Origin of the sequence: Marinilabilia rubra, assembly GCF_003121985.1 — a bacterium.
Taxonomy (GTDB): Bacteria; Bacteroidota; Bacteroidia; order Bacteroidales; family Marinilabiliaceae; genus Marinilabilia; species Marinilabilia rubra.
Genome location: NZ_QEWP01000023.1, coordinates 1 through 57671, shown reverse-complemented (window position 1 = coordinate 57671; position 57671 = coordinate 1). Strand labels below are relative to the sequence as shown.

Here is a 57671-nt window from a genome sequence, read left to right as displayed (position 1 = left end):
CAGAACCTACAGATATTTTGACGGTGATGTTCTGTACCCCTTTGGATATGGACTGAGTTATTCAACGTTTGAATATAACTGGAGTAGTAAACCAGCCTCCCAGGTATCTAAAGAGGATCTGCTGTCCATTGACCTGGAAATCGAAAACACCGGTGATTTTGACGCTGAAGAAGTGGTGCAGGTTTACATCACTTACCCCAAAGAAGAGCGAATGCCTCTTAAAGAATTGAAAGGTTTCAGCAGGGTAACTATTAATGCCGGAGAAACAGAAAAAACTACCATTCAAATACCTGTATCAGAGTTAAAAAAATGGGATACAGATAAGAATGACTGGAAATTATTTAAAGGCAATTACTCCATTCTGGTTTCTCAAAATGCTGAGACCCCCATTTTAAAGCACAGTTTTACAATCAAATAAAGACAAGTTTTCATAAATTTCATACAAAAACATCCGACCATGTTTAAGCTTTCAAACTTCGCAGACAAAAAGAGAAAAGCCGGTTTAGGATTCTCCCTGATGGTGAGGTGGGCCCTTCCTGCCCTTTTCCTGCTCTCGGCTTGTGCCGGACCACAAAACTCATCAGCCCCTGCAGATGAAGATTACACAAAATATGTAGATCCATACATTGGGACAGATTACCACGGACATGTTTTCCTTGGTGCCAATGTTCCATTTGGTGCCGTTCAGCCCGGTCCCACGAACTACATCAAAGGCTGGGACTGGTGTTCAGGCTATCATTATTCCGACAGCATAATGACAGGTTTCTCGCAGCTCCACCTTAGCGGAACCGGAATTGGAGACCTTGGCGATGTACTGATCACTCCTTACACCGGAGAACTGTTTTTCACCCCCGGAAACATTAAGGAACCGTTGAGTGGTTATGCCTCCATGTACTCCCACGACCGGGAGGCGGCTGAACCCGGTTTTTACGAAGTGGATTTACTGGATTATGACATCAACGTAAAACTAACAGCTTCCGAAAGGGTTAGCTTTCATCAATACACTTTCCCGGAGAATGAAAATTCACGAATTGCCATTAACCTTGAATTGGGCATTGGATGGGACAGTCCGGTAAATACCAAACTGATTCAACTCAATGATACAACCCTGGCCGGATTCAGACATTCAAAAGGATGGGCCGAAGATCAGGAATTGTATTATGCCATTGTTGTTTCAAAACCCGTTGAGAAACTTGAATTGCATGCCAATGACAAAGAGATTTCCGGAACTGAAGCAGAAGGGCGCGATGTTGCAGGCGTACTGACTTACAACACAAAAAACGGGGAAACCATTAACCTGAAAGTGGGTATTTCTCCCGTAAGCCACGAAGCAGCATTAAAAAACATCGAAAGTGAAATTCCTCACTGGAACTTTGCTCAGGTACAGTCTGAAGCCAAAGAAAAATGGAACAAAGAGCTTTCGAAAATTAAGATTGAGGATTCAGACGAATCTGTAAAACGGACCTTCTACACCTCAATGTATCATTCTTTCATTGCTCCCATTCTTTTCAATGATCACGATGGCACTTATCGCGGTACCGACAAAAAAATTTACAAAAACCCCGGGTTTGACAATTACTCAGTGTTTTCCCTCTGGGATACCTACCGGGCCAATCACCCGTTGTTTACCATTGTTCAGCCAGAGAAGGTTAACGATATGATAAATTCCATGTTGGCCATATATGAGCATCAGGGGAAACTGCCTGTTTGGCACCTGATGGGTAACGAAACCAACTGCATGGTAGGTTATAGCGCCGTTCCTGTGGTTGCTGATGCCTTTTTTAAAGGATTTAACGGGTTTGATGAGAAACTGGCATTTGAATCTGTTGTGGCTACGTCCATGAATGATGAATTTGGCCTTGACTACATCAAAGAGAGAGGTTACATTCCAGCAGACAAAGAAAAAGAGTCGGTCTCCAAAGCATTGGAATATGCTATTTCTGACTGGGCCATTGCAAGGTTTGCAGAGAAAATGGGGGACACAGAAAAGGCAGAATATTACCAGAAGCGTTCCAAAGCTTATGAGAAGTACTTCGATCCGGAAACCCGGTTTATGCGTCCCATCATGAGCGATGGCAACTTCCGCGAACCATTCAATCCTTTTAAATCGGTTCACGAAGTGGGTGATTTCACCGAAGGCAACTCATGGCAATACACCTGGCTGGTTCCCCATGATGTAAATGGTCTCATCGAATTGATGGGTGGCGAAGATGCTTTTGAAGCAAAATTTGACAGCTTCTTTGTGGCCACCGGTGATATGGGCGAAAAAGCGTCCGCAGATATAACAGGACTCATTGGTCAATATGCTCAAGGGAATGAGCCTAGTCACCATGCAGCTTACATGTATGCTTACGTGGGTAGTCAATGGAAAACCGCTGAAAAGATCCGCTACATTATGGAGGAATTTTATACCGATCAGCCTGACGGATTGATTGGCAACGAAGATTGTGGTCAGATGTCTGCCTGGTACATTCTCTCCTCCATGGGCTTTTATCCGGTCAATCCATCCAGCTCTGTCTTTGTTTTAGGATCTCCTGAACTTGACAAAGCCACCATTGATTTACCCGAGGGCAAAACATTTACAATGGTAGCTCATAACAACAGTTCAGAGAACATCTATATCCAGTCAGCCCAACTTAATGGCAATCCATTGGAGCGCACATATATCACTTATGATGAAATTATGAGCGGTGGCAAACTGGAGTTTGAGATGGGAGCCACTCCCAATAAAGAATTCGGAACTGCACCAGAAGCCAGACCAATTGAAAGGCTTCCGGAAACACGCTAAAGATTAAGCCCTCACCCACAAAACACTGATTAATTTCTAGGGTTTAGAATTAATATATAGGACAACAATCAAAAATGAGAAAAGGCATCCTTTTGAGAATGCCTTTTCTCTATTTTCAATTAAAAAGAACATGAGGTATTCCGGTCTTTTACTGCCCACCCTGCTTATACTTTTGTTTACAGTTAATAGCTGTAGCCAAAAGACTGATTCTGAAGAAAGATTAACGAGATTTGTCAACCCGTTTATGGGAACCGACGGACCAGGTAATACTTATCCGGGGGCGACCGTTCCTTTTGGTATGGTTCAGTTAAGTCCTGATATCGGATATTCAGGATGGGACCGGATTGCCGGTTATTTCTGGCCGGATAGTATTATTACAGGTTTCAGCCATTTACACCTTACAGGCACAGGGGCCGGAGACTTATACGATATTTTACTCACCCCTGTAAACAGCAGAGCTACCAAAACAACTCCCGAAAACGGGAATCGTCCCTACTCCCTGTTCTCCCATAACAATGAACATGCAGAACCCGGTTATTACCAGGTCTTTCTCCAGGATTATGGCATTAATGCTGAGCTTTCGGCCACTAAACGTACCGGAATCCATCAATACACTTTTCCTGAGGATGAAAACTCAGGCTTCATCATTGATCTGGGCTATGCACTCAACTGGGACAGTCCGGTTATTACAAGCATCACCATCGAAGACAACCAAACCATTTCCGGATACCGGTTTTCTTCAGGCTGGGCACCCGATCAAAGGGTATGGTTTGTTGCAAAGTTCTCCAAACCATTTGATACAGCCACTCTTTTCAATGATGAGAAAAAAGTGGTTGGAGACAGCGTTAAAGCTCAACACACAAAAGTGGATCTGCGTTTCAAAACTTCTGAAAACGAAAAAGTAGTGGTCAAACTTGGGATATCGAGTGCCGCAAAAGAAGGCGCCCGGCTTGCCATCAAACAAGAAGCTCCAAAATGGTGTTTTGAAGACCTCCGTAAATCGGCTTCCAACCAATGGGAAAAAGAGTTGAATAAAATCAAAGTGGAATCGGACAACCAAACCTGGAAAGAAACTTTTTACACCGGTCTTTATCAGTCCATGCTCGCCCCCACCCTTTACAGCGATGCAACCGGCCATTACAAAGGTGCCGACGGAAAAATCCACAAAGCTGAAGGCTACGACAAATACGACACATTCTCTTTATGGGACACCTTCAGGGCTGCTCATCCGCTTTACACAATCATGCATCCCGACAGGGTTCCTGACATGATCCAGTCGATGCTGAGCCATTACCGGGAAACAGGACTTTTACCTGTGTGGTCGATGCAGGGCAATGAAACCAATATGATGATTGGGTACCATGCCGTTCCGGTTATTGTAGATGCCTATTTTAAAGGCATTGGAGGATTTGATGCAGAAGAAGCATATGAGGCATGTTTGTCCAATGCCATGTCGGATGGTCATGGCATCAAAGAATACCGGGAACTGGGATATGTACCACTTTCTGAAGATCACGAAAACTGGTCAGTTTCCAAAACTCTGGAATATGCTTATGACGACTGGTGCATTGCCATGTTCGCTAAAGCCCTTGGTAAAGACAAGGATTACGATTATTTCATGAAGCGGGCCAATAACTGGAAAAACCACTTCGATCCTCAAACCGGTTTTATGCGGCCCAAAAAAGCCTCGGGAGCATTCATTGATCATTTTGTACCACGTGAATACACACAGGATTTCTGCGAAAGCAATGGCTGGCATTATTTCTGGTTCGTACCACAAGATATTGAAGGTTTGCGCGAAAAACTGGGCGATGAACGATTCAGTCAAAGACTCGACAGCATGTTTACCTTCTCTCCCGGACCTGATGCCGACCTTCCGATCTTTAGCACCGGTATGATAGGCCAGTATGCTCATGGCAACGAACCCAGCCATCACGTTGCTTACCTGTATAATTACACCGGGGAGTCGTGGAAAACCCAGAAGAGAGTTCGTCAAATCCTTACCAATATGTATAAGCCGGTTCCCAATGGCCATTGTGGAAATGAAGATTGCGGACAAATGTCATCCTGGTTTGTTTTCAGCTCAATGGGATTTTATCCTGTCAATCCTGCCGATGGTAAATATCACATTGGCTCACCACTTTGGAAAAAAGCTACCATACAAGTGGAAGACAATAAAACCTTTACAGTTGAAGCTCCCAACGTGAGTACAGAAAACATGTATATCCAATCGGTAAAATTGAATGGAGAAAAACTGGAACGCCCATGGATTACCCATGAGGAGCTATCAAACGGCGGAACTTTGAAGTTTGAGATGAGTGAAATACCGAATGAGCAGCTTTGGCGATAAGATGAAAGGTGGAAGGGTACTCATTCACTCAATCCTTCATTCACTCATTTACATGGGCATGGAGTGAGTTAGTGGTCGGTAATCAGTATTCAGTATAGAGAAAAGGCCAACGGCCTGAAAGCAAATAGCCCGGGATGAAGCTCCGGGATTTGAAGGTGCGTTAGAATGAGAGCTCTGAATGGGCGAAAGAATAACCATTTGAGAACATCTGAATATATTAAAGACCTTTTCCATAACCAATTAATCAAACATCTAACGACATAAAAAATGATACGAAACTTATTTATCATACCGGTAATGATGGCAATGGCACTAAGCAGCTGCGGGTCATCACAAGAGGAATTGGTTACTCAAAAAGAAATTCATACCAACTGGAAATTTAAACAGGCCGATCTTCAGGAATGGCACAAAGCAACAGTTCCGGGGTGTGTGCACACAGATCTGATGGACAATGAAGTAATTGAAGATCCGTTTTACCGGGGAAATGAAGACTCTGTGCAGTGGATCAGTGAAAAGGACTGGATTTACCGGACAACCTTTGAGGTGACGGCCAAAGAAAAGGCTCATCAAGCTATAGAATTGGTCTTTAAGGGATTGGATACGCATGCCACTGTAAAGCTGAATGACAAAGAAATCCTTAAGGGGCACAATATGTTCCGTACCTTCACGGTTGATGTAACGAACATGTTAAAGGAGGGTGGAAATGATTTGGAAATCTACTTCCGGTCCCCCGAAGATTACAACGATGAACAAGCCGCAAAACTTCCATATACGCTGCCTGAAGATGAACGTATTCACTCCCGGAAAGCACCCTACCAGTTTGGATGGGACTGGGGACCGCGCCTCATCACCTCAGGCATATGGAAACCGGTTTACCTGAAAATGTGGCATCACGCTCGCATCAACAACACCTTTATTCGTACCCTCAGCATTGATGATGACAAAGCCCTTTTGAAAGCCGACGTCAATGTTGAAGCGGTTGCTCCAACACAGGGAACCGTAACAATTTCCAGTCCTGATGGCAAATTCACCAGCGCATCACAAACCCTGTCTTTTAAAAATGGTAACAATAAAGTCACTCTCGACTTTGAGATTCCACAACCAAAGCTTTGGTGGAGCAACGGACTGGGTGAACCTCACCTTTACAACGTTGACATTAAACTCAGCACCTCTGAAGGAAAAGAAGTTCGAAATGAACGAATTGGTGTCCGTACGATCGAACTGATTCAAAAGGACGATGAAGTCGGCCGCTCATTTGAATTTCACCTTAACGGCGAGCCGGTATTTGCCAAAGGCGCCAATTTCATTCCACTTGAGAGTTTTCCGTCGCGACTAACCCGTGCCGATTACGAGGGTGCTATCCGCGATGCCGTAAAAGCCAATTACAACATGCTGCGTGTATGGGGAGGTGGAATTTATGAAGACGATGTCTTTTATGATTTGTGTGATGAAAACGGCATCCTGGTCTGGCAGGATTTCATGTTCGCCTGTGCCATGTATCCGGGCGATGAAGCCTTCCTCAAAAGCGTAGAGAAAGAAGTTGAAGACAATGTGGTGCGTCTCAGAAACCATGCCTCCCTGGCAATCTGGTGTGGCAACAATGAGGTACGCAACGGTTGGTTCGACTGGGGCTGGCAAAAGCGACTCGGCTACTCAAGAGAGGACAGTCTGGAAGTATGGAAAAATTACCAAACCATTTTTCATGAGATAATTCCTGCCGTATTAGATAACCAGGATCCATCAAGAGATTACTGGCCCTCCTCCCCGTCTTATGGCTGGGGACATGAAGAATCCCTGACCACAGGCGATAACCATTACTGGGGTGTTTGGTGGGGCATGGAGCCTTTCAGCATGTATCGCAAGAAGGTCAGCCGTTTTATGAGTGAATTCGGCTTTCAGGCATTTCCTCCATGGGAGACCATTAAATCATTTTCCCTGCCGGAAGACAGAAGTTTATGGTCGGACGTGATGCAGGTGCACCAAAAACACCCCACAGGAAACAAAACCATTAAAACCTATATGGACCGATGGTATCCGGAGCCAAAAGATTTTGAATCGTTTGTATATGTGAGTCAGATTTTACAGGCTGAAGGTATGATGGATGGCATCGCTGCCCATCGTCGGGCTAAGCCTTACAACATGGGCACCCTGTACTGGCAGTTCAACGACTGCTGGCCGGTGGTCTCATGGTCGAGCCGCGATTATTATGGCAACTGGAAAGCCCTGCATTATTATGCACGTAAAGTTTACGGTCAGATATTTGTTTCGCCATTTGAAGAAAATGGCCGGGTAAAAGTAACATTGGTATCGGATGAGCTGAAGTCTGTTTCAGGGACCTTAAAATTGTCACTTTACGACTTTGATGGCAACCTCATCAATCAAAACGACCATAAGATTGAACTACCAGCCAATTCGAGCAGGGAAGTGATCAATGTGGCGAAAAATGAATTCCTGAAGGGAGCCACTCCTGCCAAATCTGTTTTGAAAGCAGAGTTGGAGCAGGATGGCGAGATACTGGCAAGCAATTATTTGTACTTTGCATTGCCCAAAGACTTAAAATTGCCAAATGCCAACATCAATGGTTCTGTTGAGAAAACCGAAAAAGGCTATGCCGTAACTGTTTTTTCTGAGGCAGTGGCCCGTAATGTTCAGCTTCAGATTCCGGAAACAGAAGGTTGGTGGACAGATAATTTCTTTGAGTTGATTCCGGGAGAAGAGAAAACCGTTGTTTTTGAAACCGAAGAGGAAATAACAGACTTTGAAGAAAAACTAAACATCCGCTCTTTGGTGGATGCTTTTTAAATTTTTCAGGCTTTGCCCGAAAAGGATTTATAACCACAGAGGACACTGAGAGACACAGAGATTATTGTGAAAATCCTCTTTTGCGATTCTCTGTGTCCTCTGTGGTTAAATAATACATCCGGTAAAGCCGGATAAAAACCAAAACTCTGCGTCATCGCGTCTTTGCGTTTTACAAAACAAAAACCTTTTAAACAAATAATCAGGATGAACACCAGAACAAACAATCCGAAAAAAGCCAATAATCACGCCATCGCCCGGTATCTTGCATCGGGAATGGTGATGCTGGCTTTAATCCTGTCGCCCGCCAAAGCACAGGATCCTGCTTCATTCGTCAATCCTTTCATTGGCACATCTAATTTCGGAGCCACATTCCCGGGCCCCATAGTCCCCTGGGGTATGGTATCAGTAGTGCCCTACAACGTAACGCCACATGAAGGCAATGAATATTCCAACACCGACAGCTGGTGTTCCAATCCCTACGTGTATAACAACTCACTAATGACGGGCTTTTCGCATGTTAATCTGAGTGGTGTGGGATGTCCCGACTTAGGTAGCATCATACTTATGCCAACTACCGGAGAACTTGAGGTTGATTTCAATAAGTACGGTACGCCACTTAGTGAGGAAGTCGCCAGGCCCGGTTATTATTCCGCTTTTCTGGACCGTTATGCCATCAAAGCAGAGGCTACGGCCACCACGCGAACCGGTCTGAGTCGTTACACCTTTCCGGAAGGACAATCCAATATTCTGCTCAACCTGGGACATGGACTCACCAACGAGTCGGGAGCTTTTATGAAGATGGTTTCAGACAGTGAAGTGGAAGGTTACAAGCTGATGGGTACCTTTTGTTACAATCCGGATGCAGTAGTACCGGTTTACTTTGTTGTAAAGTTCAGCAAACCTGCAAAAAAGCATGGTTACTGGAAAAAGCAGCCCCGTCTTCCGGGAGCCCGTCATCAATGGTCATCTACCAGCGGAAAATTTAAGATTTATGAAAAATACTTCCGCGAATTGGCCGGAGAGCAGATTGGCGGCTGGTTTACGTTTGACACAGAAAAAGGAGAAACCATTCAAGCCAAAGTTGGTATTTCGTACGTAAGCATCGAAAATGCCCGGGAAAACCTCAATGCAGAACAGTCCGGATTTGATTTTGAAGGCACCGCACAAAAAGCCAGAGACAGCTGGAATAAGCAACTCTCAAAAATTGAAGTGGAAGGTGGCACCAAGGCCGACAAAACCAAGTTCTACACGGCTCTTTATCATTTACTCATCCACCCCAATATCCTGCAGGATGTAAATGGTGAATATCCGGCCATGGAATCTTCAGAAATACTAAAAGCGGAAAAAGGCAATCGTCACACGGTCTTTTCACTTTGGGATACCTACCGGAATGTGCATCCGTTTCTGACCTTGGTATACCCCAAACAACAGACTGACATGCTCCGGTCGATGGTAGAAATGTATAAGGAAAGCGGCTGGCTTCCCAAGTGGGAACTTTACAGCCGGGAGACACATGTAATGAACGGCGATCCGGCATTGATAGTTTTGGCCGATTCCTACCTGAGAGGTCTCAAAGATTTTGACATTGAAACGGCTTACGAAGGCATGATGAAGTCGGCCACTTCGCCAGGAAGTGTCAACTTTTTGCGCCCCGATAATGACTTCTACATGGAAAACCACTACATCCCTTTCCGCGACAGTTTTGACAACTCGGTATCGCAGGCATTGGAATTCTATGTGGCGGATTACAGTCTGGCTCAACTTGCCAAAGCCATGGGCAAAAAAGACGACTACAAAATGCTTTACGAACGCTCATTGGGGTACAAAAAGTATTTTGATCCTGAGTACGATTTGCTGAGACCTGTTGAAGAGGATGGTTCTTTCATGCCCGGTTTTGATCCCATGCAGGGCGAGAACTTCGAACCTGTGCATGGTTTCCATGAAGGCAATTCATGGCAGTACTCTTTCTCTGTGCCACACGATGTAAAGGGACTTACCAAACTGATGGGGGGCAAAAAGCGATTTGTTCAGCAACTGGAAAAAACATTTCGCGACTCGTTGTACGATATGGGTAACGAGCCTGACATGGGCTACCCTTACCTTTTCAACTATGTAAAAGGCGAAGAGTGGCGGAGCCAGCGAACCGTGCGCGATTGTGTGGACCGTTACTTCCATACCGGTCCCGGCGGACTGCCAGGCAATGACGATACAGGAACTATGAGTGCCTGGCTTATGTACAGTATGATGGGCTTCTATCCCATTACCCCGGGCGATCCGATGTATACACTCAGCTCTCCGGTATTCGACAAAGTGACCATACATCTCGATGATGAATATTTTGCCAACGACCGCATTGTAATTGAAACAGAAAACAATTCAGCCGATAACATCTACATCCAAAAGACGGAAATGGGCGGCAAACCTTTACGGAAGTTCTTTATCTCGCATGAAGAGCTTATTCGTGAAGGAGGACTGAAGTTTTATCTGGGTGATGAGCCGGCTAAATAGAGGTTAGAGGTTAGAGATTAGAGGTTAGAAGATAGAGGCTAGAAGCCAGAAGATAGAGATTAGAAGTTAGAGAATAGAACTTTAGAGACGCATGCCCCCAATGAATGCGGGTCGTGCGTCTTTTTTTTTAAACCAACATAGATCCATAGGATCGAAATGTTACGGACTATTCTTCCTATCTGCCCTTTCAGGGCGAAATCCTCCTCAATTCTCCCTAACCCATGGCGTTGCCATGGGCTATATTAAACCGGGCCTTCAGCCCGTAAAGTTTCTTTCGCCCCTTCCAGGCTCCCTTTCTATCTCGGTTCTTATTCCCGGGACTTCACCCAGGGCTGTCGCTTTCAACCTTTTGGCCTTGCACCCCATGCTCAATGCCACATCCCCATTCACCTTCTCACCATTCTACCATTCCACCCTCCTTACCTCATCAGATATTAGATAGATAGATATTAGATAGATAGACAACAGATCCATCTTTTGCCCCTATGACCCATTTCACCATTCCACCCTCTCACCATTCTACCATCCCACCCTCCTCACCCTATTATTTATCAATGTTTTTAACCTGGCAATCCCTTACATTTGCATAAAAAAGGACACATGCAATACTGGAAAAAACTCACCAAAAGCGAGATCAAACAAAGAGTTGATGCAGCGTTAAGTCAGAATGTTGACTATCATGAGCGAACCATATTAGGCATTCCGGCCTCTCATCTGGATGAAAATGTGTTCAATATGGATACCGGATATCTTAACAATGCTCCGTTTTTGAAGGCCATGATTGATAATCCAAACCACATTGGGTGCCATACCATGGGCGAATCGGAACCCTTTTTTGCAGGAACCCAGAAATTAGAGGAAGAGCTAATCAGCATTGTGGCTGAAGACATTCTCAAATGTCCGCATGGCGAATATGACGGTTATGTAGCCTCGGGAGGAACCGAAGCCAATATCCAGGCCATCTGGATTTACCGCAATCAGTTTAAGAAACTCTTTGACGCCAAATATGATGAGATGTGCATCCTTTGCACGGAAGATTCCCATTATTCAATGCCCAAAGCCGGTAATGTACTGAATCTGGATGTAAAATATGTCCCCGTAGCCGACGACACCCGTGAAATCATCCCGGATGCTCTCGATCAGGTAATTGAAGCTGCCAAAATAGAAGGTAAGAAGTATTTCATTGTGGTTGCCAATATGATGACCACCATGTTTGGATCGGTTGATTCAGTCAATACCTATACTGACGCCCTGACGGATGCCAATGTTAAGTTTAAAGTACACCTTGACGGTGCATATGGCGGCTTTGTTTATCCTTTCAGCACCGACAACGACGAAATGACTTTTCAAAACCCGATGGTGAGTTCCGTAACGCTGGACGCCCATAAAATGGTTCAGGCCCCCTTTGGAACAGGCATTTTCATTGCCCGAAAAGGATTAATCGACAATGTATTTACCGATGAAGCCCAATACGTAAGCGGTCTTGATGCCACACTGATAGGTAGCCGCTCAGGAGCCAATGCCATTGCCGTGTGGATGATTCTTCAAACTTACGGTCCGCATGACTGGTTCGAAAAAATCCATATCCTTAATTACCGTACCACCTGGCTATGCAACCAGCTTAAGGAAATGAAAGTGGACTTCTATCGACACCCCAGTTCAAATATAGTAGCCATACGAGGCAAACATATCAAGCCCGAATTGGCCAGGAAGTTTGGTCTGGTTCCCGATTCCCACAACAAAAAACCCAACTGGTATAAGATTGTGCTGATGGAGCATGTTCATATTGACCATCTGATGCCCTTTGTAGATGAGTTAAAGGAGAGTTTGTGGATATAAAAAAACAATAACCGGGATGAGTTCAGTTTCCCGGCGACTCAAAAGGTGCATTACGGCCCCGGGTTGTGTTTTCGGACGGTTTTTTTTCTGCCCCGCACACATTTTAAGACAATTTCTATGATCAAAAATGTGCTCGCACGGAGGGGAATGTGATTTCTACCGTAAATTTGGTGTTCCCGCGGATGTGCAATACTTTTTGACGGCAGATTTGATACTCCCCCCAGATTCGCGGGATTTTTTTATCGCAGATTTGGTCCTCGCACCGGTGCGAGGGCTTTTTTTACGGCCGGAAATCCCCTCACATGGATGCGTTAAGGTTTTCAACCGCAGGATTTTTATTCCCACAGATGCGGGAAAGAATTCTACCGTATTTATTGAGGGATTTCAACTGCCCTTTCAGGGCTCTCATTCAATCTCGCTGCCTAATCCCGGGGCATTACTATTGAGTAAATGAAACCGACACTATATTACCTTTCTACCCTTCCACCATCCCACCTTTCCACATGCTCTATCCTCTATCCTCTAAGCCAGTTTAATTGCTTTACTCATAACTTTATCAAAACGGGAGTCCATACAAGCACTGATATCAGTGGTAATAAATTTTCCGTTGTAAAACAGACTGAAAATGGTTGCAGGTGACGGACAAGACCGGGCTTGCTCCATCGATTCCAACTTAACAATTCTTAAAGGCAGGTTTCTTTTGTCAACGGCTTCTTTCAGAGAATTTTTTACATGGTACTCCGAAAAAGGACATCGGTTTGAATAATAAACCACCAATCCGTCTTTACTCTCCGGGACACCACTCAAGGCTGATTCATTAAACTTCGGATCATCAGCTTCGGGCTCCAACTTAAGGGTTAGCAGACTAAAGCCTGATGACAGTTTTTGTGTTTCTTCAAATCCCTGCCTGAGTAACCATTTAGGATCACTCATAAAATGAAATTTTTTGGTGCCCGTAACTGTCACCAAACCCACTTTACCCTGTTTTTTAGCATCTTCAACAGCCAAACGCAACAACTCTTTACCATATCCGTTCCCTTTATATTTGCCGGAAACCCAAAAACAGTTGATCAACAAATATCCGGGAGCATCCACCGGAACCCACCCTTTTTCGGCCGGTCCATATTCAATAAAAACTTTTGCCCGGGCATCAATTCTCCGAAAAACATACCCGTTTTCAAATTCCTTCTTCAGCCAGTCTTTTTTCAGCTCGTAGCTTTCTTTGCACTTTTTATCAGAAAAAGCACAACATATATGCTCCTTATCAATATTTTCGGGAGACAGACTCAGTATTTCTTCCATAATTCTTGTATTATAGGTTAGGATTCATATAATATTTTCATAAAGACCCAATTATCAACAGTTGCCTTTGTCACTGAACGGGTAAATAAACCTCAGTAATTAAATCAGAAGGTTCTACTTCATCAGGATTGTTTAAATACTTTTCAAAGGGCATACCATGCCGTAATTCAGCATTTGTCCGGGGCAACCAATGGAAATAAACAGCCTGATATAAAGCATTCAAACCAGAGTACGGTCCTTTAAGTGTGAATACAGCGTATTTTCCACCATCAATCCTTTGCAAACCGAACTCTCCCTCAGGGTCTACTGGGGTGTCAACAGAAATACAAGCATAAAACCGGCACTTTTCAGAAGCTGTAATATTAGGATCATCGAAGCTTAAGCCGATAAATTCGCTATCTGCTTTAAGCAAGTTTTTTAATGACGCATATTTTAGCAATTTACTCCAGGCCTTATCATAATCAGAAGATGAACCATATTTAGATATGATACGAATATATAAAAGGTCCCTATCCTGTAACTCCATGTATTCAGGATTTAATTCCGGAATATCATAATTGGGTTGTTGAAAATGAGACGAAAAGTAAGTCTCCGTATTTCTGAAAGCGGATGGATTGATTCCGAAATGCTTTCTGAAAGCTTTTGACAATGAAAATTCACTTCTATATCCTGTCTTTTCGGCAATTTCTGAAAGCGTATTACCGCTTAACTGAAGCTTACCAGCCGCATATTCGAGCTTCAAACGCGAAATATATGAACCGATGGACTCTCCAACGAATGCTTTGAAAATTCGATGAAAATGGAATTCGGAAATATTAGCAATCCCGGCTAATGTTTTTAAATCAACGGGCTCATCCAAATGTTGGTTTATATAGTCAACAACCCGATTGACCGATTTGTGATATTCATTTTTGGTAAGCTCCTTCATGCCTTCAATCTGTTGGATGGAGAGATAGAAATCTCCATTTTAATCATCAATTTGTCTTCTAATCAAAGATATAATTTAATAACCATGCCGAGCTTATCCATTCTTGCTATTTTTAATGGCCATTTATACGGATAACCGGGCTGAAGGATGAATTAAATCCAATGGCAACGCTTTAGGGTAAATTTGAGGAATGGTTTTGGGCGGGCTGAAGGCCCAATTGAGATCAGTCCTCTGACCCTTCATCCATCCCACCTTTTCTCTTTGCCCCATGCTCCTCGCTCCTTGCAGCTCAACTGATAAACTATAGAGTATGTTAAACCTCCACACCCCTTCACCTTTTCACCCTTCACCCCTTTCACCATATTCACAACACCCCTTCCTCCATCAATTCCATTTTCATTTTCTCATGTTGTTCGTAGAAGGTCTTTTCAACCTGTCTGAAAAACTTCTTAAACTCATGTGTTTTTTTCAAGTTTTCAGCCAGTGGGTCTTTATCAAAAAAGAGGATGGTCCAAAGATGAAAATGATCCTCTTTGGCAAATAACCGGAAATGCCTCAAGGCTTCCTCCACATTATTTTGATAAGAATAATACAAAGCCAGATTGGCATGTTTGTAAACCGATTGATCTTTCTCAGCATATTTTCTGAAAGCATCCAGATATTCCTGTGCCTTTTCTTCCTGTCCCATTTCCGCATACACATAACCTATGCGACCATTTTCTGCCGGATAAATATCCATTTTCAAGGCAGTCTTCAAGGCATTGTATTTTTTGTAATAGTGGTAGGCAGTTTCAAAATCCTTCTGATAATAATAGATTTTTGCAACCTCCTGAAGGACATCTACCCGGTTGGTATCCTTTTGTAACGTTTCCTGAAGGAGGTCACGCGTCTGATTCAAATTCCGGTTTTGCGCATACAAAATATAGGCCCGAGTATATTCTGAATAAAGATTATCCGGTTTGTAATCCAGTGATTTATTGATAAACTTCACCGCCTCCCCCACAAAACCGTTTTGAATAAAGGCATTACTGATGTGCAGATAATTAAAACTTGCGACGGTGGAATCATAATCTGATAAATCCAACTCCAAACCGCGCAGGGCGTATTCAAGATATTTTTGGGTATTTGGCAAATAGTTCACATACAAATTAATGAGAAACATAATGGCCAGATCATTATTGGGACTGTATTCAAGGGCTTTTTCAAAATAAGGCTCTGCCAAAACATACTCCCCGGTCTCCATGTAATACAACCCTTTAGAGATAAGACTTTGTGGCAGGTGGGGATCAAAAAACATGGCCCTGTCTGAGTAGAAACTGATGGAATCAGAAAATTGTTTTTCGGCCTGATTCTGATCAAGAAAATAGAAAGCAATACCGGTTGCAGCGTAGGCCCGGGCAAATTCCACATCAACGGCAATGGCCTTTCTAAAGCATTCAACCGATTGTTGTATGTTATTCCGATCCCCCGTTTCCAATAAATGCCGCCCTTTCAAAAACCAGTCATACGCCACCAGGTCATCCGTCGGCCGCTTTTCCATCCTTGCGGCCTCGGCAGGAGTTACGATGACTTCAATCTCATCGGCAATACTTTTGGCCACATCATTTTGAAGTTCGAAAATATGATTGGCATCGCGCTTATATTGACGGCTTAGCAAATGTTTATCGCTGCGGGCATCAATCAGCTGAATGTTCAGTAGCAATTGGTTGCCAGATTTTTGTCCGCTTCCCTCCACACAGTACTGCACATCCAGTTCTTCAGCAATTTCAGTTATTGATTTATTCTGATGACGATATTTCTCCGTTGAGGTACGGCTAATAACTCTCAGGTCTTCCACTTTCTGAAGATTATTCAGGATGGCATCCATCAGTCCGTTAATGATATAAACATTAGTGGAGTCGTTGCTGTCATTCTTAAAAGGCAAAACCGCTATGGATTTCTCGTTGGGGAGGTTTTCATCGCCCTCATGAATCAGGGAATAATATATAGAAACTCCTAAAAGCATCACACCCAAAATGGAGGCAAGAATAACGGAGGCACCTCTGGTCAGAAAACGGCTCTTATCTTTAACTTCAGGCGCCACAAAATCGGTATCATCGGGAAGAGGGCCCTTTTCCTCTTCCTTAGACCATCTTTTAACAGCCTCACCAGGAGGATATCCGTAATATTCGCGAAAACACTTGATGAAATACGAGAGACTACTAAACCCCGTGCGATAAGATGTTTCGGAAGTTGTAAGAGAAGTCTCCCTCAGCAACTCCATGGCCTGTTTTAGTCTTACCTGGCGGATAAACTGACTTACCGACAAACCCGAAAGCTTCTTTACCTTTCTCAGTAAATTGGACCGACTCATACCCGTTTTTCCGGCCAGTTGGGCAACACCAAACTGTTCATTGGAAATATTGTCTTCGATAATCTCTGTTATTTTTTGAAGAAAATCCTGACCGGTATTACGATATTCGGGCATTGCAAAGTTTGTTTGTCTGAAAAGCTGGTTTTTTTCAAATGTACGAATAAATCGTTTTGGAACTAATAAACAGTCACTTTCTACATAGTTTGCGTCATAATTAATAGGGATGCGTCATAATTCACATGCCCGCATAAAACCTGATATCCTTTTCTTTTTTTGTGATTACACCTGCATCACGGTTTAACGGACCTTTACATCGTTGATAAAACTTAAAGCGATGAAACGAGCATGGAACTCTGGCTTTTCAAATCTGCCACCAAAGGGTAGATTTTTATGGCGAGTTCTGCAAAGCAAATAACCAACAAAAAATGTAATCTTATGAAACGAATTCTTTTCCTGGACAATTTCAGAACTTTTCTGATTTTTTTGGTAGTCCTGTTACACGCAGGTCTGGTTTACGAGGCCGTTCTTGAAAACAGCTGGATTGTAGTAGATCCAGTAAAGAACAATTCTATTGGTTTGATACGTCTGTATCTCGACCTCTTTATAATGTTCAGCATCTTTTTTGTTGCCGGCTACTTCATGCCTTTTTCTTTAAAACGCAAAACCCGGGGCCAGGTGTTTAGATCAAAATTCAAACGCATTATGTTACCATGGCTCCTGGCTGTATCCACCCTGATACCTGCCTATAAGGCCATCTTTCTTTACTCACGAGGGTTGCCTCAGGAAGAGTGGTTTACCTACTTTCATTTCTTTGAAAGAGCCGGCAGTGATTTGACCATTTTCTCAAACAACCCCACACAAAACTGGTTGTGGTTTCTACCCGTTTTGTTTTCCTTCCAGGTGATTTACCTGTTGGCTTCAAGGCTTAAAAAATATACTCTTCGGATATCATTAAAGACAGGGGTTATTTTAACACTGGTTTTGGGAACCACTTATGGAATGGTCATCTCCATGAATGGCTGGACAGGTTGGACACACACGGCCCTTTTCGATTTCCAAAACGAAAGACTGGGGATTTATTTTCTCTCATTTCTATTGGGGACACTTTGTGCAAAACTTAAGGTGTTTGACCGCCCATGGAGTAAAAAATACTACATCCTGTCCAATGTGGCACTTACAATTGCAATAGGCATTTATACTGTAGTTGCACTCAATCTGTTCTTCAATCTGATAGATCCCGCGAGAAATTATTATTTCATTTCACCCGTTGCAGACCGGTTGGTGTATCATACCACTGCCTTATTGTCAATGTTGAGTATACTGCACGTAATGCTTTTTACTTTCCGCAGATATTTCAACAAAACCAATCCGTTAATAAATGAACTGAACCGCAATTCCTACAACGTGTACATCATCCATATGATAGTGATGGGAATTGTGGCACTGATGTTAATACAAGTTCCGGTTCCGGCAATGGTTAAGTTTTTTATACTGGCGATTACCACCTTTGCTTTATCTAATCTGGTACTTTATGCCTGGAAAACAACCCTTCAAAAAAAGGTAAATGTGAAGACGGCCTCCACAGTTATTTTAGTGACAGTACTGTTTGGCTTTGCCTTCAGTAGCAATCGCACTGTAAAAGCCGATAAAATGCCACCCTCGCCGGTCAATGCACAAGCCGAACAGTCCGAAATCAGCTTGCACGCCGCCGTCATTAAAGATGATACGAACACTGTAATTGAGTACATCAAGTCGGGTTCCGACCTTAACATCGCAGAAGCATCCGGAGGTTCAAGTCCACTTATTACAGCTGCTTTGTTTGGACGGACTGAAATTGCAAACTTATTAATCAATGCAGGCGCTGATATTAATTTTACTAACAATGACGGATCGACCGCACTTCACACTGCAGCCTTCTTTTGTCGTGCCGATATTGTAGAATTGTTGCTAGAAAACGGTGTTGACCAATCAATAGCAAACAATGCCGGCTCCACAGCTCAACAATCGGTTGAGGCACCCTTTGAAGCCGTAAAAGGGATCTATCAATACTTTCAGAACACTCTGGGCCCGTTAGGCCTGGACCTGAACATGGAAAGAATACGAAAAACACGCCCGGTTATTGCTAAAACGCTTTCTCAACACAATTAAAAACAAATATCATGAAACGTAAAAACAAAAGCTCGTGGGTCATTGGTGGCACAACCATGGTTGGCCTTGGCATAGGATTTATTTTCCTGCAAAAGTCAGTCTTAATATTCATGGCCTCACTGATTATTGGTATTGGGCTAGTGTGACAATTACTAAATTCATTTACTAATTTCAGGCGCTTTCTCAGCTTGGTCCGGTACCCCAGGGTGTTACCCCGGGCTGAATTCATCTGCCCTTTCGCAATGGCTCCGCAACGTCTGAATTTGACTTATTTTTAAAAACTTCCAGCTGATTGAAATATCAGACAAAAATTTCTCTGTTCAATATAAAAAAAGGCTGTCCGAACCACCAGACAGCCTTTAACCTAACCTAACTATGAAAAATCATCTAATCATTATTCACTTCTGAATAGTCTTCATATATGGCATCAGAAAAAACCTTCCAATGTTTATCGGTCATTCTTCCGGGGGTAAATAAACAAACACCTGCTGCCCCATTAGTCATTGAAGCTTTGATGGCCTCTTCCAACTGATCAGGTGTAAGGCCATGATTTTCAGGATCGGGTTCATCGCTCTTTTTGGATGGATCGGGACAAATAAACAAACCGCTATAAAGCTCTCCCTTGCCCCCTATGGCATCCACCCCTTCTTTGGTCACTTCTCCAACCCATGCAGGGTCTTCGAGGTAGAAATCATTGTAATTCATAGGATAAAATGCATCCAGATTCCATTTATCCCACTCCTGACGCACTATTTTCTTTGCAACAGAATTGGGGCCTGGAAATACCGCTGCAGAGATCTCTTTTCCTTCCTTATGAACTGCATCCGACAACCTGTTTACGATACTGGTGATCAAATCATATCTGAACTGTTTCCATTCCTCAACCTGGGAAGGATCTTCCTCTTCACGGATATTAATGCCTGTTTCTTCCTTGAAATCGGCCACACATGAATCGCAATAGCAGTAATCAAACTCAGGATACTCACGATCCATCACCAGACCGTATTTATCCCACAAACCACGGGCCAGAATCACATCCGGAAAGCGGATATAATCGAGATGTACTCCGTCAATGTCTTTAACCTTTGCGACGCTCACATAAAGATCTTCCAAAAAGTTGTAAACTCCTTCGCGGTTGGGGCACAAAAAGGTATAATAAGGTACATAGGCCGGATCGGTAAGAGCAGATTTTCCTTCCCCGTTGACAGCGTACCAGGATGAATCCAGCTTTTCGGAATATCCCTGAACCATGGTAGGAATCCAGGCATGAAATTCCAATCCGGCTTCATGGGCAAGTTTGCCCACCCGGTCGTAAGTTGCAGGATCATGACCTCCGTTGTACATCAGGGCATCAATGCCTTTTTGTTTCAAGTCGGCAAAATGATCAGCTATTTCCTGATCGGTAGCTTCACCGGGCCCACCCATCCAGGCGTGAACCGGAACCTTTTCTTTGGGTGCACTACAGGCCGCCAGAAAAAGTACTAAAAGGTAAAGAATTGTTTTTTGCATAGCTGCTTTTTGTTAAATGCAGATTATAGATTATTAGATGTTTAGATCTAAGATTTTAGATATTCTGTATTTCATTAATATTAAGAATCTCCAGATTATATTGTTTGACCGTCAAGGAGGCTGTCGGAAAAGTCCACATTTGACGTCATTCTGAGCTTGTCGAAGAATCTGTTCGTTTGATAAACAGATGTTTCGACTACGCTCAACATGAAATGCTTACGGTTTTATTCCATATGGACAACTTCAACTTTCCTTTCGCTCCAACCCCAGACAAGGGAGTACCTTATCAACTTCTGCCTTCTGCCTCATTAATTTTTCCAATCACTTCCCTTCCGAAAATGAATAAGGATATGCTTCCTCCTCTGTCCCTCGTGACTTATTAGGGGTATCACTCATTTCAAATTCCAGATAGGCACCATCCATCAATTCATAATAATTGACATAGTTTTTGTTCCAGGGATTGCCATCAATGTACATTTTATCGATGTAACGGTTTTCGCTACTATTATCAGGTGCTGAAATAGTAATCTTGTTGCCGTTCTCCAATTCCACAGTCATTTTGGGAAATAAGGGAGCACCTAATACATACTGGTCACTTCCGGGGGTAACAGGATAGAATCCCATGGAACTGAAAACATACCAGGCTGAAGTTTGACCGTTGTCTTCATCGCCGCAATACCCGTCAGGTTCGGGCGTATACAGACGATTCAGAACCTCACGCACCCAAAACTGGGCCTTCCAGGGCTGACCGGCATAATTGTACAGGTAAATCATATGCTGAATAGGCTGGTTACCATGTGCATATTGTCCCATATTTACAATTTGCATTTCCCGAATCTCATGAATGGGAAAACCATAGTAGCTGTCATCAAAATCAGGCGGCATGGTGAATACAGAATCCAGCATCGATACAAAAGTATCTTCTCCCCCCATCAGGTTAATGAGGCCCTGAACATCGTGAAATACCGACCAGGTGTAGTGCCAGCTATTACCTTCCGTAAAAGCATCTCCCCACTTCAGCGGATTGAATGGATCCTGAAACGTACCATCTTCATTCTTTCCCCGCATCAGATTGGTTTCCGGATCAAACAATTTGCGATAGTTCTGACTACGTTCTTTGAAACGTTTGATTTCTTTTTTAGGACGGTCCAGCTCTTTTGCCAGTTTCCAGATGGTCCAATCGGCAAAGGCATACTCTAAAGTACGGGCAGCACTTTCGTTGATGCCCACATCGTAAGGCACATAACCTAACTCATTATAGTATTCATGTCCCAAACGACCGGTAGCTTCCACTTCGGGATGCACATTCTCTGTGCCATGTAAAACGGCTTCGTACAAAGTCTCCATATCATAGCCACGCAGGCCTTTCAGATAGGCATCTGCAACCAAAGTAGCGGAGTTATTTCCAATCATTACTGAACGGTGTCCCGGACTGGCCCATTCAGGGAGAAAACCACTCTCTTTGTAAGCATTAACCAATCCTGCCTGAATCTTTTCATTTAAAGAAGGATACATCAGGTTAAAAAACGGAAAAACTGCTCTGAAGGTGTCCCAGAAACCATTGTCGGTAAACATATATCCCGGCAATACTTCGCCATTATACGGACTGTAATGCACGATATTCCCGTCGGCATCGTATTCATAAAACTTACGGGGAAAAAGCAGCGTGCGGTAAAGCGTAGAATAGAAAATACGGGTTTCATCCAATGTACCACCTTCAACAATCATACGCCCCAGTTCTTTGTTCCAGATATCGCGTCCTTTAGCCTTTACCTTATCGAAATCATCGGTTCCAATCTCCTCCAGATTGCGCTCAGCCTGCTCATTACTGATAAATGAAGAAGCAACTCTGGCATTCACAACTTCCCCTTTATGAGTAGAAAATCCAATGACTGCACCGGCATGCTCACCGGTTAATTCCGTTTCGCCCTCTTTCAGCTTATCTTTATCCCATACAGAGGTGTATGTAAATGGTTTGTCGAATTCCACAACAAAATAGTTGCGGAAATTCTCAGGCACTCCACCACTATTCCTTGTTGAGTAACCTATGATTTTATTTTCTTCGGGAATTACTTTAACATACGAGCCCTGGTCAAAAGCATCGATGACCACATAGGAGCTGTCACTTTCGGGAAATGTAAAACGAAAACGAACAGCCCGCTCAGTAGTGGTAAACTCCGTGGTTACATCATACTCCGCAAGATAAACACTGTAGTAATGAGGCTTGGCGACCTCTGCTTTATGAGAAAACCAGCTTGCACGTTCCTTTTCGGCAAACTTCAACTGGCCGGTAACAGGCATCAAAGCGAAATTACCATAATCATTCATCCAGGGACTTGGTTGATGCGTTTGCTTAAAACCACGGATTTTATCAGCATCATAGGCATATTGCCATCCGTCTCCCATCTCTGCAGTCTGAGGTGTCCAGAAGTTCATCCCCCATGGCAATGCTATAGCAGGATAGGTATTACCATTGGACATGCTGAACTTGGAATCAGTTCCCATCAGTGGATTCACATAATCAACGGGTTCTTTAGCTGAAGGGGCTGTTGTCTGGGCTTTCACTATCCCTGCCCCAATCCAAAAAGCCATCAGACAAACACTTACGATCAATATTCCAAATCGCTTCATAGAATATGTATTTAATTTTAGTTTTTACCATTAAATTGAGCAATCAAATTTAGCACTTTTTTAAATAAAGAGTTGCATCTTTTTTTATTTTTTGGATTAAGTATTAATAACATTACTTTATTCAAAGTAATTCTTCCAGACCGTTCAGCCAGAAAAATCTGATTTAAAAATGGATTGATTTCCTTCTTCTATTATCTTTAAAACAAGTTTTCCAAACCTGGTGTTGATCCACGCAAGCCAACTACGGGTAAAATTGGCCGGAGCATCCATATGCAGGATATGACCATAGCCATTCCGGCGATTGCCATTGACGTTTGTTTTTAGAAAGTTCGCCTCGTGGTCATAATTTTGTGTTTTATTCTAAGCCCAAAAAATGAGGTTGTCTCGGAAGTATAAATTTGATGCCATTCTGAGCTTGTCGCTGAATCTGTTCGTTTAATAAACAGATGTTTCGGTTACCCTCAACATGACACGCTTTTGACGTTTTATACTTTTAAGACAACCTCGCTTTGTCAATTTTCAAAGATCAGTTGTGTGTGTCAAGGAGTTTCGTTCCATTTAAATGAAGGTGGCGCATAAGTCCTACGGGCACCCCAGTATTTATTCGGATATTTTCCCATGGTCAGTTTCAGAATTCCGCCCTGCATCAGTTCTTCATGACTAAACCAGGGCTTTTCCCATGATTCTCCATTCAGGGTGGCAGATTGTATAAATTTATGATCCGGATCATAGTTTTCTGTTTCGACACGAAAAGTGTGACCATTACCTAGTTTTACTTCGGATTCTGCAAAGACAGGACTACCAATATTGTAAACCGGCAATCCGGGACTAACCGGGTAGAATCCCAACTGCGAAAAAACCACAAAAGCAGACATACCTCCGCCATCCTCATCGCCCGGAACTCCCATCAGGTCATTTCGAAACCACTGATTAAGCAAGTTACGGATTCGCTTTTGCGTTTTCCAGGGCGTGCCGGCATAATTGTACAGGTATGGAATATGCAAAGAAGGCTCATTTGCCATTGAGAATTGTCCAACATTACCTGTATGATCGGGCAACTGGGCATAAAAGGAATATTTACTTTTACCAAGGGGAGCAGCAAACATGCTATCAAGGTTTTCATCAAAAGCTTCTGGGCCACCCATCATATCAATCAGGTCTTTCACATTGTGCGGAACATCCCAACGGTAAACCCAGGCATTGTTTTCACCATAATATTGCCTGGCTCCTTGTCCACCTGAGAACACATAATCAAATGGTTCAATGAACAATCCTGCACTATCACGTGGATGAAAAAAATGGGTTTGTGGGTGAAATAAATGACGATAATTCAATGCCCTGTCTATGAAATGCATATATTGCTCTCTGTAGTTCAGTTCCTGGGCAATTTGGGCCAGGCACCATTCGTCATAAGCAGTACCCAGAGTCACAGCCACAGGCTGCCGCCTTTCAAAAGAATGAACCTCAGGTATATATTCCTCCTCATCGTCCTTTAAGGCGGGAATGTAACCATGTTCTTGGTAGAAGCGATCCAATTCTCCGGCAGGTTTAGCCGACCAGGGAGCTAACGTTTTTTCTGTAATGGCATTTTTGCAGGCCTGATAGGCCTTCTTCAAATCAAAACCAGTCAGTCCTTTTCGGTAAGCATCGATAACAGTAGCAACCCCGTGATTTGAATTCATCCGTCTGCTATCGCCCGTTATTTCCGGGAAAGTAGGCATCCAAAAATGATCCATCTGTTCGGCCATTCTCAGAAATGAACGAATGATATCCTCCTCCATCTCCGGTTCAATCAAAACCCTCAATGGGTGAGTAGCCCTATAGGTGTCCCAAATCCAGTCATCGGTATAAAAAGGAACGCCCTTGTCGGAGTGCACCTCGCCATCAAAAGCACTGAAGTACCGGCCGTCCTCTGAAATACAGACTGGTCGCTCATAAGTGCGATAAAGAGAAGTATAAAACACAGATTTTTGATCAAGGGTCCCTCCTTTAATTTTTAATTTTCCCAGAGCTTTATTCCAGGTTTTACGGCCTTTGGTTCTCAGTTTATCAATATCAAAGTCAGCAATTTCCCGCTTCACATTCCGGCTCGCCTGCGACGCATCAATAAAAGAGATACCGTATCTAATATTTAACGGATTCCAAAGGTTGTTAAAGTGCATTACCATGGCTACGTTCTCTCCGGTTAGCTTCGTTTCCCGTGTGATAAGCCCTTCACCATCCGGTAGGGTAACATTTTGAGGTTTTATTTCGGGTTCCAGATAAATAAAAACCCGGGTATTGTTTTGAAGCTGCTGAAAGCCGGTAATAGCTTTTCCGTCCCATTTGAGACTGCCATTTGCTGTATTGACAACCAAAGAAGCCGATTCTTTTTTGGGAAAGGAAATCTGATACAGGGCAGATTGATGAGATACCGCCATTTTAATATCAATCCCCTGTTCATCCAGAAAAACAGAGTAATCGTAAGGGGTAATTTCTTCCAGATCGTAGGAGTAATCGTAAACAGACCGGAAATTATCGGGAATTCCGGCCACCGGACTGAGGTTAAAAGCGGAACTGCCTCGATGACTGGTCACCACAACCGGTAACCCATGAAGAAGATCTCCGGTATAATCATGCCTTTGAGGATACACTCTCAGGAAACTATTGGTCAAATGAATGGTGGGATAAGTTGGAACCAACAGGTGACTTATATTCCCCATGTATGGGTTCACATAATCAACAGGTTCAGATTTTTTTTCTTTAGTACAACCTGCGGTAAATAGAGCAATTCCCAATAAAATTGATATAACATTTATTTTCAATATCATAGCTTATTTATTAAGCACATAGCTTCAGTTTAAATCGTTAAAAAGGCAGATACTGTGGTTCTTTGGAACAACAGCATCTGCCCTTCTCCATTTAGTTTTTAATTAGAGTAACCAGTATTCTGAACAAGATTGGGATTTCGTTGCATTTCATTTTCTGAAATCGGGAACAGAAGATGCTTTTCCTGGAAGGTAGCTCCCCAAACATTGGTATGACCTACAACATCAACAAAAGTCACCTCCCCTGGTGTATTTTCATCTGTTACCGGAAACTTCCGGGTACGCTGTACATCACTCCATACACGATACTCAAGCGGTAGTTCGCGCAATCTTTCTTTCCATACCTCCTCAACAAAGTCCTCTACTGATAATCCGGACAATCCGGCTTCAATAGTAGCCCTGTCAGTTTGCCAATAAGCCCTCTCACGCACATCCGCCAAATATCCAACAGCCTCCGCAGTCACACCTTCGCTACGAGCAATGGCCTCCGCTGCAATCAACAATACCTCGGCATAACGGTAAACAGCCACATCATTTCCGCCACGTCCGGTTTCAAAGAGTGCTTCATCATCGTGCCACAAGTAAGGTGATGGCTCAAAAGTTTTTGTCATCTCCTGCTCAACACCATCAACCACCTCGGTATAGGTCAGTTCGGAGTGAAAAAATTGTTTTTCCTGAAATCTCAGATCGTCAGAAGGATCATAAACCCTTAATAATTCTTCAACCGGACGATAGGCATTGTTGGTAATAGAATATTGGAAAATTCCCCACGTTGCAGCGCGGTTGGGATAACTGTAAGTAGGCAACCAACCACTTTCAGCAATACCTGATTCATATTCTATCACATAAAGATATTCCTGCTCCATATCAGAAGTTCTCATCTTATTGTAAGCGCTACTGGATAAGTCTGCACCGTGACCAATAAGACCGTAATTCCCTGATGTAATAATATCACGGGCCATGTCTGCTGCATCGGCATAATGATCACTTTGAACCGGAAAACCACTCATGGTCATATAAACATCAGCCAATACAGCTCCCACTGAACCCTTTGAAACCCTGAAATTGTTCATCGGCATGGGGTTGTTGCCCAAACCACCTTCGTTATATGCAAATTGTAAATCGGTGATAATTTGGTCATAGATCTGAGCGGCAGTAGCTCTTTCTTTATATAGTTCGTCAAGCGATTCATAAGGCTCAAGAATCAGCGGAACTCCGCCAAAAGTCTTTACCAAATGAAAATAATTAATGGCTCTGAAAAAACGAGCCTGAGCTTCAAGTTTTTTGGCATTAGCCTCTGTTAAACCAGGCGTGGAGGGAATATACTTTATGGCATTGTTGGCACGCGAAATGGCCGTATAACAAGGATCCCAGATATCATCCAGGTAACCTGCCATATTTATGGGTGACAACGTTAAGTTATGACATTCTTCAACATGCACTTCCTGGCCTTTGTATTCATTATCGAATAATCCGGACATGTAACCTCCCAGCATAACAGTACTTCCACGATAAGCACTTCCGGCACCAAAAAAACCAGGGAAACCATCGCGATACAAGCTGTTCACTGCATTTTGAGCATGAGCAGGCTCAGAAAAATACTGATCCACACTCATCTCGCTTTTAGGCTCCTCCTTGAGAAAGTCTTCACAAGAAGCCAGAAAAAAGAGAGGAGCAAGAAATATAATAAGTTTTTTCATTTTCAAATTCATTTAAAGTTAGATCTTAAAATTCAAGATTAACACCCAATGTGAAGGTCCGGGGCTTGGGATACTGGAAGAAGAACATATTCTGCCCCCATTGATTGCCTCCCCATGAGGTAGCTTCCGGATCAAAACCTTTGAAATCATCAGAATGGATTACAAAAGCATTCTCTACACTGGCATAAACCCTCAAGCGTTTAAATCCGGTGGTAGTAAGAAATGAATCGTCGAAATTGTACCCCAGAGATATCAGGTTACCACGCAAATAGGAACCATCGCATACCCAGTGGTCGTCAATTTCACTGTTCTGTCCGCTAAGCGGTGCATTGCGTATTTGCTGAATCATGGTATTCTGATTGTTTGGAGTCCAGGCTTCATGCAAAACAGTACTGAGACTGTTGGCATATCCTGTGCGATCTTCCGTAGAGTGGAAAAACTGCTGCAGAATATCTACCCCCATCACAAACTGAAGGTCGACAGACAGGTCAAAGTTTTTGTATTTAAAGCGGTTAATAAAACTTCCTGTCCAGTCGGGAATACCCTTACCAATGATTTCTTTTTCTTCGGAACGTTTTGCTTCTCCGGGAATACGGCCTACTTCGGCGGCTTCGGCAGCCTCATCCGTGTTCCAGGTGCCAAGACGACGGTAACCATAGAATGAACTCAAAGGCTCACCCACCCGCAAGATAATCTGACTACCTGAAACCCACCAGGGTCCTGGGAAAATGTCCTCATCGTTTTCACCCAATTCCTCAATTTGGTTTTTATTAAAGTTCAGGTTCAGACTTGAAGTCCATTGCAGGTCATTATTTTGGATATTGGTGGTATTCAGCATAAAGTCGATACCCTGGTTAGAAACGGATCCAATATTGTCGATAACCGACCCGAAACCGGTACTGTGAGGAACCGGACGATTAAGCAGCAAGTCACGTGTTAGCTTATAGTAGTAATCCAACTCCATGGAGATTCTGTTGTCAAACAAACCCAAATCCATACCAACGTTGAACTGTTCGGTCTTTTCCCATTCCAGTTCAGGGTTTGGCAAACGGTTGACCGAGCTGCTTGTTTCCCGACCTCCATTGATAAGTACTGTACCGGATCCCACTGTGGCAAGCGATCGGTATGTGCCGATTTCGGTATTACCCGTGATACCGTAGCTGGTACGTAATTTCAGTAAGCTCACCAGTGAATTGTTGTTCATGAAGTCTTCATTAGAAACAATCCAACCAAGTCCGGCTGATGGAAAATATCCGTACTTATTATCTTCTCCAAATCGGGAAGAACCATCGGCACGGCCTGTGAAAGTGAGCAAATAACGATCATTATAGGTATAGCTGGCGCGAAGGAAGTAGGAATTCATAGCCCATCTTTCAGCGTAGGACGATGGCGGATTTGGATCCGAGGCAGCTCCCAAGTTATTGTATTTAAAGAAGTTATCAGCAAATCCACTGGTAGAGGAACCGTTGGAACGGTAAGTACGCTCCTGCCAGCTGAGTCCAAGCACAGCACTCAGACGATGTGCTCCAAATACTTTGTCGTAATTCAGAAAAGTCTCCTGCTGCCAGTAAAGCCTTCTGGAATTATCAATAGAAGCATTTCCATTAGGTGCAGAAATATTGATCAAATCAGTAGGACTGTAATATCTCCATTCATAAATATTGTTGTCAATTCCCAACTGGGTTTTCAGATCAAGACCATCAGCGATATGAAAAGTAAAAAAGGCATTACCAAAGATCTGAGTATTGTTGTTAAGACGCTCCTGCGTTTTCAAAACATGCACAGGGTTTGGAATAGCTTCAAGGCCATAAGCATCAGATATGCTGAAAGTATTGGACCAGGAACCATCGGGAAACTTAACCGGAAAAATCGGGGGCATCTCAATCATTGATCTTCGTGGCATTTGGTGACCACCACCTTCTTCCACACTGTTTTCCCAGGTTTTATTCACCGAAAGATTCATTCCAAAGGATAACCAATCTTTAATTTTAGCATCGTAGACCATTTTGGCATTGACGCGCTTCATCCAGGAATTCAACATGATACCCTCATTGTCTGAATAATTAAGAAAAGCACCAAAGGATGAATTCTCACCACCATGCTGCACACTCAACTGGTGATTATGCGATACTGCTGTTCTTGTGGCCTCCTCCTGCCAATCGGTATCATAGCGGGGATTGCCCTGAGCATCAAACAAACGCGGATCATTAGTGGTAAGTACAGGCTCTTCACCCGGCGCATAACTGTTGTATTTAGGGGCATTGTCATAGCCTTTTCTCAATACTTCCATCCACTCTTCAGCGTTCAGCAAATCCATTTTTTTACGAAGTGTACCAATACTGACATAAGTGTCATAACTCACGGTAACACCTTCAACTTCGCGCCCCCGCTTTGTAGTGACCAGTAAAACACCATTTGCACCCCTTGCACCATAAATGGCCGTGGCCGACGCATCTTTTAAGACTTCGATGCTTTCGATATTGTTGGGGTTCATGAGGTCAAAATTCTCCATTACCACTCCATCTACCACATACAGTGGTTCAGAAGAAGAGTTAATGGTTCCGATTCCCCTGATCATAACACGGGTGCTGCCTGTAGGCGACCCCGAATTGGTAAAGATATTCACTCCTGAAACTTTTCCGCGTAATCCCTGAAGAGCATTAAAAGAAGGTTTCTCCAAAATTTCGTCACCTGAAGCCGTTCCTACAGAACCGGTCACATCCGATTTGCGCTGGGTACCATAACCAACCACCACAACCTCATCCAGCTCAGAAACATCAGATTCCATAACCACATCAATAGTATCTCGGCCATTCACCTCAACCCTTTGATCTTCAAAACCAACAAAAGAAAAAAGCAATACTGTATTGGGATCCTCCACAGATAAAGTATAGTTGCCGTCAATATCGGTAATGGTACCTGTTGTGGTCCCCTCCACCACAATGTTTACACCCGGTATGGGTTCTCCTCCAGTATCGGTAACAGTCCCCTGAACGGTAAACTGCTGCTGATTTGCAGGAACATCCTCCCGAAGAATCACAACATTTTCCCCAATTACTTTAAAGGAGTAAGCATCATCAGCGAGTACAGAAGCCAGTAGCTCCTCTACCGTAGTGTTTTCCACCTCAAACGAGTAGCGTTTGTCAAGGTCCAGCTGATCATTTTTAAAGAAGAAGCCAAAATCACTCTCTTTTTCAATGGCTCTGAAAACATCTAAAATGGTGGCATTTTCAACCGAAAGAGTAGTAATTCGCTTTTGCCCATGGGAGTTTTCAGCCGATAGAGTGAGGCCAAAAAGAACCAACATAAAGAGGGAAAGTTTCATAACACGATAGATTTTTTCCCAGTTGCGCCGCTGTCGACACAACGTCATCCGACTTTTTTTCATAAATTTGTAATGTTTTAAGTTACACATTTGAAACTGTTGGCGCAGTTTCATTTTAACTGTTAAGAGCAGGCACGTTGTTGGCGCAATGTGCCTGTTTCTTTTTATTTAAAGATGACAGTACAACTGCCGTCCTCTTTAGTTTCTATTTTATATTGCATCTCAGACGAAAGGCGTAAAACCTTAAGCAGATGCTCCATACTGGTGCGACGCTTTATCACTCCGGTGAAAACTTCCTCTTTTACCTCCGGATCTTTAAAAATAAACTTCACATCATACCACTCCTCCAGTTCTTCAGCAATTTCTGCAAGCGTTTTGTCAACAAAAACAAACTTGCCTTCTTTCCATGCGGTAATAAACTCCTGCTCGGCATTGGTAATGGATATTCGACTTTCATCTATGTTGAAACAAAACATTTTCCCCGGCTCCAAATCCCGCAAAAGAGAACGTTCCTCATTATTGAATTCAATGGCTCCTTCAAATAAAGCCGTCGTAATTGAATTCCGTTCCATATCATAGTCTACATTAAATTTGGTGCCCCTGTCGTATATGGAATAATCCCCGGCCTGCACAATAAATTCCCGTCTGTCGTTGTGAACCACATCGAAAAAGGCCTCTCCCTCAAGATCAACAGAAGTTTTAAAAATACCGTGCGTGATCACTTTGGCAGTGGTTCCTGAGTTTAACCAAATCCGGCTGCCATCTTCCAGTTCTATCTGGGAAATACTTCCTTTAGGAGCAGAAAATTCAACCATATCGGGTGAGAAAGGCCATGTTCCGGGGAATATGTATTTTCCCACCATTAAACTGATAACAACGATGGCTGCTGCACCACTAATAGCCGACCATATAGAAAATCCTTTCCGTTTTTTGGTGTTATCCCAAAATTCATTAAAACTGCGCTTTCTGAACTTATCAGATGTTCGTTTTCCGGCCATTTTATGTGCTACCCACAGCTTTTCCAATGCCATGTATTCACGTCTTTCTTCCGGATTATTATCCAATTCCTGAAAAAAGTCACTTCGCTCCTTCCCGGACACCTGACCTTTTAAAATATGATAAAATTGTTCCTTCAATGTTATTCTTTTTTTAACCTTAACACACAACCAGGGTAATACCCTATGCAAAATCAAAACTTTTTTTAATATTTTTTCACACCGGGCAGAAAATCAGAATTATAAAAAGATAGTTTATTTTTAAAGGGCACGCCCTCATTTGCATATTTGCCTTAAGAATGAGACCTATTGAGGTGGATGATTATTCAGGAAATATAACACAAACATTTCGCGCAAAAATTTTATGAGGTAAACATTCAAAAGGATTAGTAAACCAACCCCTTCGATGGTAGTGGCGAAAGGAGGCATCAGATTCACAGACGGAGAAAAACAAAAAACAACTGCACCAAAGGCAGGTATTCCTTAAGGTCGCAACGTAATATTTTCAAAGCTTTGGAAATACGTGCTTCCACTGTTTTTGGACTTATATCCAGTTTTTGGGAAATCTCTTTGTAGGTGAGATTCTCATACCGGTTTAAACGAAAAGTAATGCGAATATCTTCGGGTAAATCATCTATGGATTTCTCAACTATCTCCAGTAAAGATTCCACCTCGTTATATGAAGCAGCAAAGGCTTCCAGTGCTTCCTGGCGATATTTCAATTCAGGGATAAGATACTCCCGATTATTTCGAGCAATAATTTCCTGTTCTCTCAAATCATTGAGGCAGCTATTCTTAACAATGGTATAAAGATAGTTTTTGATATTGGTTTTATTGCTTATGGTTTCCCGGTGCTCCCACAATTTCATAAAAGCATCCTGCACCAGTTCACGTGCCCGCTCTCTATCCTGAAGATACCCAACGGCCAAATAAAAAAGCATGTCAAAAAAATCCTGATAGATAACTTCAAAAGCTTTCTTATTGCCATTCTTGAGTCCGGGAATATCTATGTTCGTGTTTACCATATATCACAGCATCCAATAAAACCTCACAAAAGTAAACACAAATTAACAAGTTCCAAAAAAATCGAAAGCTAAATTGCTCTTTGTCAATCAAACACTTATCCGGCAGTTCCTGTTTTTCAACATCAAAACATTACAATTTGTAAAGAATTATCATTACTGATTCTCTATGCTCATTGATGGCGGCGGAGTTTTCAGCCCCCAATCCTGATTTGGCAGAGAATCCATGGTAAAGGACAAAGTTCCCCCTTTCATCAGCTCATCCCTGTCAATCCAACATTCATCAATCGGTTTTCCATTGAATTCCAACTTTTGTGTGTAATAATTGTCAGGTCCATTGTTTAGCGTTTTTATTACCAGTATTCTTCCTGAGTCACCCGGCAGATCAATGGTTACTTTGTCAAATTGCGGACTGCCAAACTGGAAAGTTGGATTGGCTGAAGCATGCCCCTGTACATCGAACAAACCAAGAGCGGCCATAACATACCACGCCCCCAGTTGTCCCTGATCTTCATCCTGACCAAAACCATAGCCGTGCAAAGGCCCGGTACCATAAAACTCATCGCGGATCAACCTTGTCCACTTTTGTGTCAACCAGGGCTTTCCGGAGTAATTAAACAACCACGACTGATGCAAACAAGGTTGATTGCCATGGTTGTAAAGCTTCTCCACTCCTGAAAAACTATCGATCTCCCGGCCCCCGCCAAATAATGATTTACGACTCTCTGTAAAAGTTTTTTCCAGGCGCTCATTAAAGAGGTCTTTTCCGGTTTGATCCATTAACCAGGCTACGTCGTGCGGAACAAACCAGGTAAACTGCCAGGCATTGCCTTCCTGAAAACCATCCCAGCCTTTCATATGATCAAAAGGGTGAAGGAATTCCCCGTTGGGCAATTTGGGTCGAATAAATTTGGTTTCCTCATCAAAGATATTCTGCCAATAACCTGCCTGTTCCATTAATTTTCGATAGTCATCATCTTTACCCATTTGCTGAGCCATCTGACCAACAGCGTAAGAACTGAAAGCATATTCCAGCGTATGTGATGCTCCAAAATTGAACACCCAACCATTGGAAATGGTCGTATCCTTGTATGGCACATAACCATTTCTGACAAAATAATGCAGATCGTATTTCCCGTTTCCAAGGGTCCTTCCGCGGTATTCGGTTTCATTCTTCAATGCAGCCTTATAGCCGGCTTCCACATCAAAATCCCTGATTCCGCAGTTATAGGCTGAAGCAATTAAGAGCCCCTGGAAATTGGTTTGAACACCATTGGTAAATACGCCGGCAGCTTCTCCATCGTGCAACCATCCGGTTTCTTTGTAGAAATCAATATTCGACTGAACATACTGAGCAAGGTATTCTGGATAAGCCAATGCCCATAGCTGACTAAGATTCCAGAAGCCACCCCAGAAACCATCGGTATTGATGTGGTTATATAGCGGTTGGCCTGCCTCATCCAACGGGATTTGACCGATTCCCTGGCCATTGAGTTTATACTGCCCGTTCACATCGCTGGCAATGCCACGTCCCAGCAAAGCATGATACAAACCTGTGTAGAATTTGGTCTTGTTTTCCACATTTTCATCCTCTACCCTAATGCGCCCCAACATACTGTTCCACTCTCTGGCGGCATCTTCCCTTACCTCATCAAAGGTCATTCCGGTTGCTTCAGTTTCCAGGTTCAGTCTGGCATTATCAATACTGGTATAAGAAAGTCCCACCTGCATTTCCACCACCTCATCTTTTTGGGTACTGAAAGTCAGAAACAATCCATTCCCGGTACCTTGGGTTTGCAGTTGTTCATTCTGAATATCAGAGTCCATAAATACCCCAACCTCATCAGGCGCCTTGCTGAGCTTTGCCACAAAATACATCTTAACGTAATTTCCCGGATCACAAAATTTGGCGTATTCCGGATAGGTCTCTACATATCCCACAACCTCATTTTCATTCTCCAAACCAGCATACGCTTCAATAACGTCGCTGCTTTCGCCCTGTTTGTGTCCCACGTCAAAAATCAGACAGGAACTATCAGATTCAGGAAAAGTGTATCGATGAAAACCAACCCTTTTTGTAGCTGTCAACTCAGCCTTGATATTATAGTCTTCCAATAGCACACTGTAGTACCCGGGTGAAGAGTGTTCATCCTTTTTATCAAAGCGGGAACGATAGCCGGTATCAGGATCTTCCAGAGTGCCCGGGACGGTTTTTAACTCCCCCGTAGTCGGCATTACCACCACGCCTCCTATCTGAAATTCATGAAAATGCCCAAATCCTTCAATGGAATTATGGCGTGCATCATAACCGCCAGGAAGCCAACTCCCGATGCTTTCATATGCATTGGTGTGAGGCGCCAGTTTGGCCATTCCAAAAGGCAGTGCAGCCGGAGTGTAGAAAAACCACCGTCCATGAACCGATCCTATCTGCGGGTCAACATATTGAATTGCGTTGAAGTCTGACGGGGTTTCATTGGTTTGACAGGATACCAGACTCAAAATGACGCTGGCAAGCAATAATATTTTTTTCATTTCTCTTTATTTTTTAAAAGGGGATAGCTTTTGTGTAAACATTTATAGACGCGTTCTTACATTTAAACATTGATGACCGGTTAATATTGAAGAACCGCCTCATTTTCAATGACAAGAAATTTATTATTTTCTGATGAGGACAAAACCCCGAAGCCATCTTATTCATATCTTAAATTTCCCAATCAATAGTGATTTTTCAATGTTATTATTCCTTTCCCCTTTGTTGTTTTGCCCAATATTCCAATTTATCAATGGCTTCCATCAAGACACCTGCAGATCCGCGAAATATCCCTGATCCATGTGGTTTTCCATCCACAGAATACCATTCATAAAAACCATCATTGGCAATTGCACGGTCAATCATTGGCTGTAAATGCTCATAAGCTTCCTCATAGAATCCATTCTCCGCAAGAGCAGTAATCATTCTTCCCCCAAACCAGGTCCAGTCTCCTCCATTCTGATAAATATATGGTTCAAAACCTTGATTATGAAAACTACCTTCCGGGTAAGGTGGATAAAGAGTCAGGCCTATACTCCGGGCTCCTGAAACTTTCACATTAGCAACCATCTTTGCAAGTGAAACCGAAATCTCGGAAGGTGTGAGCACACCAGCCTGAATGGCCACAGCCGTTCCCCCGTGGTAAAAGATCTCCGACTCGTCAAAATCCTCCCCCTCAAATGGATCGAAATTTATGTATATGTGAGGGATGAATTTTTGTTGCTCTTCATCCCAAAGGTGTTTCCTTATATTTTCTTTGACTTTCTCATGAATATCACGCCAGTACTTTTTCTGTAATGAATCGGAACTCATTTCAATAAAATTATCCAATGCAATCAAAAACATAGAATTGTCATATACATCAATGGCCGGGGCACTGTACTCATCATACTTGGTGCCGTTTACCGAAGGATCGTGCAAAGGTTGAACATCACCCCAATCAGTGGTGGTAGCCCCCCAAAGTAATCCATAGGATTCATTAAATTTCCATTTCATAAGGTAATCCAAAGCAAAGGCCAGACGCTCGAAAACAGTTTTCCCATTAACCACTTCATTCAAAATCGACTTATCTCCCGTCGCCTGAATGTATTTATAAAAAGCCTGAATTACCGAGGTTTCCTGATCGGTTTCAACCGTGTTTTTATGAAACAGAAACCCGGGCATATCATAACGACTCTGAGTATGGTAGTTGTCGGCTTTTCGAGTAGCAGGAACCGCCTCGTATCCACCGGGCATATTTCCATCAAATCCCTGGAATTTTAAAAACCCGAGCAAAGCTTCCCTAACCTCATTTTGAGGCATCACATCGCACGAATGAGTCACAAATGTATTCATGTCCCTAGCCCATACTTGCTGATAGCCATCTCCGGCATTAAATCCTGTTTTGAGGATTTCGTATCCCATCTCTTTAACTCGCTGCAACCTTTCATCTTTAAGGATTCGATCTGCCAGTTGTTGCTGAGCATGTGAACTAACTGAAAAAAAAACAGCAGCAGAAAAAACACCCTTTATTACAAATTTAATGTTCATCTTTTAAGTTTTTTATTGGTTGATACCCCACTCCTTATTGGGTTCAGGCCCCATTTCCAACTTCAGGGTTCCGCCTTTTAACAGCTCAGATGCCGGAAATTGAAAAGTATTCAGGGACTCACCATTAAGGGTGGCTGACTGCACGTATTTATTGATGCGGGACACATTATCAGCTTCAATGACAAACTTTTCGCCACGGCCAAAGCGCTGCCCCAGGTCAATTTCCACCCGGGAATACAATGGGCTGGCAATTTCATAAACCGGCTCGGTACGACAACCGCCATCGATTTGAAACAAGCCCAGCGCAGCCATCACAAACCAGGCACTCATCTGCCCCTGGTCTTCATCTCCCAGATAAGCATTGGCAATGCCATACCCATAGTAGCGTTCCATTATTGACCGGCTCCATTTCTGTGTCAACCATGGTTTTCCGGCCCAGTTAAACAGAAAAGCAAAATGCATAGACTGCTGATTTCCCTGTATCACCGGATAGTCCCAGTACTGATCGTTGGGAGCGTTGTACCGCCATTTCTGACTTTCCCCGAAGCCCCATTCCAGGCGGTCCAGAAAACGGTCACGCCCAATGGCATCAACCAATGCGGGTATATCCTGAGGCACGTAAAACGTCAACTGCCAGGCATTACCCTCAACGTAATGATGATTGGCTCCGCTTTTAAAAGGATCAAAGTCCTCTTCCCAACTTCCGTCACTGTTCTTCAGGCGGGCAAAACCGGTTTCCGGATCAATCACGTTTCTCCACCAATAACCACGGTCAATAAACTGTGAATAAACATCATTTTTACCAAGAGATTTGGCCAGCTGAGACACGGCCCAATCATCGAAAGAGTACTCCAAAGAATTGGAAAAACGTCCTTCATCAGCGGGCACATACTGGTGTTTTAAATAAGTCTTAAGATCTCTGTTACCGGCAAATCCACCGGCCACGTTCTGACCGGGTTTAGTCTGCATTTTGGTAACAGCCTCCAATGCTTTAGAACCATCAAAGTCTCTGATTCCCATTTGCCAGGCTCCCACAACTAACGGTATTTCATGTTCTGCCACCATAACGGGAATGTACTCCATTCCGGCAGGTCCTTTAGCCAGCCACCCATTGGCATCGTACATGGCCAGCTGGGAGTTTACCCAGCGGTTACTCCATTCAGGAGCCGCCAGATTCCAGAGCTGATTCAAATTCCAGAAAGTATTCCAAAAAGCATCGCAACCCAGAGCTACTTTATCTGCATCTTCAAATTTCTGAATTGTTTCATTGGCATCCACCCATTCTCCATTCACATCGCTGTAGGTGTTGCGACTGCAAAATGAACGGTACATATTGGTGTAAAACCGTTTCTTTTCACGGCGATCATTGCTATCAATGCTGATGCGCCCCAATAATTGGTCCCATGTCCGGCGATGAAAATCCACCACTTCGTCAAAGTCCCATTCAAAAGGCCTGGCAATCTCTTCACTCAGGTTTTCAGAAGCATTCTCAATACTCACATACGAAATCCCAGTCCGCATCAATACCACAGAGTCTTTTTTTGTATCAAATTCCACAAACATCCCTGCATCTTTGGGTTTTTTAGCCTCCAAAAAAGAATCATCAGAGACGCCTTGATCTGTCCACACCCCGGTTTTGGCAATCGGCTGGTTAAACTCTGCCACAAAATGGATCGCATATTCCTGTGTTATTCCACCAGCCCATGTGTTTGGCGTACGTTGTTTGCTATAGCCCTCAATGCGATGGTCACTAACTTTCTCGATCTTCACCTCATCCAGCAGAAAGTCATATTCCGACGGGAAATAAAGATCTAACATCACCCTTGCCTTTTCCCCCTTGGGATAGGTGTAACGCTGAAAACCACACCGTGTAGTGGAGGTAACCTCTGCCCAAATATCGTAATCGGTAAGGTGGACTTTATACAGTCCCAGAGGGGCTTCCTCACTGTTTTTGTCAATGCGCGAACGAAACCCCTCATCCGGCTTATCCTGATCACCCGGTTGAGTGACCAACGGTCCTGTCACCGGCATAGAAAGCAGTCCGCTCAGAGTCCATTCATGAATATGACTGAATCCGTGAATACTCTCAAAAATTGGATCATAACCAGCCTGCCAGCCTTTATTCTGATTATCGGGACTCAACTTAACCATGCTGAAAGGCATCCAGGGACCGGGCGCAATCATCCACCGCGAATGGGCCGTACCCATTTTGGTGTCCACATAACCTGAGGGGGAAATCTTGTGTTGAGGGCTCCTTTCTACCATCCCCTCTTCATAAAGATTCCCATCCACAAATATTTCGTAATGACTTTGTTTATCATCTTCTACGGCAGGCATAGGTACTTCAAACTGATACCTCCCGGCCTCCAAAATCTGACGAAACACCTCACTCTCATCCAGCAAAATTGACAATTCGGGCTTTCCTTCCAGATGATCAACATCCACAATGAGAGGCTGAAAATGACGACCATCCTTCTCCACCTCATAATGAGCCGGAAACACTTCCCTTACAAATGCTTTTTTAGCAGGTTTTAATTCCAATGAAGTATCTGTTTCAAGATAAACCTGATCAAAAACCACCCATGAGCCCCTCAAAATGGTAACAGTTACCTGATTCCCTCCTTTACGGAATACCCCTTCAGGAATATCTACATCAAGAACTTGTTCACGAGGTTTAATATGAGCATCAGGAAATTCAAGAGTATCTGCAGAAAAGGGCAATTGAAATTTTTGAGCATAATCATTAATCGATACTTTGATCAATGGAGCCTGTCCGGGGTTGTAACTATAAAGATCCAGAACAAGCTGCCCGGTGGCATTTTCAGGAAACTCATCAACAGCAAACAACAAATTTAACTGATGAGAGCGCCAGCCTGCGGTACCCGAGGTGCCGCCCCAGGCATCGGAAGGACCGGGAAGCGTATAAGGCCACTCTTCCTTTACCTCTGACAGCCCAACATAAAAAGCCCGGTCCTCAAAGCCGAAATCCTTCTCAAGGAAAGCCTCAAAACCATCCGGAGCTAAAGCAAACTCTGAGGGACTGTCATTGGCATCTCCGATTTTCCAAAGCACCTGTGGGGAAGAATTGGAGCATGAATTCAAGGCCACTAACATAAAGATGAGGCCTGAAAGAAAAGATGTTTTGAATGTTGACATGAATGTAGATTTTTTGCATTACCCGGAAATCTTATTTCATAAAGGCTTTTACCACAATGGCACTTCCCTCTCCTTCATTAATAATTCTGTAACTACCGGCAGCAGCTGACACCACAAAAGTTTCTGCAAAATTGTAACGACTTTTCATTCCGTTTTTTGTTTCAACAACGATGGATGAACCCTCTACCAGTGACAAGACATGGCATTTGCCTTCAGTACTAATTTCCACCTCCCAATCGAAATGATATCTGTGTACATCGTAAGAATGTTTTTCATGAGTGGGCAGATGATAAAGCTGCCAGTCACTTCCCTCGTCCAACAGTACCGGATGCGAAATCAGCTTATTCGTTACATACTCTCCCTTACGGTCAAAACAGAGATTTTCCATCCCCCGATCAATATTCAAAGGGCGGGGTTTCCCGTCCAGATCCAACCGCATCCAGTCGTACATTTTAAAAGTAAAAATGTAAGGCGTAGTACTTATTTCCAGAACAAGATTGTCAATTCCAGACCCATGAATGGTTCCGGGAGGTATCAAAAACAAGTCGTGTTTATGAGAATCAAGCACCTGAACATGACGGGTGATGTCAATAGTCTCACCTTTTTGAGCGCTGAATTTGAGGTCTTTTTCAAATTTATCAGGGTCAATATCCTCCTGAAACCCCAAATAACATTTTGCGCTTTCTCCGGCATCCAGAATGTAATAAGTCTCCTCCTGGGTAAAATTCTCGCCAAAATGCTTTTTTATATATTCCTTTTGTGGATGGCATTGAACAGACAGATTTCCGCCGTCGAAAGTATCGAGAAAATCGAAACGAATGGGGAATTCTACCCCATATTCTGCGGCATGTTGTCCCAAAACATTATCCGATTCCTGAAACATAAGCACATCAAATGACAACTCAAGCAAGTGGCCGTCACTCTCAAAAAGCAGTCCGTTTTCAGGGGTAATCAACTCAAAAGACCAGGCATAATTAATAACATCTTTATTCAGGCCACCAATCCGGTTTCTGATCCATTGTCCGCCCCAGGCTCCAGGCTCAAACCAAGGGCGCACACGAAACATATTTTGCCCCATCCGCCTGAGGGCTTTACGAATAATGTCGCCAATTGCCAAATTGTAACGTTTAGGTCCCTGACCATCCACAAACACATCCACCTCAGACAGTAAGGTCTGTTTGTGTTTGTTCAGCACCACCCAATCAACAAAGTAGAATCTTTTATACATCATTTTGGGGGCCTCCGGCTGATGAACGCCCAAATTAGTAACGCTGCCGGCCCTGGCCCTGAACTGGAGCTCATTCTTGGGTAAATCCACATACACCAGTAAACCATCCCATCCCGCAAGCGCAGCACCCGGCCCGGTCAGAATATTTATATCTGTTGATTTATCAGGCTCTAATGCAGAAAGTTTATGGTTGTCAAAGAAATCATTAAGAGAAAGTGTTGTTCTGGTGCCAAAAACCGGATCATCGCCCCCCAGAAAAGGCTCCACCATCTCATCAATCGTTTTCTGAGGTTTTAATGCATCGGCAACATGGAAAATTTTCACAGTGCGCCCCGCCTTTTCAAGTTCCTGTTTTAATGCTGTCTCCAGCTCTTTGAAAAACACCCCTTCAAAACCATCAATAATGACTCTGTTATGATTGGCAATTAACCGCGCCAAAGCATCTACACCTTCACTGATGGCTCCCTCGGGTAGTCTAATTGAAGGATAAATATCGTAGTGCCCGAGACCGGGGGTCTCCTTTTCTTCCGGCAATAAATACTGCTCAGTTTCTCTGTACTTTTCCATTCCCTATTATCATTTATGAATAGCCAATTATATTCCCAAGGCCAATAGATATAGGGGCTTTGCCCCTTTCACCCCAATTCTTTTTTTGTCTTGACACAAAAAAGCCTGCCTCCCGGTAGGCGGGTAATCAAAAAAATTATTTCAGTTCATCTTCAAGCATTTCAATGGCTGTATAAAGCACTCCGGCCGATCCGCGAAAAGTACCGGATCCTTTGGGCTCATTTTCAACAGTGTACCACTCATAGAAACCATTATTCTCCTCCACACGTCGGGTCATAGGTAACAGCTGTTCATAAGCATCGGTCAAAAAACCATAACGAATCAGTTGCTGAATCATGCGGGCCCCAAACCAGGTCCAGTCTCCCCCATTCTGATAACCATAGGGGTACATACCTTTATTTTTAAAGAACCCTTCCGGATAGGCCGGGTAAAGTGTCAATCCGATGGAACCTGCACCTATGGCATTCACATTTGCTTTCATCTGCATCAATGAAGCCTGAATCTCATCCTTTGATAGTAAGCCTGCTTCAATAGCCACAGCGGTTCCGCCATGGTAAAAAATCTGGTCTTCATTAAAATCGTTCGGAAAAGGAGAATCATCCAGATAACGATGGGGATAGAACTTTTGATTCTTCTCATCCCATAGAACCTTGCGGCTGTTGGCAGCAAACTTTTTGTGCACTTCAGTCCAGACTGCCTTTTTCCCCGGAACCATTTCCATATAGTTTTCAATGGCAATCAAAAACATGGCATTGTCGTAAATATCCACACATAAGTGCGAATCATCGGTCAAAAACACACCCCAGTCGTGCTCCGGTTGCACGTCGCCCCAATCGGCAGTGGTAGCACCCCAAAGCAACCCGTATTTTTCAGAGTAACGCTCTTCCAAAAGAAAATTAAGGGCATCTTCCATTCTCTGAGCAACAGATCGCCCACCGATTTCCTCATCCAAAATGGATTGATCACCTGTAGCCTGAATATATTTATAGACCGATTGTATCAATGAGGATTCCTGATCGGTTTCAACCGTATTTTTGTGTCCCGCATAACGTGGTTCCAGATCGGAATAAATGTAATCATACCCGGCCCCGGCCTTTTCGGTGGGTATAAAACCATCAACAATATTTCCATCTTCACCCTGAAGCCGGAAGAATACCAACAGATTTTCTTTCAAAACCTCAGCAGGAAAAACTTCTGCAGACAATTCAATAAAGGTATTGTAATCCCTGATCCACACCTCGCCATAACTATCACCTGCATTGAAACCTGTTTTTACAATCTCAAGTGCTTTCTCTTTTGTAAAAGGAATGGAAGTTTCGGAAGATATTTTCTCCGCAAGCTCCTCTTTCTCCTTATTGACTGATGAACAAGCGGCTAAAACTAAAAGCAAAGCGGCTCCCCAAACGGGGAAAATTGTTTTTTTTAAATGTAACATTACCAATAGATTGTTAGATTATTAGACATTAGATTTAAGATGATGGTTAAGAAACTGTTTAAGTTTTATCCTTTGAGATGTTTTCTGGTCTTGAGCTCTTATACTTCATCAAAATTTCCTAAAATAGCATCTGTCCATAAAGTACCATGTGCATTGTTAGGCTTGCTCCCAAAATACTCATCCCGAAGGATCGGGACTGCGAATTTTGGGGAGCCTCGCAAGCCCCCGAAGAAAAAATCGGGGCAGGCCTTGCAACTGGAACTCTCTGACCAGCCCCATGACTTTTCACAAACTTTCCCGACTTTATAGACGGGCACTAATTAAAATGGATTTCAAATCCATGGCTAAGGAGGTGCGGATTTCAAATCCGCACCAGCAGCGGGTGACTTTGTCAATTTACGATGCAATGTTTTCTTTTTTATGTCAGAATTAATAGTTGGCCCCCATTCGGGGACCCAGTGTTTTTATGGCTTCTCGCCCCGGGTTTTCACCCGGGGTTATCCAGATTGGACCCTTTTCAGGGCCCCAAAACAAGTTATGGTTCAAAAATCTTCTGTTTTCTTATCCCGAATGTGGCGGGACAAGTTATGTCTTATGTGTTTCAAAGTATAGTTTCTAACATCTTAGACTCTAACATCTGGCTTCCAGCCTCTATCCTCCAACTTCTATTCAATTATCTAATGACTATAACTATCCACTATACCCCCTGCTACATCTCTTTCAGAAAAGGGGACACCCGTCTCCAAAATTTTGAATCAGCCAGACGAGAACCACCAGCCATGGCTGCTGACTCTTTTAGCTGGGAAATGCGGACCTCTGCATTGATTCCCTTTTGTTGGAAAGCATCTTTAAGAGCAGGCCCGAATAAATCGAAAGCTTTTGAAATATTTCCGCCAATAACCAGTGCCTGAACCCCGAATTTATTCATCCATGGCTCCAGAAAATCTGCCAGTTTGCTTCCAAAATCATGATACACTTCCTTTGCAGCCTCTTCACTCATAGCAGCTTCAGCCACTTCACGCCCCCCCTCCACTTCTTTCCCGGTTTTACGGTTGTAGCGATCAACCAGTCCGCGAGTTGAAAAATAATCATCGGCTGTACCATCTTCAAATGACAGGTGATAAAGACATCCCATCTGCGGAACCCGATCCCCTGAAACCACCGGTAATCCATTCTCCAAAAATGCCGCTCCAAAACCAGTTCCCAATGTAATCGCAAGAGAACGGTCAAATCCTTCCGCATTTCCCATCCAATCCTCCCCTATGGCAAAAGCCGTGGCATCATTGATAAACCGGATAGGAAAACCAATGGGTAGTTCCAGGTACTTTCTTAAAGCCACAGAGATATTAATCCCGTAGATATTTTCATATTTTTGATTTTCACCTGTAAACTGAGGAATACCTTTCACATAATCAAATGGTCCGGGCATGGCGAATCCAACCCCCTCCAAACGTCCCAACCCCACCTTTCTGATGGTCTTACTGAGAGTTCGCCCCCACACATCAATAATTTCATTGGCAGGGGCATGATTGTCCAAATCGTTTTCGGAAAATGAATCTCTCAAAAAAGTTCTTTTATCCAGATCGAAGGCCATGCAGCTAATATGGCTGCCTCCAACATCAACTCCAATTGCAATCCTGTTCATAGTTTTTATGGTTTTTCAAGTCATTGTTCAGGGCGATCATCAATAAAAATAGATCGTTAGATTTTTCCCGAAGCATCGGGATTAGATGTAAGATGAATCGTATGATATTGAAAATGTGCATGTAAACTCAAATATTCACTTAAACATAAAAAGCTGATCACAAGCCTATTGTAAAGGTTTAGCGAAGTATTGCTTTTACAATTAAAAAGTTAATTACTTACCGGAGACTGATATGACCTATAAATGAATCAGACCGGATGTTTCTCACCTCCTGATATCAATGGTATAAGTGAATTTATCTGCCCGGTAAAAGCCCAGATTGTATTCCAGGGGTAACTCCCCTGCATCATAAACAAATCGCTCCCTCACCAATACCGGTTCGCCCTGACTTATTTTTAAACGTCCGGCAGTAATAGAGGTAGCCAATCTGGCTTTAATTTTTTCCTTTGAAAGTGATGGAATTACATTACAATCATGCTCCAGAATATCGTAAAGGGGACGGGAAAAATTCTCTTCACCGGTAAGTCCAATCCTCGGATGAAAAAAACTCTCGAAAAACACAAAAGGTCCTTCATCATCTCCACGTAAGCGACTTACTTTTAATACAAGTACATCCTCAGGCAATTCAAAAAAACGACCTACCTTTTCACCGGCTTCAACCCATTCAGTGACCAGTTTGTAATTTTTGAATTTCACTCCCTGCTCATTCATCTCCTGAGTAAAACTCTGCCATTGTTGAAGATGTGTCACCACGCTCTGTTCTGCTACCTTAGTACCAACCCCTTTCTTTCGCATCAGCAGTCCTTCATACTCAAGTTTATTGGTGGCCTGACGAAGTGTATTTCGGGAAATCCCCAACTCTTTGGCCAATTCAACCTCCCTTGGTAAAAAAGCACCCTCACGAAAGGGAGATTGTTTTATTAACTCCCGAAGTAATTTTTCCACCTGCGCATGAAGTGGCACCGGACTGTTATGATCAACTTTCAAATCCATAAAAACCTTTGTTCAAACATATGGACAAATATAAAAAAGTTTTCTACAGTTGCCAATACCACCATCACTCTAATTTCAAAAAATCGCAACAAAACACATTTCAATCAATTAAAGAGGCTCTCCAGTAAAGACACCGGAGAACCTCACAGATAATCAATGAAAGAAGCTACAGTTTTTTAATTCTAATATTACGGAAATAGACCACCGATCCATGACCAAGGAATCCAATATGTCCGGACATACGATCCAACCCCGGATGATCCTTTCCGTCAAGGGTTCCATTCTCCGAAGCTTTCTCTATATCTCCATCCAAAATAACCTGATCATTCAAAATAACTTTAACATGAGTTCCATCCACAATCACTTCCTGACTGTTCCATTCTCCCACAGGTTTCAGATATCCGCGTTTTGCTGGAATCACGCCATACACCGAACCATGGTACTGGTAGGGTTTGAGATTGGCATAAACGGGCGCAGTATTATCCAGTATTTGCAGCTCCATACCAACATAAGCAGCATCACCTACAAGCGGAGCCCGAATCCCCAGCCCATTATTGGCGCCGGGAGTTAACTTAAATTCAAAGCGATAAATAAAGTTATCATACTCCTCTTCAGTAAACAGATTGCCATGACCTCCTCCCTGAGGCTTAACAACAATTTGTCCTTTTTCCACCAGGTAATCTGTTTTATTGCCTTGCCAGCCTGAAAGATCAGAGCCATTGAACAACGCTACAAAACCCTTTTCCTGCTCCTCTTCAGTAAGATTGTGTGCACTGCTGTCGATTTCCTTTACATAAATATCCCTGAAGGCCAGATTCGTGCCATGGGCCTGCAATTCAACAGGTCCTTCGGGAAAAATGGGCATACTGCGGTCCCAGTAATTTTCCATCACCACATTATCCACAACCAGTTGTCCATTAAGATAGACGGTTACTTTTTCACCCACCATTTTTATACGGAATGTGTTCCAGTCACCCACGGGGTTATCAGCCACAACCAGCGGGTCACTCTCATGCTTCTGGTTGTTGTACAATCCGCCGGAACCTACCTGGGCACCAACTTCAACACGAGATGTGTCCCAAACCTGAACCTGGGGCGTACCGCGCAGATAAATACCACTGTCGCCATCTTTGGTGATGCGCCAATCCACGATCATTTCAAAGTCGCCATACTCCTCAACTGTGCACAAATTGGCACCCTTCCCGTTGAAAACAATCTTTCCATCCTGAACGGACCAGGTTTCATGCATCTCTTCATTGGCCTTCTCCTGAAGATTTTCCAACTCACTTTCTGAAAGCTGTGCTTTCTTTATGGGATTGGCCACAAAACCCTGCCAGCCACTCAGGTCTTTGCCGTTAAACAAGGAAACATAACCCGTTCCTTCGGGCATCTCTTTCAAATAATTATCAATATCAATTTTAAGATACTGAGCATCCTGACCGGTGATTTTTTCTTTGGCTTCTCTCAATCCTTCTTCGATTAAATCCCCTGAAAGTCCTGTATCTTTGCCGGGGGCAGGCATAGCAATATTGGCCATGGCATTAGCAGCATAATCGGCCAGATTTTCTTCATCAAGGAATTTACGGGCGAAGACAAAAGCCAGGAAAGTATCCAAATCACCTGCCGCCTCCAAAACTGCCGCTTTTTGATCATCATCCTGCGCTTCAGCCATCACTTTCCGAAGCAGCAACAACTTCTGGTCATCCGGAAGGTTCGCATCATCCACCATATTCACATAACCATAAAAGACTTTGCTTTTGTGACTGAGGGGAAAATCTCCTGTAATAACATGATGTAAGACAGTAGTGGCATAGTGATCATTCCAATTTATTAGTGCCTCCAGAGAGGTTTGAGAACTGTTTTTACTATAATCCTGCCAAACGGCATCAACCGATTCACGTCCTCCAATGCCGCTAAAGACCGATAGGTATTTTTCAGATTCATCATCAGAAGAAGCCGCCTGATAAACCAATTGAACAGCCGCCACTTTATCCGGCGCCGACTCAACAGCTGCCACAATAGCCTCTCCAACAGAGTTTATGACCTCTTTTTTGGTTATTCTATTGAAAAGCTTTAACAGAGCTCTTAAATTTTGCTCTTCCGAAACTTCCTTCAGAGTTTTTAGTGCTTCATGGCGAACCTGACCTTCCTCAGAATCGGCAGCTTTATAAACAGTATCAAAAGCCCGGGCATCGCCTCTTGCAGCAAAACACTTCAACACTGCAACCTGAGCTTCTGCCGGTAAAGAAGAAAATCTTTGGGTCATCAGTGACAGTTCGTCTCGGGAAGCAGCCACCAATAAAGCTTCCAGTCCGGCTTTCTGATCTGCCACACCGGATTGGGATTCCAGATAGTCCAACAAAGGCTCCACTGCTTGTCCCTTTGCTAAAAGGGCATAAGTCATTGCAGCCTCATTCCTCACGTCTGAGTTATTAGAATTCAAATACTGTGGGATGGCAGATTTCACTTCATTATCCCCCAACTTACCAAGCAGGTAAAGTACTTCTGCCTGCTTTCCCGGATAATCGGACTCCTTCAGGTAATCAACCCATTGACTGGCCGGAGATTTCACCCTAATAGCCTCCTGAATGATCGCCCCACGATATTCAGTATTTGAACTTTCCATTTGGTTCACCAGAAAGGCGGTTCTGGCAGGCTCTATCAATAAGGCCGACTGCACCAACATGGCCTGTATACTGACCTGAAGATCGCCGGTTTTTTTCTGAACTTTTTCTGCGATGGAAAGAGCTTCTGACGGGTATTCCTCTGCCACAACTTTGGCGTAATCCAGTAAAGCAATGGCTGCTGGTCCATTGTAATCGTCCGATCGGGCAGCTTTCATCAGATACTTTTCCGCATCGGGATGAGGCAGTTTAGATAGTGCCTCCCAGGCCACAAGCTGGCCTTCACCATTTGCATCCTCAGCATATTCAACGATTTGTGGCACATAAGCTTTGTCACCACTATTTCCCAGCCCTTTGATCAACATTCCTGCAACATCCTCTGATGCATCCGGTAACTTCTCCGAAAAGATTTCCGCCGCGACTTTTTTATCAATCAGCAAAATGGTTTTAATCACAGGCGCAACCAAATCTGCATTATCAATATAAACTGCCAGTCTTTCAAGACTCTTATCAGTTCCTGCAAATTCCAGGTTTCGAATAAAAAAGGCTTTTACATCCTTGTTTTGGGCTTTCTCTAAAGCATCCAGAAGAACGCCCTCCCAAAGCTGCTGGTCTGACTCATGATCAGATTGACTCAAATATTTGGAAAGACTTCCCACAGCAAAGCGGGCGCGCGTGTCATCGCCATCACCCGGCGGGGTTATGCGATCGCAAATATCGGTCATTCCCTCTTTTTCAAGAGTCAGCATCTCTTCCATGAGGCGGTCACGATGTTCAGCATCATCCACAGGCATCTGCACCAAAAGATCTGCTATCCTGGTTTCAAAAGTCCTGTTATCCTGCGCTATTGCAGGATTTATGATAAGTACCGCCAGAAATAGCAGACATATTATATTTCTGAATTGATTCATAATATATGTATCATTTTTAAGATTATACAACTTGTTTATATCTGCCACGGTCCCCGCATAGGCTGATCAATCAATCGGTTGGCACCCTCATCATTAATAAACACCTGAGCAACAGGATCGAAATGAAGCGTACGTCCCAACCGAAGGGCTGCAATACCCATATTGACGATGGTACAGGAGCGGTGTCCGTTTTCTTCGTTGAGTGCAAACTGGCGGCGGGTACGTACCGACTCATGAAAATCGGTCATCTGAGGTTCCGGATCAGGCAATGCCTGGACAGTCTGCTTCAGATTCGGGATATCAGAACGAAATCCATTGTAAATCTTCCCTTTTGGCCCTTCAATATAAGCGGCATCCTTGTCCCTGTTTTCGCCATCAAGGATAATCTGGCAACCATCTTCGTAGGTATAGGTAATCCGGCGCCAGGTACCAACGGCATCAGGATGCTGTTGCGGGGCATCCACCTCCACTTTTATGGGACTTGTATGGTCCTTGCCTAAAAGATATTGAACCGGATCCAGGTAGTGCTGGCCCATGTCTCCCAGACCACCACCATCATAATCCCAGTAACCACGAAATTTGGAATGCACCCGGTTAGGATTGTATGGTTTTACCGGTGCTGGTCCCAGCCACATATTGTAGTCCAGATGTTCAGGAACCGGCATTGGCGGAAGATTGTGTTCGCCTTTCCAATAGAACTTCCAGTTGTAGCCGGTGATGCCGCTCACGGTGACTTTCAAAGGCCATCCAAGCATACCACTATCTATTACTTTCTTCAAAGGTTTTACAGTGGTTCCCAGTCCGTAAAACGGATCTTTAAACCTGAACCAGGTATTCAAACGAAACATGCGACCATGTTTTTGAACCGCTTCAATTACCTTTTTACCTTCTCCAATGGTACGTGTCATCGGCTTTTCACACCAGATATCCTTTCCGGCTTCTGCAGCCATAACCGACATAATGCCGTGCCAGTGTGGAGGAGTTGCTATGTGCACCACATCCACATCTTTTTGTTGAAGAAGATCTCTGAAGTCGGTATAAGCCTTAATACCCTTACCCACTTTATCAATCCCCCGCTGAAGGTGATGACGGTCCACATCGCAAATGGCCACCAGCCGGCCCGGGCGATTCAAATGGTGACCATAACCAATGCCCCCCATTCCTATAATTGCTTTGGTAATTTGATCACTGGGAGCGGTGAAGCCCGGGCCTCCCAGCACATGCCGCGGAACAATGGTCAGTGCCGCAGCACTCAGAAGTCCCTTTTTCAGAAAATCCCGTCTTTTCAGGCCTTCACGCTCTTTTAATGACTCAGGATTCGTCCCAATGATTTCGTTTTTATTTTTTCCCATATCCTTGAAATTTGTTTTTGCAAGTTCTGTTTAGATCCAAATTGCTCATCCAGAATTTATGAATATTTTACATTATAATAAAGGACAAAATGATCATCCGATAAAAGGAAACGGATATAACGCATATTTTTTATCGGAATGAACCGGAGAGTTCACCCTCTCAATAACTCCCTACAACTTTAGCAAAATCAAGGGTATTGACAGGGGTAATAAAAGGTGTAATTTTAAAAAAACTGTTTATTTTTTATCACAACTAAAAACTAATGAAAAGCAATCAGAAAATAATAAATACAAAAAGACCTTTCAAAGAATTAAAAATATCCAATTATCTTTATGCCAATTCCGGAAAAAGATGTAATACAAAAAGGAGCTGCAGGTTTCTATGAAACTGAGAATAATAACACTTACAATATTTCTATATACCTTTAATATACAGGTTGTCCCTCAAAGCAACGAGGACAGCACATCCCTTATTGACATCAGCCAACCCTTGCTGGAGGTCCATCCCCGCAACAATATAAAACAACTCATCAACTCAGAAGTCAGGGCCTTTTGTCCTGTGCCCTATCCCTCAGGGTCCGGCAATTCACTCAATCAAATTTTTCAGCAATTAAAAGATGGAATTAAAGCTGTTGATAAAGGCCCGGTTATACTTATCAATAAACATTTTGACAACAATGAATGGGACAATGCACTGGAAAAATCAGGCCTCACAAAGTTTCTTTGCATACCTGCGGATAATAAGAACCTTACCCACTCCAACCTGTCATATTTAAAGAAGCAAATCATTTCTTTAAACAAAGTCGCCTCCAAATTTTCTTTTGGTAAAAATGAACATCTAAGCAATTTTTCTTCTTCAGATTCCATTTTATCAGAAGAAGAACTTAAAAGAGACCTACTGATTGTAAAGCTTGAAGAATCTGCCAAAGACACCATCCGGGATGTCTATTTCAATAATTGGATCGAACAAAATGCCCCGGACAAAAAGCAGGAAATAATCCCGCTACTGAAAATCTGGAAAACCTCAGGCAAACGCCCTCATTTTTTGTTAACCACCCCAATCAAACTGAACGAAGCCATAAAACTTTCCGGAATTCTCAATAAAATGCCATTTTACAGGGCCAAAGCGCTTAATAATCAAAAGCCCTATGCTCCAGTTTTTTCCGGCAACAACCCGGATTTCAGGAGCGGTGGACGGATGAGTTTTCCTTCTCCCCCCGGTCACAGAATAATTTTTTCGCCCAGAACCAGGGGGCTGAGGTTTTCACCTGACATATTAATTTTCACCCGGGAAAGTCAAAACCGGGAGGTAACTTTTCGCGGATTTCCGCTGTCTCTTGCAGATGACCGGGTAGTATGGTTTCATTTTAATGAAGAATATGCCCCTTCCTCTCCGGATGTTAAGAAACTGATTCATCCGGCTGATTCTTTAATGGTAAAAGATTCGGAACGTGGACTAGCTTTTCAGTTCAACGGACAGGAAGACTATCTGGATTGCGGATCTTCCCTGGATATTGATTTCAATCAGCCCATATCAATTTCTGCCTGGATAAAACCCGAAAAAACCGATTTAAACCGGGGGATTGCGGGCATGGGAAGAAGTTTTTCATTTAAAATACATGAAGGACAATTAACCTTTACTACAGCGGATATAAAAGACCACCGGTTGACAAATGCACGCATCATCCCTAACCAATGGCAACAAGTTGCGGTAGTGTTTGAGCCCCGCATGAAAATTTCACTTTACCTAAACGGACGAAAAATGGGCAGTCAGCAAGCTTCGGACATTCAAGCTTCAGACCACTCCATTATTATCGGTTCAAATATCTGGGGTGAGTTTTTTGATGGTTACATCGATGATCTGATGATCTGGAACCGCGCTCTTTCGGATGAAGAAGTTGCCAGCCTGGCAAAGACAGATGATCACATCATCAACCAGGAAACTAACTCTTCCAAAAAACCACAATTATCATTGATATACATACTGCTCATTTCAGTTTTGGCAGGGCTGACACTATTTTGGGGAATTAGAAAAAAGTCCAAAAAGAAACAGCCAATCGTTGGGGATAAGTCGTCTGTCAAAAATGACACATCTATGGATTCCACCCCCGGTGGTGACTTGATAAAGCTGTGTACATTTGGTGGTTTTAAAATCGTAACTCCCAACGGGAAAGACCTTGCTGCGAGATTCTCTCCCAAGGAAAAACAATTATTCATTTACCTTCTGTGGCACAGTTTAAAAACACTTGAAAAAGGCGTTTCCTCAAAACAACTGAGCAACGATTTATGGCCGGGAATGAGTTCGGCAAGGGCTAAAAACAATCGCAGCACATACGTGCAGCATCTGAGACAAAACCTTGAAGAAACCGGCATAAGCATTCTGTATTCTTCAGACCGGAAATGGCAGGTTAAACTACCTCCGGCCGATCATATGTTTTGTGATCTGGCCGTTTATCTAAAAACTATTAACGCTTTTAAAAACAACCCTTCACAGGAAACATTGAACCCGCTTACCGTCCTGCTGAAGAGGGGACCTTTTTTGAAAGATTCAGAAAGTGAAATTATTGACCATTGCAAAAGCGAAGTTGAGAATGAAATAATTCAAATTCTCACGTCTGATCAAACGATCAGTATAGCGGTAAAATCCAAATCACTGATATCTCCCCTGCTCAATGTTATTCGCCAATATGATCCTTTAAATGAAGCAGCCCTTTCACTCGAGATAGGCTGGCTAACCCAAAATGGACATCATGGCAGAGCTCTGGATGCATACAAACGTTTCAACAGAGATTACCGGAATTTTTATGGCGAACCTTTCCAAAAAGAAATGGCAAATTTCTGTTAATGCCCGGTTACAAAAAAAGGAAAGCAATGGAAATATTAATCCATGCTTTCCCTTTTTTAAAAATTATAGTCATTCCGGTTTTTTAAACTAAAACGGAAAGTCATCCCCACCTTCCTCGGGAGGCAACTCCTCAAGCTGGTCGGGCATTGGAGCTCCGGAAGGGGCATTTCCTGCTCCACCCCCTGCTTTGTCAATTTTCCAGGCTTCAAGATTGGTAAAATAGTTTACCCTTCCATCGCGTTCCCACTTTTTCCCGCGAATGTTAAAAGCCACTTTCACATCTTCTCCGATATTGAAAGGTTCAATCAGATCCACGCGATCCTGGGTGATTTGAAACTTAATGGTATCGTTCCACTCGGGATTTTTTTCGTTGGGCACATCAATGACAAATTCCCTTTTCTGAAATCTGTCTGAAATTTTCACAGTATCTTCTTTGACAATCAGCTTGCCTGTCAATTCAAAAGCCATAATTTGATTTTGGAGATTTATTCTATTACAATTTTTTCGATCTTGTCGCCTTCGCGTATCTGATCAATCACATCAAGTCCTTCGTATACTTTTCCAAAAACCGTATGCTGACGATCCAGGTGCTGTGTATTTTCACGACCATGACAGATGAAGAACTGAGAGCCACCGGTATCTCTTCCTGCATGCGCCATACTCAATACGCCCCGATCATGGTACTGGTTATCACCATCTAACTCACATTTAATGCTGTAGCCCGGACCTCCGGTACCCACGCGGGGATCACTCATATCTTTGGAATAAGGACATCCACCCTGAATCACAAATCCGGGGATAACACGGTGAAATGCCAGACCATCGTAAAAACCGTCTTTGATCAATTTTACAAAATTCTCAACAGTCCCGGGGGCATCGTCTTTATAAAACTCAATTTTCATTACACCCTTAGGGGTGTGAATTGCTGCTTTTTCCATAACTCTAACTCAATGAAATATAAATCAATAATCGTATTTTTCTAAACAAAACAGAACTACAAAGGTATGAAACCCATGGGAATTTTCAATTATAGAAAAGACAGATAATTTTGAGAATATGCTTTTCTACCTGGCATCTGTTTCCGGCACAATTTAATGATTCTTTAAATTGCGAATATTGCGACCATAAAAAAGCAACAAACATAAAAGATCAACTATCGTGCCTTCTGAACACAAAATTCTGAACACCCATCTTTATATCGTATTACTAAAGGCAATAGATCGTTAGTCCCGATGCTTCGGGATAGATATTAGATGTTAGTAGCCCAGCCGGGCGGAAGCCGGAAGCTGGAGGCTGGAAGTTAGAAGTTAGAAGCTGGAAACTTTCGAATATAAGAAATTTTGATTCTTTTTGCGGCATATTTAAAAAACTAAGAAAAGTCTTAAATATCGAATTTTAAGCGCTTTATGACACTACTTAGATAAAAAACAATTCGTATCATACTGAAATTCTGCACATTAACAAAAAGAATGCTCTTATAATCAATTGATTACGAATCTATTGTAATCCCGATCCATCGGGATAACGGACTATTGCAAAGGGACTCCTTCCATAAATTAATAACATACTATTCTACCAATATTGCAGCCCTAACAGGCCTTTGATGACTGACTAAACTTACTGTCCCTTCCAATATGCCCTTTACCCCTTGCCCTCTGCGCCTCTCTGTGTTCTCCGTGTTCTCTGTGTTCTCCGTGTTCTCTGTGGTTTTAAATTCTTAACCGGCAACGCCGGTTTAATTGTTTTACCACAGAGGACGCTGAGGAACACAGAGATGGATTTTTTAAAAGTAAAAAAATGACAGTCCCTTTACCTATGCCCCATTCCCTCTGCCAACGGATCACTGATTATTGTTCATTGATAATTGTTCAATGATAATTGAAAAATTTTATATCTTGCCATCTATCAAAAAATCATTCATGAAGCAATTCTACCTACTTTTACTACTGACTTTATTGATACAGGGATGCCGGGAAAGGGAATATGCCAAGCCAGGCCCTTCCCTCATTTATCTGAACTTCAACAACCAAATCAGAAACGAAGGTATTCTCCCGGTAGAATTCCGCGGTGAAAAATATGTCTCCTATGCAAAAGGAGTTTCCGACACCTGTCTGAATCTCACCCAATCGGCAGAATATCGCAAACCCATCATCGTCGAAAAAGGAGAAGCCAATAGTTTTAGCGACTATGAAGGGATCACTTTTATGCAATGGGTAAAGACAATTCCCGGTGACCCCAACAGTTATGTCATTGCAGGCCAGAAAGGAGCTATTGAAGAAAACCGGTCCATGGGATGGCTTATCAGAAAAACCCCAACCGGCGGTTGGAAATGGGAAATCAGCGACGGGATAAACCAACTGGACTATTCCCCCACAGCTGAGCACCAGCCAATCAGTGACGGGCGCTGGCACCAGATTGGTTTTTCTATAGAAAAAAACGACCGCGAAGCACGTTTTTATTACGATGGAAACCTAAAAGCCATCTTTAGTCTGGAAGGGATAGGTAATGTTTTTCCTGCAAATTCACTCTATATAGGAAGTGACCCGATGGCCGACGACCCCCGAATAAGTTCGTTTAACGGGATGATTGATGAGTTAGGAATCTGGTCAAGAGTACTGTCAGATGCCCAAATTGCCGGATTGTACAGATTCAACAGTGGCAAAAAACTAAAACCTCTGCCATCTGTATCGGATTCCCTCACAGTGATGACCTGGAACATTTGGAACGGAGGCACCAGTCAGGGCAAGTATGTGGGCGTAAAGCATATTGCCAGCATCATGCGGAAATCAGGCGCAGATGTTATTTCTGTTCAGGAGACCTTTGATTCAGGTGAGATGCTGGCCGGTGAACTGGATTACTATTTTTACCGGCGCAGCAGAAATCTGAGTATCCTATCCAGATATCCCCTGTCCAAAAGCTACAATGCCTTCCGACCAAAGCATTTTGGAGCAATCCAACTTGATATGGGAGAGGGTCGAAACATCCTGGTCGCTCCTATCTGGTTAAGTCAACGGCCTAACTTATCGGCCTATTTTCTTAAAAATGATGCTTTGGCAGATACCATCGAAGTAAGAGAGATGGAAACCCGCGGACGGGAGACCAACTTTTTGCTAAGCGAAATCAGACCCTTCATTCAAAAATCTGACGACACCCCCATTATCATAGCGGGCGATTTCAATAGTGGCTCTCACCTCGACTGGACCGAAAGGAACAAAGAAAACCACAATGGTTTGGTGGTTAACTTCCCGGCCACCCGTTTTATTAAAAACTCAGATTTCATAGATGCTTATCGCCAGATCTATCCTGATGAAATGGAAACCCCGGGTCATACATGGTCTCCTCTCTACAACCAGGGCCTCCAAAGCAGAATGGATTTCATCTTTTACAAAGGAGATAAAATTAAACCCTCAACTGCGATGGTTATTGATACCTGGAAATACGAATTTCCTTCCAATCATGCAGCTGTGGTGGTTTCATTTTTACTGAATGATGAGGAATGAAGGAAAGGGCTTTGCGGGGGAAAGGTTAAGATGGTGGGATGGTGAAAGGGTGGAATGGACGGAGGGCATTAAGAATGTCCTTTTTTATCTAACCATCTTTTTTGAAGGGGGACTGGTGGAAAGTAAGAATGGGGGTTAATGATCAGTAATAAGTTTATCAGAAGTTAGAGGCTGGATGTTAGATGTTAGAAGAGGATAGATAATGTCCTATATCTTCTAGTATCTTTTATCTAAGTAAAGTCATAAACCATTTAAAACGTGTTTTTTATAATTTTCTTAGTTTTTTAAATATGCCGCAAAAAGAATCAAAATTTCTTAACTTCGAAAGTTTCCAGCTTCTAACTTCTA

The 57671-nt window shown here is 43.1% G+C and carries 31 protein-coding genes (1 of these 31 running past the window's edge); 10 read left to right on the top strand and 21 right to left on the bottom strand.

The features are described 5' to 3' along the window. From DDZ16_RS18590 to DDZ16_RS18565, 7 genes are all read left to right on the top strand, one after another. Window positions 1–418, top strand: partial view of a glycoside hydrolase family 3 N-terminal domain-containing protein gene (locus DDZ16_RS18590; RefSeq protein ID WP_109265989.1) — the end only. 1736 nt of this gene lie to the left of the window's left edge; the window shows 418 of its 2154 coding nt (coding positions 1737–2154); its start codon lies off the left edge, out of view; it ends in the stop codon at window positions 416–418. A 39-nt stretch (window positions 419–457) separates the two neighbouring features. After that, window positions 458–2788, top strand: coding sequence for a GH92 family glycosyl hydrolase (locus DDZ16_RS18585; protein WP_109265988.1), 2331 nt, complete (start codon window positions 458–460; stop codon window positions 2786–2788). Between the two features lie 130 nt (window positions 2789–2918). Beyond that, the gene (locus tag DDZ16_RS18580; RefSeq protein ID WP_109265987.1) at window positions 2919–5138 is read left to right on the top strand and encodes a GH92 family glycosyl hydrolase; all 2220 of its coding nucleotides are present in this window, start codon (window positions 2919–2921) and stop codon (window positions 5136–5138) included. A 267-nt stretch (window positions 5139–5405) separates the two neighbouring features. Next, a complete protein-coding gene (locus tag DDZ16_RS18575; RefSeq protein WP_109265986.1) occupies window positions 5406–7940 on the top strand; it encodes a beta-mannosidase in 2535 nt (844 codons plus the stop codon). Window positions 7941–8144: 204 nt separating this feature from the next. Beyond that, entirely contained in the window at window positions 8145–10448 is a 2304-nt protein-coding gene (locus DDZ16_RS18570) for a GH92 family glycosyl hydrolase (protein WP_232526816.1), read from the top strand. 232 nt (window positions 10449–10680) lie between these two features. Beyond that, window positions 10681–10890, top strand: a complete 210-nt coding sequence (locus tag DDZ16_RS20790; RefSeq protein ID WP_158275707.1) for a hypothetical protein — start codon at window positions 10681–10683, stop codon at window positions 10888–10890. Between the two features lie 158 nt (window positions 10891–11048). Further along, window positions 11049–12287: a pyridoxal phosphate-dependent decarboxylase family protein gene (locus DDZ16_RS18565; protein ID WP_109265985.1), complete on the top strand. Its 1239-nt coding sequence runs from the start codon at window positions 11049–11051 to the stop codon at window positions 12285–12287. 522 nt (window positions 12288–12809) lie between these two features. Here DDZ16_RS18565 and DDZ16_RS18555 read toward each other — a convergent pair. The 3 genes from DDZ16_RS18555 to DDZ16_RS18545 form a co-directional block, all read right to left on the bottom strand. Further along, entirely contained in the window at window positions 12810–13589 is a 780-nt protein-coding gene (locus DDZ16_RS18555) for an N-acetyltransferase (protein WP_109265983.1), read from the bottom strand. A 70-nt stretch (window positions 13590–13659) separates the two neighbouring features. Further along, complete coding sequence (locus DDZ16_RS18550) at window positions 13660–14517, bottom strand: AraC family transcriptional regulator (RefSeq protein ID WP_109265982.1); 858 nt, start codon at window positions 14515–14517, stop codon at window positions 13660–13662. Between the two features lie 364 nt (window positions 14518–14881). Further along, complete coding sequence (locus DDZ16_RS18545) at window positions 14882–16984, bottom strand: helix-turn-helix domain-containing protein (RefSeq protein WP_109265981.1); 2103 nt, start codon at window positions 16982–16984, stop codon at window positions 14882–14884. A 321-nt stretch (window positions 16985–17305) separates the two neighbouring features. Between DDZ16_RS18545 and DDZ16_RS18540 the strand changes: the two genes are divergently transcribed. After that, window positions 17306–19018: an acyltransferase family protein gene (locus DDZ16_RS18540; protein ID WP_158275706.1), complete on the top strand. Its 1713-nt coding sequence runs from the start codon at window positions 17306–17308 to the stop codon at window positions 19016–19018. A 387-nt stretch (window positions 19019–19405) separates the two neighbouring features. Here the strand turns inward: DDZ16_RS18540 and DDZ16_RS18530 are convergent, their stop codons facing one another. The 16 genes from DDZ16_RS18530 to DDZ16_RS18450 form a co-directional block, all read right to left on the bottom strand. Continuing rightward, window positions 19406–20527: a glycoside hydrolase family 10 protein gene (locus DDZ16_RS18530; RefSeq protein WP_109265978.1), complete on the bottom strand. Its 1122-nt coding sequence runs from the start codon at window positions 20525–20527 to the stop codon at window positions 19406–19408. A 321-nt stretch (window positions 20528–20848) separates the two neighbouring features. Continuing rightward, entirely contained in the window at window positions 20849–23158 is a 2310-nt protein-coding gene (locus tag DDZ16_RS18525; protein ID WP_109265977.1) for a GH92 family glycosyl hydrolase, read from the bottom strand. A gap of 539 nt (window positions 23159–23697) precedes the next feature. Beyond that, the gene (locus DDZ16_RS18520) at window positions 23698–25968 is read right to left on the bottom strand and encodes a GH92 family glycosyl hydrolase (protein ID WP_109265976.1); all 2271 of its coding nucleotides are present in this window, start codon (window positions 25966–25968) and stop codon (window positions 23698–23700) included. Window positions 25969–26066: 98 nt separating this feature from the next. Continuing rightward, complete coding sequence (locus DDZ16_RS18515) at window positions 26067–27665, bottom strand: RagB/SusD family nutrient uptake outer membrane protein (protein WP_109265975.1); 1599 nt, start codon at window positions 27663–27665, stop codon at window positions 26067–26069. Window positions 27666–27690: 25 nt separating this feature from the next. After that, complete coding sequence (locus tag DDZ16_RS18510; RefSeq protein ID WP_198416764.1) at window positions 27691–31053, bottom strand: SusC/RagA family TonB-linked outer membrane protein; 3363 nt, start codon at window positions 31051–31053, stop codon at window positions 27691–27693. A gap of 101 nt (window positions 31054–31154) precedes the next feature. Next, the gene (locus DDZ16_RS18505) at window positions 31155–32126 is read right to left on the bottom strand and encodes a FecR family protein (RefSeq protein WP_109265973.1); all 972 of its coding nucleotides are present in this window, start codon (window positions 32124–32126) and stop codon (window positions 31155–31157) included. A gap of 293 nt (window positions 32127–32419) precedes the next feature. Beyond that, window positions 32420–33010, bottom strand: a complete 591-nt coding sequence (locus DDZ16_RS18500) for an RNA polymerase sigma-70 factor (RefSeq protein WP_109265972.1) — start codon at window positions 33008–33010, stop codon at window positions 32420–32422. A gap of 153 nt (window positions 33011–33163) precedes the next feature. After that, the gene (locus DDZ16_RS18495; protein WP_109265971.1) at window positions 33164–35539 is read right to left on the bottom strand and encodes a GH92 family glycosyl hydrolase; all 2376 of its coding nucleotides are present in this window, start codon (window positions 35537–35539) and stop codon (window positions 33164–33166) included. Window positions 35540–35744: 205 nt separating this feature from the next. Then, window positions 35745–37067, bottom strand: coding sequence for a GH36-type glycosyl hydrolase domain-containing protein (locus DDZ16_RS18490; protein ID WP_109265970.1), 1323 nt, complete (start codon window positions 37065–37067; stop codon window positions 35745–35747). Between the two features lie 12 nt (window positions 37068–37079). After that, window positions 37080–40223, bottom strand: coding sequence for a GH92 family glycosyl hydrolase (locus DDZ16_RS18485; protein ID WP_109265969.1), 3144 nt, complete (start codon window positions 40221–40223; stop codon window positions 37080–37082). Between the two features lie 31 nt (window positions 40224–40254). Continuing rightward, window positions 40255–42018: a class I mannose-6-phosphate isomerase gene (locus tag DDZ16_RS18480; protein ID WP_109265968.1), complete on the bottom strand. Its 1764-nt coding sequence runs from the start codon at window positions 42016–42018 to the stop codon at window positions 40255–40257. A 136-nt stretch (window positions 42019–42154) separates the two neighbouring features. Beyond that, window positions 42155–43453, bottom strand: coding sequence for a glucosidase family protein (locus DDZ16_RS18475; RefSeq protein WP_198416763.1), 1299 nt, complete (start codon window positions 43451–43453; stop codon window positions 42155–42157). 709 nt (window positions 43454–44162) lie between these two features. After that, window positions 44163–45098, bottom strand: a complete 936-nt coding sequence (locus tag DDZ16_RS18465) for an ROK family protein (RefSeq protein WP_109265967.1) — start codon at window positions 45096–45098, stop codon at window positions 44163–44165. Between the two features lie 264 nt (window positions 45099–45362). Continuing rightward, the gene (locus DDZ16_RS18460; protein WP_109265966.1) at window positions 45363–46091 is read right to left on the bottom strand and encodes a GntR family transcriptional regulator; all 729 of its coding nucleotides are present in this window, start codon (window positions 46089–46091) and stop codon (window positions 45363–45365) included. A gap of 166 nt (window positions 46092–46257) precedes the next feature. Continuing rightward, window positions 46258–49626 (bottom strand): family 16 glycoside hydrolase, encoded by a 3369-nt coding sequence (locus DDZ16_RS18455; RefSeq protein WP_109265965.1) that lies wholly within the window; start codon window positions 49624–49626, stop codon window positions 46258–46260. A 35-nt stretch (window positions 49627–49661) separates the two neighbouring features. Then, window positions 49662–50978: a Gfo/Idh/MocA family oxidoreductase gene (locus tag DDZ16_RS18450; RefSeq protein WP_109265964.1), complete on the bottom strand. Its 1317-nt coding sequence runs from the start codon at window positions 50976–50978 to the stop codon at window positions 49662–49664. Between the two features lie 382 nt (window positions 50979–51360). Here DDZ16_RS18450 and DDZ16_RS18445 point away from each other — a divergent pair, with 382 nt between their 5' ends. Beyond that, a complete protein-coding gene (locus DDZ16_RS18445; protein ID WP_109265963.1) occupies window positions 51361–53823 on the top strand; it encodes a LamG-like jellyroll fold domain-containing protein in 2463 nt (820 codons plus the stop codon). Window positions 53824–53910: 87 nt separating this feature from the next. Here the strand turns inward: DDZ16_RS18445 and DDZ16_RS18440 are convergent, their stop codons facing one another. Next, window positions 53911–54291 (bottom strand): DUF3127 domain-containing protein, encoded by a 381-nt coding sequence (locus DDZ16_RS18440; protein WP_109265962.1) that lies wholly within the window; start codon window positions 54289–54291, stop codon window positions 53911–53913. A gap of 17 nt (window positions 54292–54308) precedes the next feature. Further along, window positions 54309–54761: a peptidylprolyl isomerase gene (locus tag DDZ16_RS18435; protein ID WP_109265961.1), complete on the bottom strand. Its 453-nt coding sequence runs from the start codon at window positions 54759–54761 to the stop codon at window positions 54309–54311. Between the two features lie 981 nt (window positions 54762–55742). Here DDZ16_RS18435 and DDZ16_RS18430 point away from each other — a divergent pair. Beyond that, window positions 55743–57323 carry an endonuclease/exonuclease/phosphatase family protein gene (locus DDZ16_RS18430; protein WP_109265960.1) on the top strand — a complete coding sequence of 527 codons (1581 nt, stop codon included), beginning with the start codon at window positions 55743–55745 and terminating at the stop codon, window positions 57321–57323. The last annotated feature ends 348 nt before the right edge of the window (window positions 57324–57671 follow it).

Excerpts from the sequence above, each read along its gene's own strand:
- DDZ16_RS18585 (WP_109265988.1), top strand. The coding sequence starts at position 458 with ATGTTTAAGCTTTCAAACTTCGCAGACAAAAAGAGAAAAGCCGGTTTA.
- DDZ16_RS18580 (WP_109265987.1), top strand. The coding sequence starts at position 2,919 with ATGAGGTATTCCGGTCTTTTACTGCCCACCCTGCTTATACTTTTGTTT.
- DDZ16_RS18575 (WP_109265986.1), top strand. The coding sequence starts at position 5,406 with ATGATACGAAACTTATTTATCATACCGGTAATGATGGCAATGGCACTA.
- DDZ16_RS18570 (WP_232526816.1), top strand. The coding sequence starts at position 8,145 with ATGAACACCAGAACAAACAATCCGAAAAAAGCCAATAATCACGCCATC.
- DDZ16_RS20790 (WP_158275707.1), top strand. The coding sequence starts at position 10,681 with ATGGGCTATATTAAACCGGGCCTTCAGCCCGTAAAGTTTCTTTCGCCC.
- DDZ16_RS18565 (WP_109265985.1), top strand. The coding sequence starts at position 11,049 with ATGCAATACTGGAAAAAACTCACCAAAAGCGAGATCAAACAAAGAGTT.
- DDZ16_RS18555 (WP_109265983.1), bottom strand. The coding sequence starts at position 13,589 with ATGGAAGAAATACTGAGTCTGTCTCCCGAAAATATTGATAAGGAGCAT.
- DDZ16_RS18550 (WP_109265982.1), bottom strand. The coding sequence starts at position 14,517 with ATGAAGGAGCTTACCAAAAATGAATATCACAAATCGGTCAATCGGGTT.
- DDZ16_RS18545 (WP_109265981.1), bottom strand. The coding sequence starts at position 16,984 with ATGCCCGAATATCGTAATACCGGTCAGGATTTTCTTCAAAAAATAACA.
- DDZ16_RS18540 (WP_158275706.1), top strand. The coding sequence starts at position 17,306 with ATGAAACGAATTCTTTTCCTGGACAATTTCAGAACTTTTCTGATTTTT.
- DDZ16_RS18530 (WP_109265978.1), bottom strand. The coding sequence starts at position 20,527 with ATGCAAAAAACAATTCTTTACCTTTTAGTACTTTTTCTGGCGGCCTGT.
- DDZ16_RS18525 (WP_109265977.1), bottom strand. The coding sequence starts at position 23,158 with ATGAAGCGATTTGGAATATTGATCGTAAGTGTTTGTCTGATGGCTTTT.
- DDZ16_RS18520 (WP_109265976.1), bottom strand. The coding sequence starts at position 25,968 with ATGATATTGAAAATAAATGTTATATCAATTTTATTGGGAATTGCTCTA.
- DDZ16_RS18515 (WP_109265975.1), bottom strand. The coding sequence starts at position 27,665 with ATGAAAAAACTTATTATATTTCTTGCTCCTCTCTTTTTTCTGGCTTCT.
- DDZ16_RS18510 (WP_198416764.1), bottom strand. The coding sequence starts at position 31,053 with ATGAAAAAAAGTCGGATGACGTTGTGTCGACAGCGGCGCAACTGGGAA.
- DDZ16_RS18500 (WP_109265972.1), bottom strand. The coding sequence starts at position 33,010 with ATGGTAAACACGAACATAGATATTCCCGGACTCAAGAATGGCAATAAG.
- DDZ16_RS18495 (WP_109265971.1), bottom strand. The coding sequence starts at position 35,539 with ATGAAAAAAATATTATTGCTTGCCAGCGTCATTTTGAGTCTGGTATCC.
- DDZ16_RS18490 (WP_109265970.1), bottom strand. The coding sequence starts at position 37,067 with ATGAACATTAAATTTGTAATAAAGGGTGTTTTTTCTGCTGCTGTTTTT.
- DDZ16_RS18485 (WP_109265969.1), bottom strand. The coding sequence starts at position 40,223 with ATGTCAACATTCAAAACATCTTTTCTTTCAGGCCTCATCTTTATGTTA.
- DDZ16_RS18480 (WP_109265968.1), bottom strand. The coding sequence starts at position 42,018 with ATGGAAAAGTACAGAGAAACTGAGCAGTATTTATTGCCGGAAGAAAAG.
- DDZ16_RS18475 (WP_198416763.1), bottom strand. The coding sequence starts at position 43,453 with ATGTTACATTTAAAAAAAACAATTTTCCCCGTTTGGGGAGCCGCTTTG.
- DDZ16_RS18465 (WP_109265967.1), bottom strand. The coding sequence starts at position 45,098 with ATGAACAGGATTGCAATTGGAGTTGATGTTGGAGGCAGCCATATTAGC.
- DDZ16_RS18460 (WP_109265966.1), bottom strand. The coding sequence starts at position 46,091 with ATGGATTTGAAAGTTGATCATAACAGTCCGGTGCCACTTCATGCGCAG.
- DDZ16_RS18455 (WP_109265965.1), bottom strand. The coding sequence starts at position 49,626 with ATGAATCAATTCAGAAATATAATATGTCTGCTATTTCTGGCGGTACTT.
- DDZ16_RS18450 (WP_109265964.1), bottom strand. The coding sequence starts at position 50,978 with ATGGGAAAAAATAAAAACGAAATCATTGGGACGAATCCTGAGTCATTA.
- DDZ16_RS18445 (WP_109265963.1), top strand. The coding sequence starts at position 51,361 with ATGAAACTGAGAATAATAACACTTACAATATTTCTATATACCTTTAAT.
- DDZ16_RS18440 (WP_109265962.1), bottom strand. The coding sequence starts at position 54,291 with ATGGCTTTTGAATTGACAGGCAAGCTGATTGTCAAAGAAGATACTGTG.
- DDZ16_RS18435 (WP_109265961.1), bottom strand. The coding sequence starts at position 54,761 with ATGGAAAAAGCAGCAATTCACACCCCTAAGGGTGTAATGAAAATTGAG.
- DDZ16_RS18430 (WP_109265960.1), top strand. The coding sequence starts at position 55,743 with ATGAAGCAATTCTACCTACTTTTACTACTGACTTTATTGATACAGGGA.